Here is a 57,157-nt window from a genome sequence, read left to right on the forward strand (position 1 = left end):
CAGCGCCAGCATGTTGCCGTTCTGGATCTCCTCCATGGTCTTGAACGAGGTCACCAGCATGACGAACAGCGGCATCAGGTAGAACAACGCAAACAGCGCCAGCAGTCCGTAGATGACGATGCGGTTGAGGGTCTTGGTGCTCATGCCGCTAGAGGCCTGGCGGGCAGGGGTGGCAACGGCGCTCATTGCGGCTTCTCCCGCAGTTCCGAATAGAGATAGGGCACGATGATGGCGACGATGGTCATCAGCATGATCACGGCACTCGCCGAGCCGACAGCCATTTCGTTGCGCTTGAACGTGTACTCATACATGAAGTTGGACGGCAGCCAGGCCGAGCCACCGGGGCCGCCGCTGGTCAGCGCCACCACCAGATCGTACGACTTGATGGCGAGGTGGGCGAGCACGATGAAGGCCGACAGGAAGATCGGCCGCAGCAGCGGAATGACGATGCGGCGGTAGAGCTGGAAAGTAGTGGCGCCATCGATCTGCGCCGCTTTCATGATCTCACCGTCGATGCCGCGCAGGCCGGCCAGGAACATCGCCATGATGAAGCCGGAGGCTTGCCAGACGCCGGCGATGACCACCGTGTAGATGACGAAATCCTTGTTCTTGATCCAGTCAAAATGGAAGCTCGTCCAGCCCCATTGATGCAGGGTCTGCTCAAGGCCGAGGCCGGGATCGAGAAACCATTTCCAGGCGACGCCGGTAACGATGAAGGACAGCGCCATCGGGTAGAGATAGATCGGCCGCAACACGCCTTCGCCGCGGATCTTCTGGTCGAGCAGGATGGCCAGGAACAGGCCGAGCGCCAGGCACATGGCGATGTAGAGAAAGCCGAAAATGCCCATATTGACGATCGACGTGTACCAGCTCGATGGCGGGTCGGAGTCGAACGTCCAGCCCCATAGCCGTAGGTAGGCGCGCGGTCCGGTGATGACATAGGACGGAAAAGTCTTGGAATTGGTGAAGGACAGATAGACCGTCCACAGGATGAAGCCATAGACGAAGACGATGGTGATGGCGAAGCTCGGCGCCAGCACGATCTTCGGCAGCGCGTCCTGCAGTCGCGCGCGCACGGAGGGGCGAGACCGCTCCGGCGTCAGCTTGATCTGGGTTGTCGCTACACTGCTCATAGGGCTCCTCCCGTTCGGGTCGTCCGTGCCTGCCGTCAGGCGGCAAGGCGGCCCCGTGCATACGGGTCTCTGGTCGGCATGGTGTTCAAGAGGGTTTCACCGTTTCACGGAAACGGCGAACCTCTCTAACTCTTTCTTTCACGCAATTCCGGCCGGAAAACCGCTCACACTTTTCCTGGAATTGCGCCAGCCGGCCAATCCTGAGGCGAACCTTCCCCGCCGAAGCGGGGAAGGTGTCTTGCTGGCCAGGGCTTACTTGGCGTCGTCGATTGCCTTGACCAGTTCGGTCACGGCTTCGTCCGAGGTCTTGATCTGACCATGGACGAACTTCGAAACGACGTCCTTGTAGGCATTGGCGACCGCCGGAGGCGCGCCATAGCCCTGGGCAAGCGAGCCGAACAGTGTGCCGCCTTCGTTGGCAGCCTTCAGGTCGGCGATGCCCTTCTTGCCGCACGCGTCGAAGTCGGTGTCCGGAACGTCGGTACGGGCGGGAACCGAACCCTTGACGACGTTGAAGGCCGACTGGAAGCTCTTCGACAGGGTGGCGGTGGCCAACGCGACCTGGGCGGCCTTGCGGTCGTCCGGAACGTTGAACATGCCGAACATGTCGGAGTTGTAGACCACCGAGCCTTCCGTGCCCGGGAAGCGATAGCACAGGAAGTCGGTGCCCGGCGTTTTCTTGGCGGCGTTGAACTCGCCCTTGGCCCAGTCACCCATCACCTGCACCAGGGCATCGCCCTTGATGACCATGGCGGTGGCAAGGTTCCAGTCGCGGCCCGAGAAGTTCGGGTCGACATAGGTGACGAGCTTGGCGAGGTTATCGAACGACTTCTTCATCGTGTCCGACTTGAGGGACTCGTCGTCGAGGTCGTTGAAGGCCTTCTTGTAGAACTCAGGTCCGCCGGTCGACAGCACAACCGAGTCGAACATGGTGGCTTCCTGCCAGTTCTGGCCGCCAAGGGCGAGCGGAATGACGCCAGCCGCCTTGGCTTTGTCGAGCAGGGCGACGAAGTCGTCGAAGGTCTTTGGCTCGGTGCCGCCGATCTTGTCCATCACCGCCTTGTTGATCCACAGCCAGTTGACGGAGTGGACGTTGACTGGAGCAGCGACCCACTTGCCGTCATAGACGGAGAACTTCTGCAGGGCTGCCGGAACCGACTTATCCCAGCCCTCCTTCTTCGCCGTCTCGGTCAGGTCGCCCATGACGCCGGCCGCCGCATAGTCGAGCACGGTGTAGCCGAGCATCTGCGACGCGGTCGGGTAATTGCCGGCCGCGACCATCGCCTTCAGCGCAGTCATGGCGGCGTCGCCGCCACCACCGGCCACCGGCACGTCCTTCCAGGCATAGCCTTCCTTGGCAAGGTCGCCCTTGAGGACGTTGAGAGCAGCCGCTTCGCCGCCCGACGTCCACCAATGCAGCATCTGCACTTCCTTGACGTCCTCGGCATGGGCCGAGAAAGCAAAGGCCGTCGCCAGAGCCGTTCCGATAAGCAGTTTGCGCAACATGTTCTACCTCCCTTGTTGCATTACACGACCGGTGGAAGCCCACCGGGTTCTTCCAAACTCAGCCGACCCACCAACCGGTGCGCTGGCCGCGATGAAACTGGATTGTCTTTTCCTCGGTATAATCCTCGACAGCGCGTTTGCCGAGTTCGCGTCCGATGCCGGACTGCTTGTAGCCCCCGAATGGCAACTCGGGAAAGCCTTCCATGAATGTGTTCACCCAAACGGTCCCCGAACGCACACCACGCGCCACCGACATACAAGTGTCGATGCTGGCGCTCCACACCCCTGCAGACAGACCATAGGGCGTGTTGTTGGCGATGTGCAACGCCTTTTCAATCGATCCAAAAGTCAGCACGGAGAGCACCGGGCCGAACACTTCCTCGCGCGCAATAGCCATGTCTTCGGTAACGCCGCGGATGATGGTCGGATCGAGGTACTGGCCGGCATTGGACGCCAATTGGCCGCCACCGCTATAGACATTGCTGCCGTCTTTTGCTGCTGCCGCAACGTAATCTGCGACCTTGGTCAGATGGTCGGCGGAAATCATCGCGCCAACCTTGGTTCGGTCGTCGAGTGGGTCGCCGACCGTTACCTTGGCGGTCAGGGCCTTGACAGTGGCGAGGAAATCGTCGGCGATGGCTTCATGCACGATCAGCCGACTGCCGGCATTGCAGCATTCGCCGGCGTTGAAGAAGCCGCCGAACACTGCTGCGTCAGCGGCCGCCTCGAGATCGGCATCGGGGAAGACGATCTGGCCGTTCTTGCCGCCGAGCTCCATCGAGACTTTCTTCAGCGACTGCGCGGCGGAAGCCATGGTCATCTTGCCGACGCGGGTAGAGCCGGTGAACGACACCATCTCGACCAGCGGATGGCTGACCATCGGCCCCCCGACATCGGCGCCGAGGCCGGCCAGGATGTTGACGACGCCGGCGGGCAGGCCGGCCTGCATCAGGATGTCGCCGAGCACGAAGGTCGAGGCCGAGGTCATTTCGCTCGGCTTGACCACCGCGGTGCAGCCGGCGGCGAGCGCGAAGGGCAGTTTCTGGCTGACGATCAAGAACGGGAAATTCCACGGGGTGATGATCGAGACGACGCCGATCGGCTCGCGCAGCACCACGCCCAGCATGGCGTCGCCGAGATTGGCGTAACTCTCGCCGTGCAGCGTGCGGGCGAGCGAGGCGGCATAGCGCCAGATGTCGACGGCGCCGCCGATCTCGCCGCGCGCCTGGGCGATCGGCTTGCCGGATTCCAGCGCATCGAGGCGGGCGATGTCTTCGAGCTGGGCCTCGATCAGGTCAGCCGTCTTGAGCAGGATCGCGGCGCGCTCGGCCGCCTTCGTGCGCGGCCACGGGCCGGTCTCGAATGCCTTGTGCGCGGCCTGCATGGCCGCCTCCACCTCGGCCTCGCCGGCCTGCGCATAGCGCGAAACGGTGAAGCCATGGCCGGGGCTGTTGCGCGCAATCGTGCGGCCGTCACGGGCATCGACATGCTTGCCGTCGATCAGGAGCTTGTAAGCCTTCGGCGCCTTGGACGCCTCGGCTGGCATCGAAATGTTGAGCGGTGCGTTCATCATGCTTTTCTCTAGGATCTCGAAAAGGCCGGCTTCTGCTTGGCCTTGAAGGCGCTCACGCCGGCTTTGAGGTCGCCGGTCAGCGCAACGAAGCCGCTGGCGAGCGCCTCGGTGGCGGCCGCACTTTCCTCGCCTTCGGCGACTGCGATCATCAGCTTGGCGGCTTCGGTTGCGAGCGGCCCGCGCCCGGCGATTTTTTCGGCCCAAGTCCTGGCCTCTGCCAGCGCCTGGCCGGTCTCGACCACGCGGTCAACGACGCCGAGTGCAAGCGCGTCGGAGGCGGCAAAGAGCTCGCCGCCGAGCGCCATGCGGCGCACGATCTGGGCCCCAAAGCGGCGCACGGCGCGCTGCGTGCCGGACCAACCGGGGACGACGCCGATCGATGTCTCGGGAAAGCCGAGCTTCACCTGCGTTTCGGCGACACGGAAGTCGCAGGCGACTGCCAGCTCCAGCCCGCCACCCAACGCATGGCCGGAAAGCACCGCGATGGTCGGCTGCCGCAGCCGCGCCAGTCGGTCGAAGACGCGGTGGCCGTAGCGCACCCATTGCACCTGAAAGTCGGCAGCGCTCATCTCGCCCCAGGCCTCGACATCGCCGCCGGCGCAAAAGCCCTTGCCTTCGCCGCGGATCAGCGCGACGCGCACGCCTTCAGCCATTTCGGCTTCGTCGAGCGCTGTCTCGAGCGCGCGCAGCATTGGAATGTCCAGCGCGTTGAACTTCTCCGGCCGGCGCAGCGTGACGATACCGATGGCGCCGTCCTGCTCGAAGGTGACGAGGCGCTCAGCCATGCGCGCCTCCGAGAGAAGCGCCGCCATTCAGCGATAGGCCGATCGGCCGATCCTGGTACAGCGCCGCCGGTGTCACCTTGAGGTCGTTGGCGACGCCGAGCGGTGTTTCGGACTGCGCCAGCACATCGCGTTCGAGGTCGATGCCAGGCGCCAGTTCCGTCACCATCAGACCGTCCGGCGTCAGCTTCATCACGCAGCGCTCGGTGACGTAGGTGATGTCCTGGCCTTGTGCGACGGCGCGCTTGCCGGAGAAGGAGATGTGCTCGACCTCGTTGACCACCTTCTTCACCTTGCCTTCTGCATCGATGCGAATGCCGCCATCGGCGAGCGACAGTTTTGCGCCGGCATTGAAGAAGCCGGAGAAGACGATCTTTTTCGCCCGTGCCGTGATGTCGACAAAGCCGCCGGCCCCGGCGGTGACATGTGGCCGGGCCGAGAGTTTCGACACGTTGACGGAGCCATGGCGGTCGATCTGCAAGAAGGAGAGCAGCGAGGCATCGAAGCCGCCGGCCTGGAAATAGATGAACTGGTGCGGCGAGGGCATGATCGCCTCGGCATTGGAAGCGCAGCCGAACTTGAAGTCGAGCAGCGGCACGCCGCCGACGGCGCCCTGCTCGATCACCCAGGTGACTTTGCGGTGCTGGTCTTCCTCGAGAAGGATACGCGGCACGTTTGCCGAGATGCCGAAGCCGATATTGACCGCCATGCCGTCGCGCAATTCCATGGCGACGCGGCGCGCGATTACTTTCTGGACGTTCATCTCAGCGTTGCGGAAGCTGGACAACGGCCGGAAGATCTCGCCCGAAATCGCCGGGTCGTAAGGCGTCAACGTCGTCTGCAACTGGTTTGGCGCCACCACGATGTGGTCTACCAGCACGCCGGGCACGCGCACGTCATGCGGCTTCAGCGTGCCGTTCTCGACGACGCGCTTGACCTGCGCAATGACGATGCCGCCATTGTTGCGCGCGGCGAGCGCCTGTTCGAGGCCGCCCAAATAGGCGCCTTCATGCTCGTAAGTGAGGTTGCCGCGCTCGTCGGCGGTGGTGGCGCGGATGATCGAAACGTTGGGCACGATCGAGCGGAAATAGAGCCATTCCTCGCCGTCGAACTGCTGCACCGAGACGATCGGCTCGCTTGCAGCCTCATTCATGGCGCAGCCCTGGTGGCGCGGGTCGGCAAAAGTGTCGAGGCCGACCTTGGTCAGCACGCCCGGCCGCTTGGCGGCGGCCTCGCGGTGCATGTCGAAAAGGATGCCGGAGGGCACGTTGTAGGCGGCGACCGAATTGTCGCCGATCATCTTCCATATCTGCGGCGGCTCGGACGAGGAGGGGCCTGAGGGATAGGAGCCGCAGAGCGTGCGCTTCAACAAGCCGGGCTTGGCCAGATGGTCGATGCCCTTGATGCCATACATGTCGCCGGCGGCGATCGGATGCAGCGTGGTGATGTCTTTCGGATGGCCTTCGGCGTCGAAGCGCTCGCCGATGGCAGCCAGGACGGCGTCAGGGCAGCCAAGGCCGCTCGACGACGAGACGGAGACGGTCATGCCGTCCTTGATGAGGCTTGCTGCTTCAGCGGCGGAGACGAGCTTGCTCACACAACACCTTTCGGATCGATAGTGACGGCCTTGCCGGACTTTGCCGACTGCAACGCTGCTTCGGCTGAGGCCAGCGACCAGACGCCGTCCTCGCCGGTGGCGGAGGGCTGGCCTTCTCCACGCATGGCGGCATGGAACTGGCGCAGCGACCTGGCGTAGAGGTCTTCTCGGTCGAAGCTCAGTTCCTCCTCGCCTTTGGCGGTGCGTAGCAGCACCGAGCCGACTGGCTTCTGCGTCATCACATTTTTTGCGATCAGCGAACCTTCGGAACCATGCACCTCAAAGCCGGTATCGGCGAACTTGGTTGTGAAGCCTTCATGCGACTGGGCGATGATGCCCGACCCGAAGCGCCAGATGCACATGGCGCCGTCTTCCAGCCCGCTGCTGGCCATGCCGGCCAACTGGGTGAAGGCCGAAATCTCGACCGGGTCGTCGCCGAGCACGAAGCGCAGCGTGTCGGCATCATGCACGGTGATGTCGAGCACCACGCCGCCGCCGGCCTCAGGCTTGGTAATGCGCCAGCCCTGCAGGTTTTCCGGCAAATAGACGGAATGGAAGACGCGCGCGGCAATCGGCTTGCCGATATGGCCGGCTGATATGGCGTCGCGCATGGCGCGGTGGGCGCCGGCATTGCGCAGATGATGATTGGTGCCAAGCACGACACCGGCTTCCTTGGCGGCGGCGACCATTGTGCGCGCGTCGGCGCTGTTCAGCGCCAGCGGCTTTTCGCACAGAACATGCTTTCCCGCCTTGATCGCAGCCAATGCCTGTTCGAGATGCAGTTCATTGGTGGTCGAGATGTAGACGGCGTCGATTTCGGCGCCGAGCAGGTCGTCCAGCCTCGAGACGGCAAGCGGAATATTCTGTTCCGCGGCATAAGTCTTGGCGCGCTGCGGACTGGAGCTCATCACCGCCGCGATCTCGCCACCCTCTTGCGCGCGGATGGCGTTGATCATGAACTGTTTGGCGATCGTGCTGGCGCCGATCAGTCCCCATTTGACGCTCATGCCGCGTCTCCCATTCCTGCTGATGTGTCCTGGGCGCCGCGATCGGGACCGCAGCTGTCCCTGACGACCAGATTGACGGCGCCGATATGGTCCTCGGCATGCGTGATGCGCGACTGGATCATCTTCAGCATGACGTGAGCGGCGCGTTCACCGAGGCCGGGTGTGTCCACCGAGACGCTGGTCAGCGCCGGCATATAATGCTCGGCTTCGACCACGTCGTCGAAGCCGACGACAGCAAAGTCCGCGCCGGGCTCCAGCCCGCGCTTGCGCAGCGCCAGCATGACGCCGAAGGCGACGGCATCGTTGAAGCACAGTGCCGCCGTCGGCGGCTCGGCCATGGCAAGGGCGGTTTCCAGGCACGCGATGCCGCCCCTGCGGCTGGTCTCGCCTTCGACGACAAGCACGTCGCGCCTGGCAATGCCCAATGTTTGGCAAGCTTCACGAAAACCGCCCAGGCGCTCCTGATAGACGACCAGGTCGGAGGTGCCGCCGAAGAAGGCCAGCCGGCGATGGCCCTTGCCGATCAGATGGGCGGCGGCGAGATACGCGCCGCGATGGTTGTCAGGAGCGATCACCGGGATGCGGCTGTCCGGCAGGCGGCGCATGGCGAAGACGACCGGCACGCCCGCCATCTCGAGGCGACGGAAGGCGCCCGGCGTGGTGCCGCGTGCCGGTGACACGATCAGGCCTGCGACGCCCTGTTCCATCAGCGATTTCAGCACTTCTTCCTGGCGCACCGGGTTCTCCGCCGTGTTGGCGATGAAGGGCACGATGCCGGCCGACTGGAAGACGCGCTCCATGCCGACCGCCAGCTCGGCGAAAAAGGGGTTGGTGAGATCGTTGATGACCATGCCGATGACGTTGGAATGGGCTTTGCGCAGATTGGCGGCGCCGCGGTTGTAGACATAGCCGACATCCTCGATCGCCTTGCGAACCTTGACCGCGGTTTCAGGCCGGATCAGCCCTGAGCCTTGCAGCACAAGCGACACCGTCGATTTGGACACACCAGCCTCGCGGGCGATGTCCAGGATCGTTGCCTTGGCCCGGCTGGCCATGTCGGTGGTTTCCTCCGCTTAAATGGGCAAATCTATTGGAACGTTCTAATCACTCTGCCAACCGAGAGTCAATCGGGATTCTTGCGGAGATCGAAAAGGTGATGAATGTGGTTCCTAGCAAGGACTCTTAGCCTTCTTCGGCATTTGGACCGGTTCAATCGCCGCAATCATAAAGGTTCTTGATTTATTGGAACGTTCCATTTATAGGATGCCGAAAACGGAGGTTGCCATGGATATCACCCTGCCTACGCAGAATGGCGGCCGCGTCAGCTACAAGCTGGCGGGCAGTCCGGTCGAGCCCGTAATCGGTGCGGTTTTCCCGCGTATCGCCTATGCCGCGGCCCATGTCGTCGCCGATCCTTTCGCGATGACCGACCCCTGGTCGAAGCCTGCGGTCGATTGGGACAAGACGATGGCGTTTCGGCATCATTTGTGGCGGCTTGGCTTCCGCATCGCCGAGGCGATGGACACCTCCCAGCGCGGCATGGGTTTCGACTGGGCGAATGCGCAGGAATTGATCCGCCGCTCGATCGCCGAGGCGCGCAGCGTCGAAGGCGCAGACCTCGCCTCGGGCGCGGGCACCGATCATCTGGCGCCGGCCGCTGCCAGAACGCTCGACGATGTGATCGCCGCCTATGAGGAGCAGTTCACCTTCATCGAAGGCGAGGGCGGCAAGGCGATCATGATGGCCAGCCGGTCGCTGGCGACGGTCGCAAAAGATCCGGACGACTATATCAGGGTCTACGATCGCATCCTCAGCCAGGCATCCGGCAAGGTCATCCTGCACTGGCTGGGCGACATGTTCGATCCGGCGTTGCAGGGATATTGGGGCAGTGGGAATTTCGAGGCTGCGCTCGACACCGTCGTCGCCATCATCGAGCGCCATGCTAATAAGGTCGAGGGGATAAAGATATCGCTGCTCGATGCCGGCAAGGAAGTTGCCTTGCGCAACCGGCTGCCGGAAGGCGTCGTCATGTTCACTGGCGACGATTTCAACTATCCCGAACTGATTGCCGGCGACGGGAAGCGGCACTCGCACGCTTTGCTCGGCATATTCGATGCCATCGCGCCGGTCGCCAGTGCGGCGCTGGCGAAACTGGCTGAGGGCGACCGCGCCGGCTATGACGCGCTGATGGCGCCGACAGTGCCGTTGTCGCGCAAGATCTTCGAGGCGCCGACGGAGTATTACAAGGCCGGCATCGTCTTCATGGCCTGGCTCAACGGCCATCAGGACCATTTCGCCATGGTCGGCGGCATGCAGTCGGCGCGCGGCATCCTGCACTATGCCGACATCTTCCGCCTTGCCGACCAGGCAGGGTTGCTCGCCGATCCCGAGCTTGCGCTGGCCAGGATGAAGCATTTCTGCGCGGTTGCAGGTGCCTGAGAACGACACAATCGCTGGCTGAAACCTGTCTCCCGTATGGGGGATTTGCGTTCTCGCGCCAAATCTGTATTCGGTTGCCGGGATTGGATGCGGACGGAGCGGCAATGACGGAAAAAGTGGCGCTCATCACCGGGGTTACCGGGCAGGACGGGGCCTATCTCGCAGAATTGCTTCTGCAGAAGGGCTATATTGTCCATGGCGTCAAACGCCGCTCGTCCTCGTTCAACACCGAGCGCGTTGACGACATCTATGTCGATCCGCACGAGCGCGGTGCGCGTTTCTTCCTGCATTATGGCGACCTGACCGACGCGACCAACCTTATTCGCCTGGTGCAGGAGACACAGCCCGGCGAGATCTACAATCTCGGCGCCCAGAGTCATGTCCAGGTGAGTTTCGAGACGCCGGAATACACCGGCAATGCCGATGCGCTGGGAACACTCAGGCTGCTCGAGGCGATCCGCATCCTGCGCCTGGAGAAGTCGGTGCGCTTCTATCAGGCATCGACGTCGGAGCTTTACGGCAAGGCGCGCGAGGTCCCGCAAAGCGAGGCGACGCCCTTCCATCCGCGCTCGCCCTATGCCGCGGCCAAGCTTTACGCCTACTGGATCACGGTCAACTACCGCGAGGCTTACGGCATGTTCGCCGCCAACGGAATCCTGTTCAACCACGAAAGCCCGACACGCGGCGAAACCTTCGTCACCCGCAAGATCACGCGGGCCGTCGCCTCGATCCATCACGGCCTTCAGGCCACGCTCTATCTCGGCAATCTCGACGCCAAGCGTGACTGGGGCCATGCGCGCGACTATGTGGAGGGCATGTGGCGCATTCTGCAGCACAGTGAAGCCGACGATTTCGTGCTGGCGACCGGTGAGGCGCATTCGGTGCGCGAATTCGTCGAACTGGCTTTTGCCGAGACCGGACGCACCATCCGCTGGCAAGGCGAGGGTGTCGATGAAGTCGGTGTCGATGCCGGTTCGGGCACTGTCCTGGTGCGCATCGATCCGCGCTATTTCCGGCCGACCGAGGTCGACCTGCTGCTCGGCGACCCCGCCAAGGCCAAAGCCAGGCTGGGGTGGTCGCACACGACCGGCTTCAGGGATCTGGTGGCGGAAATGGTGCAGGCCGATCTGGCGCGCACCGCCGGCGGCACGCGGCAGAACAGCCGTTCTGCGTGAGGCAGGTTCATGGACGCGACATTTGATCTGAAAGGCAAGCGTGTCTTCGTCGCCGGGCATCGCGGCATGGTCGGTTCGGCCGTCGTGCGCCGGCTGGCGAGCGAGGACTGCGAGATACTCACCGTATCGCGCGACGGGCTCGACCTGCTTGACCAGGCAGGGGTGCGGCGCTGGATGGCCGAGCACAGGCCGGATGCGGTGGTGATGGCGGCCGCCAAAGTCGGCGGTATCCTGGCCAATGACCGGTTCCCTGTCGATTTCCTGCAGCAAAACCTGGTTATGCAGGGCAATGTCATTGACGGCGCCTTTCGCAGCGAGGTCGGCAAGCTTTTGTTTCTCGGCTCGTCCTGCATCTATCCAAAGCTCGCGCCGCAGCCGATCAGGGAAGACGCCCTGCTGACCGGTCCGCTCGAACCCACCAATGAATGGTATGCGATCGCCAAGATCGCCGGGCTCAAACTGTGCCAGGCCTATCGGCGCCAGCATGGCGTCGACTACATCTCGGCGATGCCGGCCAACCTTTACGGTCCTGGCGACAATTTCGATCTCCAGTCCAGCCATGTCGTGCCGGCCCTGATGCGAAAGGCGCATGCGCTGGCGCTGAGCGGCGGCAACAGCCTCGAGGTCTGGGGCTCGGGCACGCCACGGCGTGAATTCCTGCATGTCGACGACGCCGCCGATGCCTTGGTCTGGCTGTTGAAGAATTATGCCGGCGACAGCCACGTCAATGTCGGTTCGGGCGAGGATGTCACCATTGCCGAGCTTGCCCAGACCGTCGCATCGGTCGCCGGCGTCGAGGCTGATATCGCCTTCGATACGACCAAGCCAGATGGCACGCCGCGCAAGTTGATGGATGTTTCGCGGCTGTTTGCGACTGGATGGCGCCCGCGCTACGCGCTTCGCGGCGGATTGGAACAGACATATGCGTGGTTTCTCAACCATATTGGGAAGGGTGGTGTCCGCCTCGGCGCGGCCTGATTCCAATTTTCCTTGAACCATTTCGCTGCCGCTGGCGACCAAGCGGTGTGTAGCAAACACGGTCCATCAAGGAGAACGTCAATGTTTATCACTTCAAGAAACGTCTTTCTCGCCGCCATCGCGGTTTCGGTGCTGGCAGGGTGTCAGACGGCACCGCCGAGGGAATGCGAGAAGACCAAGCCCGGTGTCACCTACAACGGCAAATGCTGCGGCATCGGCACACCGTGCCGTGAAGGCAACAACACCCCTCATGACAAGCCCGACAGGCCCGATCCGCGGCCACAGTGATCCGCGAGCCAGAAACGTCCCGGCACGTGCCGGGACGTTTCGTCCCCCGACAGGGTGGATTTACGGATCGGAAGGCCGCTACCCGGTTCCTTGCTGGCCGGCATTTTAATACGAAACGGGACGGCGGGGCAGTAGACGATGCGGTCGCGCAGATCGCGCGAAAACTTCCCGCCGGATCTGTACTTCAAGGGGCTGTTCGACTGTTCGAAGGGAAGGTCCCGGAGAAACTCAGATTTCGCTTTCCGTCGATGCGAAGGATGCTACTAAAAAAAATTCGAGATGCTCTTGAACTCATTTGGGGCGCCTCCTAATTCGATTTCCGCCAAGGCCATAAGGCTCGGCAAAAAATGGCGGCGCCGCACGGGGCGGCGTCCTTGTACCCATGTTGCTTCAAGGAGGATGTGGCTATGAGAACCTTTGATACCCTCTATCGGACCACCGTCGGTTTCGACCGGCTTTTCGACATGCTCGACAGCGGCACGCGTCCGGACTGGCCGCCCTATAACATCGAGAAGGTCGACGAGAACGATTACCGTATCTCGATGGCCATCGCAGGCTTCAGCCAAGATGAGGTTGAGCTGACCCAGCATGGACCCGAACTGGTCGTGGTAGGCCAGAAAGCTGATGATCAGAGCGGACGCCAGCTGCTGCACCAGGGCATTGCCTACCGCAGTTTCAGGCAGACGTTCAAGCTTGCCGACCACATGAAGATCAAGGCAGCCAAACTGGAGAATGGCCTCCTCTCGATCGACATTGTCCGCGAGATTCCCGAAGAGCTGAAGCCGCGCCGCATCAGCATCGGCGTGGGCGACACGCCAACGGCCGCCACTCAGATCACGCAAGACACGGACCGCGCGCGTAAAGCCGCGTAATCCTGTCGATCTGTCACACTTTGAACTGCGGGTCCGCCTCCCGGTTCCGGCCGGGAGGCTGTGATTGCGGAGAAACGAAGATGATCACTGCAGGACCTACTGGCGCGCCTCTGTCGCGCGCCTGCAGTTGGCCTGGACCGCGCAAACCATGAAACTCAATGGTTCGTTCAATTTGGAGGATCATATGAACGATCGGATGTTTGACAGCGCCGTTTTCGTGAAAAGCGGCGACAACCTTGTTCAGGAAATCACGTGTCTCGAGGACGCTCTGGAGTTCCTCTATGAATGGCCGAAGGACAGGCGCGGCCCCATTCACCAAACCGCATTGCGGGCCTGCCAGCGAGCTTTCGATAGCGATTATCCGCTTTCCGCAGCCAGAGACGCGTTCAGCGGTTTTGCGAAAGCAGCCAGAATCCTTGAGGAAGTATCCACGACAATGCCGTGGATGATGGGCAGAGGTGGCGAAGGCGGAGGAGTGACTGCCTAAAGCGCGTCGCGAAACGGATTCATGCGACACGCTTTAAGTCTTTGTTTTGATGCATGTCGTTGTCCCAGAACGGCGGCATACTTCTGGGTGACATGCATTAGGAAAGGAGGTCATGATGCTATCGAAACCTTTTGAAAAGCCAGTCCGGGTGTGGGTGGGATTGGGCTTTCCCCGCCAACTCAACACGGTCGCAGATGCCTATCAATTCGCAGCCGAATGGTGTGGCAACAGCCCGGAGCAGAGAGCTGCTATTCGCGCTTGCAAAGCCGCTCTGATTGGTGATGTGGAACCCGAGACAGCACGAGGCGTCTTCGTCGCGTTCGCTCGCAAGAAGGATATTCTTATGGAGGACGGCATCGAGCCTGCGCCTTCAAGGACGCTAAGCCCGCACCACGTCTAAAGCGCGTCGCGTTTGAACGGACTCAGACGACGCGCTTTAGGTCTTTGTTTTTATGCATGTCGTCGTCTCAAAACCGGGGCCACTTTTGAGCGCCATGCATTAGAATGTCCACAAACACGAGGCGGCTGCCACAAGCGGTGGCCGCCTTACCGGCTAAGTCGTCGAAGGGGTGCGCCAAAAACGGGCTTGGCTAAGTTATTGAAAGGATGGTGGGCGTGACAGGGATTGAACCTGTGACCCCTGCAATGTCAATGCAGTGCTCTCCCGCTGAGCTACACGCCCATCCGAAGCCGCGCATACACCATTTTTGGTCCAGCGCGTCAATAGCCGGAAAGGGAAAGAAAGGCTCGTTTTGTCGCGCCGCCGACGAAGCGGCGAGATCACACTGTGCGTGCTTCAGGCGGCCTGCAGCATTTTTTCGACCTCGTTGACGAGATCGCGCAGGTGGAAGGGCTTGGACAGCACCTTGGCGTCTTTCGGCGCCTTGGAATCGGGGTTGAGCGCGACGGCCGCGAAACCGGTGATGAACATCACCTTCAGGTCGGGATCGATCTCGGTGGCGCGGCGGGCGAGTTCGATGCCGTCCATCTCCGGCATGACGATATCGGTCAGCAGCAGGGAGAAAGGTTCTTCGCGCAGCCGCTCGTAGGCGCTGGCGCCATTGTCAAAATCGCTGACGTGGTAGCCGGCCCGCTCCAGTGCCTTGACCAGGAACCGGCGCATGTCGTCGTCGTCTTCCGCCAGCAGAATGCGTGCCATCTTGTCCCGTCCGAATCACCCCAGCCAAGCCTGCCGTCCGGCAAGCCCGTTAACCATCCTGTATATGAGGAGCTGACGGTAAACATCAAGTGAACGTTGGCGGCATTAATCCTGATTTGACGGGGTTCCTGACATGCCGAAATGCTGGACATGCGGCCGATGAGGTGGCAGTTTCCCATCATGATGCATTGCTGTTTCCGGGTTCGTTCAAATTGACGACGGCAGCCGAAGATTTTTCGGTCGTTCCACCCTTCGAAATCCGATCGGGCGCCGAGCAGCGCGTTCCCTTCGTCTTCAACTCACCGCATAGCGGCCGCTATTATCCAGACCGCTTCCTGGCCATGGCGCGGCTCGACCGGAACGCCATCCGCCGCTCCGAGGATTGCTATGTCGACGAGCTGTTCGGCAGCGCGGTGGCGCTGGGCGCGCCGATGCTGGCGGCGAATTTTCCGCGCGCCTATCTCGACGTCAACCGCGAACCCTGGGAACTCGACCCGCGCATGTTCGCCGAGCCGGTGCCGTCCTTCTGCAACATCCGCTCGGCGCGCGTCGCCGGCGGGCTCGGCACCGTGCCCAAGCTGGTGGGCGAGGGGCTCGACATCTATTCCGGCCGTCTGCCGCTGGCGGAGGCCGTCCAGCGCATAGAGGTGGTCTACAAACCCTATCACGAGACGCTGAAGCGGCTTTTGACCAGAACCCATGCCAGGTTCGGCTATGCCGTGCTGATCGACTGCCATTCGATGCCGGCGAGCATCAGGGTGGGCGACAGCGGCCTGCGGCCGGATTTCATCGTCGGCGACCGTTTCGGCATCTCGGCCACGGCGGCCCTGACCGAGACGGCGATCGGCCTGCTCATCGGCATGGGCTACACCGTCGCGCACAACAAACCCTATGCAGGCGGCTTCATCACCGAGCATTACGGCCGGCCGGCGCGCCATCTGCATGCGCTGCAGATCGAGGTCAATCGCGGCCTCTACATGAATGAGCGGACGTTCCAGAAATCGGCCGGCTTCGATGCGCTGGGCGACGATATGGCGCGCTTTTCGGCCGACCTGATGGCGATGCCCGACCACCACTTCGTCGACCTGCCGCTGGCCGCCGAATGACGCCGGAGCGGCGGCTGTTCATGCAATCCCGCGCTGGCCATCCCGCAGCGTAAAAAAAGACCGCATCGTTTGCACGACACGGTCGAAGTCTAGGGAGGAAACGCCCAAGGAGGGCATGGACAGGAAAACCTGTCCGAGAACAAATTTATTGTGCGATGCACAAATGTCAATCGATCCCACGCTTTTTTAATTCACTCTGATGTGAAAATGCGTTTCGATGGTCCCGATGTGTGACATTTCAGCAACGCCGATGTCTCTGATAAATCGATAAACCGGCTTGTTTTGGCGGGAAAGTGCCGGCAGACCGGGTTGGCACTCTGTAATGCGGGAGAATCACGTGGACATCAGCATCGATTTCATGCGCCGGATCGCGCAAGCAGCGGCGGCTGAAACCTTGCCGCGTTTCCGCGCACAGGGCGCCGTGGCCAACAAGGAAAAAGGCAGTTTCGACCCGGTCACCGAGGCCGACCGCGAGGCCGAGCGCGCCATTCGGGCGCTGATCTCGGCTGAGTATCCCGATCACGGTATCCTTGGCGAAGAACATGGCAGCGAAAACATCTCCTCAAGGCATGTCTGGGTGATCGATCCGATCGATGGTACCCGCGCCTTCATCTCAGGCCTGCCGGTGTGGGGAACGCTGGTCGGGTTGACGGTCGACGGTGACGCCGTCGCCGGCATGATGGCGCAGCCGTTCACCGGCGAGCTGTTCTACGCCAACGCTTCCGGCTCCCACTACGAAGGCCCCGGTGGGCCGCGGAAGCTGTCGACCCGCAAGAGGACGAAGCTTGACGAGGCGACCTTGTTCACCACCACGCCGGCGCTTTTCAAGGGCGAGGCGCGCACCCGCTACGACGCGTTCGAGGAACAGATCCAGCTCGCCCGCTACGGCGCCGATTGCTACGCCTTTGCCATGATTGCCTCGGGCAGCGTCGACATCGTCGCCGATCCCGGATTGAAACCCTACGACATCGTGGCGCTGATCCCGATCATCGAAAAGGCCGGCGGCGTCGTCACCACATTCGAGGGCGGTCCGGCGGAAAAGGGCGGCGACATCCTGGCCGCCGCAACGCCGGAGCTTCATGCGGCTGCAATGGCAGCCCTGCGGGGCTGATAGTCGACCCGATCAGCGCGGCTTGATCGAGCGCTGGAATTCCGCCGGCGTTCGCCCGTAGACCTGCCTGAACGCGGAGCTGAAATGGCTGTGGCTGGAGAAGCCGAGGTCCAGGCCGAGCGTGGTCAGATTGTCGTAGCGGCCAAGCAGGTCGAGCGCGCGCGCCAGCCGCAGGCGCAGATGGTAGCGATAGAGCGGCATCGCCTCGACCTGCTGGAAAACCTGCGTGAGATAAACCGGTGATACCCCGACTTCAGCGGCGATCTCGGCCAGCGTCCAGCGCCGCGAAAGATCCGAGGACAGGACGAGCTTGGCGCGATCGACCAGCTTCTGCCGGCCAGCGCTGGCGCCGGCGGCATGCGAGGTGCTCTCGCCGAGGGAGCGCCGCACCAGCGTCAGCGCCAGGGTTTCGGCCTCCAGCGTTTCGGCAATGTTGCGGCTCAGGCTGTAGCGCAGCACCGCCACCAGCGCCTGAGCCCGCGGGTCGATGCGGCGGCGCTGACGACGAAACGCCACGGCGCTGCCCGAGCGCAACTGCTCCTTCGGCGTCAGCTCCTGCAGTTGCGCCTCCTCGACAACGAGATCGAGGCAGGAATCGCCACCCTCGACGGGATGGCTGATCCGGTAGCCTTCGGCGTTGTTGAAGAACAACAACTGGTTGGCTTCGGCGACCGCATCGTTGCGGCCGACATGGCGCACGAAGACGCCGCGATAGGGAAACACAAGATGCGTGGCAGCGGTGCACTCTTCTTCGCTCTTGTGCCGGCATTCGCCGCTGCAGAGGACATCCCTCACCCTGACGGTGCCGGTGTCCAGAAGCGTCTGTACCGTGAACTGCGACATGGTGAGCTGAGACATGGCCGTTGCATTCTACCCTTGCACCGAAAGCTGCTCCGGCACATTTAGGCGATTGGCTTGTCCAAACCTGTCAGGAGACTTGTCGGGCCCTTCGTAACGGCCATGGCTCAGTCCCACAAACGGTGCATGTATTCGCAGTGAGCGTCGCTGCGCGACAGACCGATGTCCTTGAGCTGTTCGTCGGTCATTTCGAGCAAGGCAAGGCGGCTTCGGCGCCTTTCCAGTTGACGGCCGATCCAGTTGGCCGCCGCGATGCCTTGTGTCCGCAAGGACCGCCGGAACGTCGCGGTTTGAGTTGTCGGCTGATGTGCGAGGCATTGCGCCGCCGCTGCATGATCGGGGCGCATCGCTCAGGCTTCCCCGTTGCCGGCCACTGATGCGCCGGCCACTGATGCGCCGGCTTCGTTCAGCGCAATCGCGCATTCCTCACAGCAGACCTCGACGGTCTTGCCGCCGACCTTGACGCGGATCGGATTGGCGTCCAGCTGGCAATCGCAGGCAGCGCAGGTTTTCTCGGTCATGACGTCATCTCCTTGGCGTTCGGTTCGACACGGAGAGATGAGCATTCCGGGGCGGCACCGGCTGTCAGAATCTTTAGCTCTTTGTGTGCTGCCGGCGCTGCTCCTGACAGAAGGCTGTCAGCAGGCGCAAGCTCAAGGCGCCGCAACATGCAGCGCCGGCGGCATCAGGCTGTGGGGTCGTCGTTGCCGGGTATGAAGGCGTCGAAGGCGGCGAGCAACTGCTCGCGATAGACATCGGCCTCCTGCAGGATCTCGTGTTTCGAGCCATCGATCATCAGCAGCGAGCCGAGGCGCAGACGCCTGGCGTAGGCTTCCACGGCCTTGGTCGAGACGACCTGATCGGCGCCGGCGGCGATCATCAGCAGCGGCACCTCGATCCTGGCCATGAAGTCGGGCTCGCTGATGGCTTCGCCTGCCTTGATTGCCGCCTGCAGCCAGCGGATCGTCGGCCCGCCGAGCGCCAGTTGCGGATAGTGCTCGTAGATTTTCGTGTTGCGCTGATAGCGCCCGGGGTCCGATGTCACCTTGTTGAGGGCGAAGGGCAGGGTTTCCCTGGGACGCGGACCCCAGGCGGCGTAGAGCCGACCGAGGCCGAGAAAGCACAATACCGAGCAGACGCGGCGCGCCGTTTTTGCCGACACGGGCGAGTCGGGCACCGTCAGGAAAGGCGCAATCAGCACCATTCGACGCACCCGGTTGACCATCGACGGCGCCGCGAGCAGCGCGATCACGGCGCCCATCGAATGGGCGAGGATGTAATACGGGCCGCGGCAGTCGGGCAGCACGATGTCCTCGAAGAACTGTTCGAGGTCGCCGGTGTAATCGTAGAAGGAGCGGACATAGCCGCGTTGCGGGTCGGCGATCAGCCGGTCGGAATCGCCCTGGCCGCGCCAGTCGAGCGCGGCGACGCCGAGGCCGCGGTCGGTCAGGTTGCGGATGGTTTCGAAATATTTCTCGATGCACTCGTTGCGGCCGGGCAGCAGCACGACGGTGCCTTTCAGCGGCCGGGTGACCGCGGCAAACAGGCCGTAGCGGATCTTCTTGCCGTCGCGCGTGGTGAAAAAGCCGCCGGCGACATTTTGCGGCGGCGGATTGCCTGGCGTGGGATGGAAGAGATCCGTCATTAGGCGCTTGCGTCTTCGTGGTGTCTCACCCGGCAGGGCGTCGGCATGGTGATAGACGCCAACGGATGAAAAGCAAAGGGAGGGCGCCAAGGGGGCGGACGAACAACAAGCAAGGCCGGAAGCAGCCTGCGGCGGCGTGCTTCCGGCCTCTGTCGATCCGGGAGGAAGGGACGTTACACCCGGTCGGCCTCGTCGCGGCGCTTTCATCCGGCGCCGCCTGGTTCTTTATCGTGGGGCACTCTAGCACCGGCCGGCTGAACGGGCGCCGAAGCGGCGGTTCATCTGCCGTTCATCGACGCCTCGATTGGCGCTCTTCAAAAATCCTTGAAATGCGCTTTTGCGCTCCCCAAATGTCGGATGCAGCCGCCGATCTTGGGGCTGCTGGTCCACCGAAACGCCTTTCCAGGGTTTCGCACCGGCCACACGCAAACATGTTGCTCAACAGGAGAACACCTCATGCGTCACGTTGATTTTTCCCCGCTCTATCGCTCGACCGTCGGCTTCGACCGACTGTTCACCATGCTCGACTCGCTGGCCCAGCCTGATGGCGCGCAGACCTATCCGCCCTACAACATCGAGCGCACCGGCGAGGACGCCTATCGCATCTCGATGGCGGTTGCCGGCTTCTCGGACGAAGAGATTTCGATCGAAGCCCACCGCAACGTGCTGACCGTCAAGGGTGAGCGCAAGGAAGAAGGCAATGGCGAAGGCTCCGATTTGCTCTACCGCGGCATTGCTTCGCGTTCGTTCGAGCGCCGCTTCCAGCTTGCCGACCATGTCGAGGTCGTCGGCGCCACGCTGAAGAACGGCCTGCTTTTCGTCGACCTCAAGCGCAACATCCCCGAGGAGTTGAAGCCGCGCAAGATCGCGATTGCCGCCTCTTCGGCCAACGCCAAGCAGATCGAGGCCAAGAACGCCGGGTGATCAAGACGGCGGCGTCACAACGCCCAAGGTTAAAAGCGTCTCCTCCCGAGACGAAAGCGGCGCCGCGAGGCGCCGCTTTTTTTCGCCGCAGCCTCTGTCACCCCAACCGAAGAGTTCTGGCTCTTTTGCGGCGGGCGCCGTCTTCCCATGAAGGGCGATGTCTGATCTCTCGGCTGATTTTTCCCTGGCACTAACGGCAACCATTGCGGTGACCTTCCTGCTGGCCGGCATCGTCAAGGGCGTTACCGGTATGGGACTGCCGACGTTGGCGATGGGGCTGCTGGGCACAATCATGCCGCCGGTCGCCGCGGCTTCGCTGCTGATCGTGCCGTCCTTCGTCACCAATATCTGGCAGCTGTTTGCCGGCCCGAGCTTCGGCTGGATCCTCAGGCGGCTGTGGCTGATGATGGTCGGCATCGTCGCCGGCACGCTGGCCGGCTCATGGCTGCTGGCCAGCGACAATGTCAAATGGACGACGGCCGGCCTCGGGGCGGCGCTGATCGTCTATGCCGTCTATACGCTGCTGGCGCGGCAGTTGACGGTTCCCGCGTCAGCCGAGCGCTGGTCGTCGCCGATTGTCGGTTTCCTCACCGGCCTCGTTACCGGCGGCACCGGCGTGTTCGTCGTCCCGGCCGTGCCTTATATCCAGGCACTCGGGCTGAGCCGCGACGACCTGATCCAGGCGCTCGGCCTGTCCTTCACCGTGTCGACGATCGCGCTCGCTGCCGGCCTTGCCTCGCACGGCGCGTTCCAGGTCGGGCATGTCGCCATGTCGTCGCTGGCGGTTGCGCCGGCCTTGCTCGGCATGTGGCTCGGACAGTTGCTCCGGCAGCGGATCAGCCCGGCGACCTTCCGGCGCTGGTTTCTTGTTTTCCTGATCTTGCTTGGCCTCGAGCTTTTGGCGCGGCCTTTCCTTGCTTAGCGATCGGTGCCGGTTGCGAGAACGGCCTCGACGTTTTGCCGGTGGACGGGCTCGTACAGCGCGAAGTACTCGACCGCGCCCGTGGCGAATATGTCGGCGCCGCAGGTTTTCAGATCCTGCTTCGCAAGATCAGGCTCACGCCGGCAGCGAAGCAGTTTTTGAACGTAGGCTTGCGTCGCGGCGATGAGGCCTTTGTCGTAGCCGCCTCGCTCAATCGCTTCGAGCGAGCCGTGATTGGGCAGGATGCGGTCTATCGACCAGCCGGCCATGCGTTCGAGATCGACCAGATGTTGCGCCAGCCGATCCGCCTCGCTGACATAGGTGATCGGATCCTCGAGCGTGTCGCCCGCCAGGAGCAGGCCGGTTTCGGGCATGAACAGCACCGTGCCGTCATGGCTGTGGATTTCGACCTGACGCAGTTCGACGGCGATCGATCCAACGGCGAGGTCAAGACTGCCTGCGAAGGTCCTGTTCGGCAGCACGAGAGGCTTGATCGGTGGAACACCGCTTTCGATCTCAGCCCGGTTGTTCGCGAGCGCCGAGGCGGTGAGCGTGTTGGCGATAATCTCGCAATCCTGAAACACCTCATTGCCGGCAATATGATCGTCATGCCAGTGGCTGAGCACGACCCGGATCGATGTTGCGCCCATGTCTTCGAGCGTCTGCCTGATGAAGCGCGCGTGAGGCAGCGAAATATGCGTGTCGTAGACAAGCGCCTGCGAACCATCGACGATCGCATAGGTGCAGATGCCGAGGGCATAGGCGCCGTCGTCCAGCCAGTTCGGCTCGTCCGACCAGGCGCGAACGCCGTCAACGCGGCCATCGTAGAAGCCGAGCACGTTTGGCGCCGGGCGAACCAGCCGCATGGTTGAGCCGAGAGGTGGCTTTGTCATTGGCGCGGTCTCGCGGGTTCAGGCGATCATCTGGCCGAAGCGATCGACCTCATCTGAAGTCGTGGCAAAGCTGGTGACGAAGCGATAGAGCAACTCGTCCTCGCCGACATGGCCGTCGAAGCCGTGCGGCCTGTGCCAGTCGTAAAAGGCTGCGCCGACGGATTGCAGCCTTTCGGCTTCCGCCTTTTTCATCACCGCGAACACCTCGTTGGCCTGCGGCAACCAGGCGAGCTTCGCCGTTGCCGAATCCTCGATCGCAGCCGCCAGGCGCGCGGCCATGGCATTGGCATGACGGGCCGTGTCCAGCCACAGGCCGTCCGTGAAGTAGGCGTCGAACTGCGCTGCGATGAAGCGCGACTTGGAGAACAGCTGTGCGGCGCGCTTGCGCAGGAAGGACAACTCCTTGGCGCGGTCTAGATCGAACAGCACCAACGCTTCGGCGCACCAGCAGCCGTTCTTGGTGCCGCCGAACGAGACGATGTCGACGCCGCGCTTCCAGGTCATTTCGGCCGGCGTCGTCTCAAGCGCGACCAATGCGTTGGCAAAACGGGCGCCGTCCATATGCAGCGGCAGGGAAAAGCGTTTGGCGATCTCCGAAATGGTGGAAATGTCGTCGAGCCCGTACACTGTGCCGACTTCGGTCGATTGGGTGATCGAGACGGCCGTCGGGCGTCCCCAATGGACGATTTCGGGTGCGAAACGGTCGACGGCCCGTTCAAGATTGTGCGGGTCGATCTTGCCCAGGGCGCCGTCGACAGCATGGAGACGCGAGCCGCCGCTGAAATATTCCGGCGCGCCGCATTCGTCCTCGATGATGTGCGATTCGCGGTGCGCAAAGGAAATGCCGCCGGGCTTGTTGTAAGCGGCCAGGGACAGCGAGTTGGCCGCCGTGCCGGTAGCGACGAAGAACACCGCGACCTCGCGTTCGAAGATCTCGCTGAAACGCTGGTAGACGGCGCGGTCGAGATCGCCATCGCCATAGGCGGTCGAAAAGCCGCCGGCATTGGCTGACAGCCCGGCGGCAATGTTGGAATGGACGCCCGCCCAGTTGTCGGATGCAAAGAACATCAGGAAAGTCCCTGTCTGGTTGAGAAAGTCTGGTTGCGACAAGAGCGCGACCATGGCCGTTTCGGGGTTTGACGCGCAAGGGCCAAGGGCTGAAAAAGCGGTAAAGCCAAAGGCGATCACGAAGGAGTGCCGGGACCGAAATTTCGTTTCGACATCGCCTGACGTAATTTTCTGTCGCCAAACATCCAAGAATTTGGTGAATCGGTCTTGTGTGCGCCCAGGATTTCTGCCATAAAAATTTAGGACAGTAGTGCTGTCTTATTTTGTCGCACAAGTCAGGCTGGATTGGCGTATATTTGGGCCACTCCGGCCGTTGCCGCGAGCGACGGGTAGACGGCTCGGCTGTGGCCTGTACGATACCGGATACGAACCGGCGGTGCACCGCACGGTCCGCCAAGGATTTCGAAAAGACGTGCCGCAAGAATGAGAGCGGAAGCCAGTCGCTTCCCAAGGTAGACCAGCGCCCCAAATGCTAGACGTGCAAGGGGCCGGAACGGAGGACAGGACGATGACGGAACTGACGCCATCTGCGATTATCGGCCAGGCCGCGCAGACGAAAGCGGCAGCCGTTAAAAATACCGTTCTGACCAAAGAAGGCCAGACCACCAACGGCCTGACCACCAATGGCATGGCCGCGCAGGGTCTCTACGATCCGCGCAACGAGCATGACGCGTGCGGCGTCGGCTTCATCGTCAACATGAAGAACGTGAAGTCGCACCAGATCGTCAAGGACGGGCTCTTCGTGCTCGAAAACCTGACGCATCGCGGCGCTGTCGGCGCCGATCCGCTGATGGGCGACGGCGCCGGCGTGCTGGTGCAAATCCCCGATCATTTCTTCCGCGAAGAGATGGCGGCCCAGGGCGTCGAACTGCCGGCGGCAGGCCAATACGGCGTCGGCCACTGGTTCATGCCGCAGGATGCGGCACTGCGCGCCCATATCGAAGAGATCATCGCCGAATCGGCGCAGTCAGAAGGGCTGCCGCTGCTCGGCTTTCGCGACGTGCCGGTCGACAATTCATCGCTGTCGAAGGCGCCCGATATCGCGGCCTCCGAACCGTTCCATCGCCAGGTCTTCATCGGCCGCACATCAGACATTCCAGATGACGAGGAATATGAGGCCAGGCTGTACCTGCTGCGCAAGGTGATTTCCGGCCGCATCTACGCCGAGAACAACAACAAGGATATCGGCGCCTACTGTGTGTCGCTATCGGCGCGCACCATTGTCTACAAGGGCATGTTCCTGGCCTACCAGGTCGGCGCCTATTACAAGGATTTGTCGGATCCGCGTTTCGAGACCGCGCTGATCCTCGTCCACCAGCGCTTCTCGACCAACACCTTCCCGTCATGGAAGCTCGCGCACCCCTACCGCATGGTCGCGCATAATGGCGAGATCAACACGGTGCGCGGCAACAACAACTGGATGGCGGCGCGCCAGGCCTCGGTCGATTCCGAACTGTTCGGCAACAACATCTCCAAGCTGTGGCCGATCTCCTATGACGGCCAGTCCGACACGGCGTGCTTCGACAATGCGCTCGAATTCCTGTTCCAGGGCGGCTACAGCCTCAGCCACGCCATGATGATGCTGATCCCGGAAGCCTGGGCCGGCAACAAGCTGATGGATGCCGACCGCAAGGCTTTCTACGAATACCACGCAGCCCTTATGGAGCCGTGGGACGGGCCGGCCGCGGTCGCCTTCACCGACGGTCGCCAGATCGGCGCCACGCTCGACCGCAACGGTCTGCGCCCGGCGCGCTACATCGTCACCGACGACGACCGCGTCATCATGGCGTCAGAGGCCGGCGTGCTGCCGGTGCCGGAGGAGAGGATCGTCAAGAAGTGGCGGCTGCAGCCCGGCCGCATGCTTCTGATCGACCTCGCCAAGGGCCGCATCATTTCCGACGAGGAGATCAAGTCGGAGATCGCCACCAGGCATCCCTACAAGACCTGGCTCAACAACACGCAGCTGATCCTCGAGGATCTGAAGCCGGTGGAGCCGCGCGCGCTGCGCAAGGATGTCAGCCTGCTAGATCGCCAGCAGGCTTTCGGCTACACGCAGGAAGACACCAAGCTGTTGATGTCGCCGATGGCGACCACCGGCCAGGAAGCCGTGGGTTCGATGGGCACCGACACGCCGATCTCGGCGATGTCGGACAAGTCGAAGCTGCTCTACACCTATTTCAAACAGAATTTCGCCCAGGTCACCAACCCGCCGATCGACCCGATCCGCGAGGAGCTGGTGATGAGCCTGGTGTCGTTCATCGGGCCGCGGCCGAACATCTTCGACCTGGTCGGCAATTCGCGCCGCAAGCGGCTCGAAGTGCGCCAGCCGATCCTGACCAATGGCGATCTGGAAAAGATCCGCTCGATCGGCCACACCGAGGACCGTTTCGACACCAAGACCATCGACATCACCTACGGGTCGAGCGAGGGCGCGGCCGGCATGCAGGGCGCCGTCGAGCGTCTGTGCGAGCGGGCGGAAGCCGCTGTCGCCGGCGGCTACAACATCATCATCCTGTCCGACCGCCAGGTCGGTCCCGACCGTATCGCCATTCCGGCACTGCTGGCGACGGCTGCCGTGCACCACCATCTGATCCGCAAGGGTCTGCGCACCGCGGTCGGCCTTGTCGTGGAATCCGGCGAGCCGCGCGAAGTGCATCATTTCTGCTGTCTCGCCGGCTACGGCGCCGAGGCGATCAACCCCTACCTTGCCTTCGATACGCTGCTTGACATGCACAAGCGTGGCGAACTGCCGGCTGAGGTTGACGCCTACGAGGTGGTCTCGCGCTACATCAAGTCGATCGGCAAGGGCATCCTCAAGGTGATGTCGAAGATGGGCATCTCCACCTACCAGTCCTATTGCGGCGCGCAGATATTCGACGCCATCGGGCTGAAGTCGGATTTCGTCGAGAAGTACTTCACCGGCACAGCGACGCTGATCGAAGGTGTCGGCCTGGACGAGGTCGCGGCTGAGACGCTCAGCCGCCACACCGACGGTTTCGGCAACGATCCGGTGCTGCGCAACAGCCTCGAGGTCGGCGGCGAGTACATGTACCGCATGCGCGGCGAAGCCCATATGTGGTCGCCCGACGCGGTCGCCACCTTGCAGCACGCCGTGCGCCAGGGCTCGTGGGAGACGTTCAAGGAGTATTCCGCGCAGATCGACAGCGAGACGGCCCGTGCCCAGACCATACGCGGCCTGTTCAGGATCAAGCTTGCGGAAGAGACCGGCCGCAAGAAGGTGGCGATAGAGGACGTGATGTCGGCGGCCGATATCGTCAAGCGCTTCTCGACCGGGGCGATGTCGTTCGGCTCGATCTCGCGCGAGGCACACACGACGCTGGCGCGCGCCATGAACCAGATCGGCGGCAAGTCGAACACCGGCGAGGGCGGCGAAGAGGCCGACCGCTATCTGCCGCTGCCCGGCGGCAGCAAGAACCCCGAACGTTCCGCGATCAAGCAGGTCGCCTCGGGGCGGTTTGGCGTCACCGCCGAGTATCTCGTCAATTCCGATGTCATGCAGATCAAGGTCGCGCAGGGCGCCAAGCCCGGTGAGGGCGGCCAGCTGCCCGGCCACAAGGTCGACGCCACCATCGCCAAGGTCCGGCACTCGACGCCTGGCGTCGGCCTGATCTCGCCGCCGCCGCATCACGACATCTATTCGATCGAGGATCTGGCGCAGCTGATCTACGATCTGAAGAACGTCAACCCGGCGGCCGATGTCTCGGTAAAGCTGGTGTCGGAAGTCGGTGTCGGCACGGTCGCGGCGGGCGTCGCCAAGGCGCGCGCCGACCACATCACCATCTCCGGCTATGATGGCGGCACCGGCGCGTCGCCGCTGACCTCGCTCAAGCATGCCGGCAGTCCATGGGAAATGGGCCTTGCCGAGACGCACCAGACGCTGGTGCTGAACGGGCTGCGCTCGCGCGTTGCACTGCAGGTCGATGGCGGCTTGCGCACGGGGCGCGACGTCATCATCGGTGCGCTGCTCGGTGCTGACGAGTTCGGCTTCTCGACCGCGCCGCTGATCGCGGCCGGCTGCATCATGATGCGCAAGTGCCACTTGAACACCTGCCCGGTCGGCGTCGCGACGCAGGACCCGGTTCTGCGCAAGCGTTTCAAGGGCACGCCCGAGCATGTCATCAACTTCTTCTTCTATGTTGCGGAAGAGGTGAGGGGGCTGCTGGCCGAGATGGGCTACACCCATATCGACCAGATCATCGGCGACAGCGACCTGCTGGAAAAGCGCGAGATGATCCAGCATTGGAAGGCGCGTGGGCTCGATTTCGGCAAGATGTTCTTCAAGCCGGACGCGCCGCACGAGGCGGTGCACTGGACCGAACGGCAGAAACACCCGATCGACGATGTACTCGATCGCAAGCTGATCGAACTGGCGAAGCCCGCGCTCGAAAGCAAGCAGCCGGTCAAGATCGAGGTCGACATCCGCAATGTCGATCGCTCCACGGGCGCCATGCTGTCGGGCGAAGTCGCCAAGCGCTTCAGGCACAAGGGCCTGCGCGAGGACACGATCCAGGTGAAGCTGACCGGCACCGCCGGCCAGTCGTTCGGCGCCTTCCTGGCGCGCGGCATCTCGTTCGATCTCGTCGGTGCGGCCAACGACTATGTCGGCAAGGGCCTGTCGGGCGGACGCATCGTCATCCGGCCGCCGGAGGAGTCCAGGATCGTCGCGGCGGAATCGATCATCGTCGGCAACACCGTCCTCTATGGCGCGACCGAGGGCGAGGCCTATTTCGCAGGTGTCGCCGGCGAGCGCTTCGCGGTGCGCAATTCGGGCGTCGCCGCCGTCGTTGAAGGCGTCGGCGATCATGGCTGCGAATACATGACCGGCGGCATCGTCGTCGTCATCGGCCAGACCGGTCGCAACTTCGCTGCCGGCATGTCGGGCGGCGTGGCCTATGTTCTGGATGAGGCCGGCGATTTCGCCGCGCGCTGCAACATGGCGATGGTCGAGCTGGAGCCGGTTCCGGAAGAAGACGATCTGATGGAAAGGCTGCTGCATCATGGCGGTGACCTCGACCACAAGGGTCGCGTCGACGTCTCGGGCGACATGACCACCCATGACGAGGAACGGCTTTACCAGCTTATCTCGAACCACGTTCATTTCACCGGTTCGGTACGCGGCCGCGAGATACTCGACGACTGGACGACCTTCCGGCCGAAATTCCGCAAGATCATGCCGGTCGAATACCGCCGCGCGCTGATCGAGATGGAACGCATGCGCATGGGCGTGGCGGCGGAATAGGTTTTTCGACTTGCCGGGAGGCGCAGGCTTCCCGGCGGAACTTTCAGCGACAGTTTGACCTCGGATGCAAGGTTGCCACGGCTGCCTCAAGGGGTTAACGGGTGCGAAAACCGCACCATCTGGACAGCAGGAACTGGACTATGGGCAAGGTAACAGGCTTTCTCGAAATCGACCGGCAGGTGCACAAGTACCAGCCGGCCTCCGACCGCATCCGGCATTTTCGTGAATTCACGCTGCCGATGTCGGACAAGGAGGTCGAGAAACAGGCGGCGCGCTGCATGGATTGCGGCATCCCGTTCTGCCACGGGCCGACCGGTTGCCCGATCCACAACCAGATCCCGGACTGGAACGACCTCGTCTACAATGGCGACTGGGACAATGCGATCCGCAACCTGCATTCGACCAACAATTTCCCCGAGTTCACCGGCCGCATCTGCCCCGCGCCCTGCGAGGAAGCCTGCACGCTGAACCTCGAGGACATTCCGGTTGCCATCAAGACTGTCGAACAGGCAATCGCCGACAAGGCTTATGAAACCGGCCATATCCGGCCTTATCCGCCAGAGAAGAAGACGGGCAAGCGGGTCGCTGTCATCGGCTCCGGCCCGGCAGGGATGGCGGCGGCGCAGCAGCTTGGCCGCGCCGGCCACGAGGTCAGCGTTTATGAGCGTGAGAGCCGTCCCGGCGGGCTGATGCGCTACGGCATTCCCGACTTCAAGATCGAGAAGCACTATATCGACCGCCGCATCGAGCAGATGCAGGGCGAGGGCGTGACCTTCCATTGCGGCGTCAATGTCGGGGTCGACAAGCCGGTGGCAGAGTTGCTCGCCGGATACGATGCGGTGCTCTATTGCGGCGGTTCGGAATCGCCGCGTCCGGCCAACATTCCGGGCGACGATCTCGGCGGCGTCTATGACGCCATGCCCTATCTGGTGCAGCAGAACCGTCGCGTCGGCGGCGAGCCGATCCAGTCGGTGGCCTGGCCGTCGCATCCGATCATCGCCGGCGGCCAGCATGTCGTCGTCGTCGGCGGCGGCGATACCGCGTCCGACTGCGTCGGCACCGCCTTCCGCCAGGGCGCGGTGCGCGTCACCCAGCTCGACATCCGCCCGCAGCCGCCGGAGAAGGAAGACAAGCTTTCGGTCTGGCCTTACTGGGCGACCAAGATGCGCACCTCGTCCTCACAGGCCGAAGGTGCGGAGCGCGAATTCCAGGTGGCGACGCTCGAATTCATCGGCGAGGACGGCCAGCTGACCGGCGTCAAATGCTGCGAAGTCGACGAGAAGCGCAAGCCTATCCCCGGCACCGAATTCGTCATCCGTGCAGACCTCGCCTTCATCGCCATCGGCTTTGCCGGACCGGCTGCCGCCGGCGTCGCGAAAGAGCTGGACGGTGAGATGAAAATCACCACCGACAGCCGCCGTTCCCGCAATGTCGAAGCCAACGATCGCGACTACAAGACCAGCGTCGACAAGCTCTACGCCGCAGGTGATGTGCGCCGCGGCCAGTCGCTGGTTGTGTGGGCGATCCGCGAAGGCCGCCAGGCCGCGCGCTCGATCGATGAAGCGCTGATGGGGTCGACGGTACTCCCCCGTTAACGGTTGATCGCCGTCGTCGTATCCGTCGCGGCAGCGGCCTTGGGCGGCCAGGAGAAGTCGTCGGCGCGACCGGGCGAGGCCTCGGGCGCCTTGCCTTCGAGGATTAGTTTTTCGCCGGGCAGATCCGGATTGGCTTTCGGCGCCGCCGCCGCACCGAGAAGCTCGGTCCCGCCGTCGAGCGCCGGATCGTTGAGCAGCATTGGAACGGTGCGGTCGACCACGATCGGGGCGGCGGGCAGCGACGGCGCCTCGACCGGGGCGCCGGCCGGTGCGGCAGCCGTCACCACGCTTCCCGGCGCTGCCAGGCCGAGGATCTTGGCCAGCGGCTTTTCGGTGTAGAAGGCGAGCTTTCGCTTGCCGGCTTTCGAGACGTTGATGCCGTCGTCGGAGCGCAGCCGCACGGCCTGGCCGTTAATGTCGGGGCCGGTCGAGACAAAGGCGCCGTTCTCGTCGACGAACCCATCCCAGACATCGACGAATTCGCCGCCGTTCTTCTCGGCAGCCGAGTGGTAGATGTCGTTGAATGCCAGCATGTCGGAGGTCATCTTCGGCGTCTTGAAGGCTGGCATGCCGACCCACAGATAAGGCACCTTGGTCGCCGCCAGTGCCTTTCCCAAGGCTTCGGTCCGGCGTTCGTATTCCTTGGTCCAGTTCTCGGAGCGCGGCTGCTCGCGCACATCGTTGACGCGCATCTGCTGGCGGTCGTTGGAGCCCAGCATGACGACCACGGCGGCGGGCTTCTCGGTCTCGACCAGCGATTTGACCTGTTCGGGCCAGTTGTAGACATCATCGCGCACGAAACCCGAAGAACCGTTGGCGCGCTCGACGATCCTGACGTTGGCATTGTCGGCAAAGGCTGTTTCGAGGCCTTCGGCCAGGCCGTTGGCCATGAAATCGCCGATCACCAGAACGACGCGGGCATCCGGTGTCTTCTCGACAATCGGAGCGGAAGGTTCAACGGGTGCACGGGGCTTCTTCTTGACCTTCGGCTTTGCCTTGCGGACGTCGAGCGGCGGCTCGATGCGTTCGCTGCGGCGCGGGAACAGAAGGTCGCGCAGCGACCAGCCGCGGTTCTGCGGTTGTTCCTGCGCCAAAGCCGGTGTGTGGAAAGTGCCGGCGAGTCCCGTCGCCAGGACAACGATGGCCAGAACGAGGATCGGCAAGCGGAAAACGATCACACGGATACGCGTTGCCGAAACCAAGCACCCTCTCCATCCCTTGGTGCATGGCCCTCGCAGGGGATCATGCACAGACCGATGCTACGGCATCCCTTGCGCGTCACAGATGCGCGCTGCCGTCGCCGGCTCTATTTCTTTCTGAGCCATTTGAGCACTTCCATGCTCGGATACCCGTCCTGGGTCAAGCCGACCGTTGCCTGATAGGTCATGATGGCGGTTTTCGTGCCGTCACCGATCTTGCCGTCGAACTTGCCGTCGTAAAGTCCGTGCTGCGAAAGCCGCTTCTGCAACTCCTGCCTTTCCTCGAAGGACAGTTTGGTGAAGGGCCGCTTCCAGTCCTGCACCAGACCATTAGAGCCGGCGATTTCGTCGGCAAGAAGGCCGACGGCCAGGGCATATTTGTCGGCGTTGTTGTAGGCCTTGATGACGGAGAAGTTCTTGATCATCAGGAAGGCCGGTCCGCCGCGGCCGTCCGGCACTTTCAGGGTCGCCTTGTCGGTTGCGTTCTTGAACGGCTTGCCATTGGCCCTGGCGACGCCGAGCGCCTGCCACTGCGCCAATGTCTTCGAGCCGGCCGGCAGTTTGCCCGCCGGAATGGTGACCTCGTAGCCCCAGGTCTTGCCGCCCTGCCAGCCATTCTTCTTCAGCAGATTGGCTGATGTCGCCAACGCATCGGGGATCGAATTCCAGATGTCGCGCTTGCCGTTGCCGTCCATGTCGACGGCATAATGCTGGTAGCTGGTCGGGATGAACTGGGTCTGGCCCATGGCGCCGGCCCAGGAGCCCATCAGGTGGCTTTCGTCGATGTCGCCGGTCTGCAGGATTTTCAGCGCGGCGACCAATTGGGTGCGGGCGAATTTCGAACGCTTCGGGTCGCCATAGGCGAGGGTTGCCAGCGAGCGGATGACATTGCGCATGATGTCGTCGCGCTTGAGGATCTCGCCATAATTCGATTCCATCGACCAGATGGCGAGCAGGATGTAGCGGTCGACGCCGAACCTCGCCTCGATCCGTTCCAGCCACGGCTTCCATTTCTTGGCCATCTGCTGGCCGACGGCAACGGACTGGTCGTGGACGCGGTTGTCGAAATAGTCCCAGGCAGGTGCGGTGAATTCGGGCTGGGTGCGTGCCTTTTCCAGCACCACCGGGTCGGGCTCATTGATGCCCCGGAACGCTCGGTCGTAGACCCCGCCGGAAACGCCGCCCGCCACGGCCGTGGCGCGGAAGCCGGCGACCCATTGCCGAAAACCGGCATCGGCGAAGGCCGGTCCGGCCGGCATCAGCAAGGCGAGCGAGAGGCTGGCCGCCGTCAGCACGCTGGTAAAGAGTTTTGCGGCACTGCGAACGGACATATTTTCCCCTTTCTCTATCTCAGGAAAGACCATTCATCGCCGAACCGGGTTAGCAATTGGTTTACCATAGGCGGCGCCTGGAACGAAAAGACACCTGGATGCTTTACCGGTTGATGTTTCCCTCAATGGCCCGATAATCCACAATTCCGGCGCGAAAATGTCGCGAGGCGGGATTGCCGGGCACGCCCTCAAACGGATAATTGACGCATGAAGCGAGTTCGCAAGGCAGTTTTCCCGGTCGCCGGTCTCGGCACACGGTTTCTCCCGGCCACCAAGGCCATTCCCAAGGAGATGCTGACCGTCGTCGACCGGCCGGTCATCCAGTATGTCGTCGATGAGGCGCGCGAGGCCGGCATCGAACATTTCATCTTCGTCACCGGCCGCAACAAGGCGGTCATAGAAGACCATTTCGATATCCAGTTCGAGCTCTATGATACGCTGGCACAGCGCGGCAAGGACGATCAGCTGGCCCGCTTGCAGCGGCTGCAGCCGGCGCCGGGGCAGACCTCGTTCACCCGCCAGCAGGTGCCGATGGGGCTCGGCCACGCCGTCTGGTGCGCCCGCGAACTGGTCGGCGACGAACCCTTCGCGCTGTTGCTGCCCGACATGATCATGCAGTCGGAGAAGAGCTGCACGAAGGCCATGGTCGAGCTCTACGAGGAGACGGGCAACAACATCATCGCCGTGCAGGAATGCGATCCGGCCGAGACCCACAAATATGGCATTGTCGGCCGCGGCGAGGACACGCATCACGGCTTCCGCATCACCGAGATGGTCGAAAAGCCGAAGACCGGCACCGCACCGTCCAATCTCTACATCAACGGCCGCTACATCCTGCAGCCCGAGATTTTCAAGATCCTCGAAAGCCAGGAAAAGGGCGCCGGCAACGAGATCCAGCTCACCGACGCGATGCTGAAGCTGGAAAAGCAGCAGCCCTTCTTTGGCTACCACTTTCAGGGCCGCACCTTCGATTGCGGCTCGCCGGAAGGCTTCGTTGAGGCCAATGTCGCCTTCGCGCTGTGGCGCAGCGACATGAACGAGAACATGGCCGGCGTCATCCGCACGCTGCTCGATGAGATGAAGCCGTCCGAGCGTCGCGGCGCTGCTTTTTAGCTATCGCTGCAGCTTCAGCCCCAAATAGATGCTGTTGGCGGTGTAGTTGCGCCCGGGCAGATTGCTGGTCAGCTTTTCGGTGCGGGCGCGGCTGGTGAGGCCGACATAGCGGTTCAGCCACCAGGTCAGCCCGGCCTCTGCACTCAGCGTCATGTCATGGCCGTCGGAGCCGGTGTAATTGCGCCAGTCGAGCCCAAGGGCTGCGTTGCCGGTCAGGTCGGCGCGGATCTGCCGCTCGCCGGTGAGGCGGCCGGAATAGAGGATGTCGCCGCTCTCACCGGCATTCGTTGTGCCTTCGACCGTGGTTCGCCCGGTGAGGCTGATGATGGTACCGCGCTCGGGCGACCATTTGAGGTCGGCATTGATGGTGGCTCCCGAAATCGCCTCCAGGTTCTTGTCGTCGATCGCCTCCCTCAGCCAGCCGGCCGAGAACTCACCCTTGAGCTTCTCGCCCATGTCGACTTCGATACCGGCGCGTGCGCCAAGCCGGGTCGAGGAGCGCTCGAAGCCCTTGTTGTCGATCCGTTGGTCATATACCCGGCGGCCGAGCTCAATCTCAGCAAAGGGCGTCAGAGCCGGGGAAATTTCATAGCCAGTCCGCAACGTTGCGGTGTAGAGCGTGTTGTCCTGGTCCTTCTGCGACAGCGAGGTGCCATCGGTAAGTTCGGCATCGCCATAGATGTCGTGGGAGACGGCGCCGGTCAGCGCAAAGCGCATCTTGCCGACGTCCTTCTCGACGCCGAGGCTGCCGTCGACCGTCTGGCGGATCGGCTGCGATTTGACGCCGGCAATGGCGTCGGGCGCGGAGGCCGATTCCGGTGCAATCTCGTAGCCGAGCTTGGCGATGGCGCGCAGTTCATTGTCGAGGTCGACATTGTACGTGCCTTGGATACGGCCGCGTGCCTCATTGATCTTCTGGCCCGAAATGGTGTTGCGGAAATTGCCGTAGCCGTCGATGACCGCCGAATTCTCGCGCCAATCGGAGGCGGCGGAGAAACGCAGCGCCGTTTCGGACAGCACCGCCGACTTGCCGCCAGCGCTGGAATCGGCGTTCGACGTGACGGCAACGCCCTGCTCGAGCGTCGGCCGCAGCAGGAACGAGCCGACCTTGATGCCGGTTGCCGCGTACGGGTCGTCCTCGAGCTTCTTCTTCTGGCCCTCGATGGCGTCGGTGCGCTCGGCGCCAGGGTCGAGCTTTCGTCGGTCGACGCCGTCGACGGTGAGGACACGGCGGTTGGCTGTGTCCTGATCGGCGTCGTCTGCCGCAGTGCCGTCCGGAGTCGTTCCGGTGGTGGTCTGGTCCGTGGCTTTGCCAGGCTTCTTCTTGTCGGCAGCCTTGGTTTTGTCCTTGGCCTTGTCTGCATCCGCGGCGGCGCGTTGCTTTGCCGTCGACGGACGGCGTGGCTGGACGGTTGGCGGCTTGTCGGCGAACGAATCGTAGATGGTCGCCGGCGGGTCGAAAATGCTGTCTGCGCCGGCCTGTGACGAGTCGGTGTCGTCAGGCGAGGCGCCATGGCTGGCCGGCACATAAGCGGTTGGCGTGTTTCCCGTGGGGGCCGTGTCGGCAGGGGCGGGCTTGACCTGCCTGTTGGCCTTGCTCAATTGCCTGGCCCGGCGCTGCTGGTCGGACAGGATCGCCGATTCCGAAACTTCGCCGCGCAGCTCGGTCTCCTGGGCATGAAGCGCAGTTGGCCGTAGCAAAGCGAGCACGCTCGTCGCCAGAAGCAGAGCGCAAAAGGCTCTGCCCGTTCGACCTTTTTTCTCTTGAGGCTGGGCCCGCGACATCGTCACCACTGCTTGCGCGGCGCAAGCGCGCCATACTTACCGAACCGTAAACGGGGATGGTTAACGGAGGGTTGAAGGTGTGCCTGTACGACATGGCTGGACGGCAATTCTGTTGGACAGGCGAACGGCAAAGCGCTAATCGCATCAGCCATGCATGCGGGATCCCCAGAAAAGAAGCCTTTGGAGGCTTCGGTCGCCTCGGCGCTGAGAACGGTAGCCACGGAACAGGCCGGCGTGGCGGCATTGGCCGCCGCGCTGGAGAACGAACTGGCCGAACCTTTCGCCCGCGCCGTCGACATGGTGTCGCGCATCAATGGCCGCGTCATAGTCACCGGCGTCGGCAAAAGCGGCCATATCGGCACTAAGATCGCGGCTAGTCTGGCTTCGACCGGCACGCCTGCCTTCTTCGTCCATCCGGCGGAGGCCAATCACGGCGACCTTGGCATGATCGCCAGAGACGATGCCATCATCGCCATGTCATGGTCCGGCGAGAGCAAAGAATTGATGGGCATCGTCGCCTATTCCAGGCGCTTCTCGATCCCGCTGATTGCGATTACCGCGGGCGCGGCCTCGGCGCTGGCGCGCGCGGCCGACGTGGTGGTGCTCCTGCCGTCCGCGCCGGAAGCCTGCCCGCACGGTCTGGCGCCGACGACATCGACCCTGCTGCAACTGGTGGTCGGCGATGCGCTGGCCATCGCGCTGCTCGAAGCGCGCGGCTTCACGCCCGACCATTTCCGCACGTTCCACCCCGGCGGCCAGCTCGGCGCCAACCTCACGCAGATCCACGAGATCATGCATGTCGGCGACAGGCTGCCGCTGGTGTCTTCCGGCACGGGCATGCGCGAGGCGATCCTCGAATTGTCGAACAAGGGCTTCGGCTGCGTGGCGATCGCGACGGCGGATGGCGCGTTGGTGGGCATCATCACCGACGGCGACATCAGGCGTCACATCGGCAGCAATCTCATGGAAATGAGCGTCGATCAGGTGATGACGAAAAAGCCGAAGACCGCCACACCGGACACGCTGGTGGCGACGGCGCTGCAGATTATCAACAATTCGGCCATTACGAGCCTGATGGTGGTCGAAGGCAGGCGGCTCGTGGGACTGGTTCATCTGCACGACCTGCTGCGCATCGGCGCCGCCTGAAAAAATCAAAGGACGCGTCGCGTTCGGGAAGCCCTAGGCGACGCGGCCTGATTTTCCGGATCGAAAGCGCCATGCGCTTTCGAAATGTCAAACTGCCTCGACGGTCAGTTCCAGATCGGTCTCGGCTGAACTGACGACGCGCACCTGCGTGCCGGCCGGCAGGTCGGGACCGGAGACGCGCCACAGTGTGTCGCCGAGCTTGATGCGGCCGCGACCGTCCTTGATCGGCTCGGCCAGCGTTGCCATCCTGCCGACCAACTGCGCGCCGCGCCGGTTGAGCAGCGGCTGGTCGCTAGGGGTATTACGCCCACCAACCAGCTTCTTTCCGGCAAGGGCCGAGACCAGCGACAGGGCCAGGAAGGCGAGGACCTGGACTTCCCAGGCCCAGAAGCTTGCGTCCCAGATGAGCAGGGAAATCACACCGATCACCAATGCGGCGATGCCGATCCACAGCATGAATATTCCTGGCGCGATGACCTCCATCACCAGGAGGACGAAGCCCAGAACCATCCAGTTCCACGGACCAAGTTCGGAAATGATGCGGTCGAACATGGGAGTGCGCTCCTATGATCTCGGTTCTCAGCTAGCCTCAATTCTCGCTTGGGCGAACCACCGGAGGGCGGGCGGCCTGCCTGGCGGCGCCGGCGGTGCCTTCGCTGCGGAACACCTCCCTGGCGATCTCGCTTATGCCGCCGAGGGTGCCGATCAGCGCCGAGGCTTCCATCGGCATCAGCACGACCTTGCTGTTGTTAGCGGTGCCGATCTTGCCCATCGCTTCGGTGTATTTGAGCGCCACGAAGTAATTGAGTGCCTGCACGTCGCCCTTGGAGATGGCTTCCGATACAACCTGGGTGGCTCGCGCTTCGGCCTCGGCCGAGCGTTCGCGCGCCTCGGCGTCGCGGAAGGCGGCTTCCTTGCGGCCTTCGGCCTCGAGGATCTGCGACTGCTTGAGGCCTTCGGCGGCGAGGATCTGCGCACGCTTATTGCGTTCGGCGGTCATCTGACGACCCATCGATTCGATGAGGTTGGCCGGCGGATTGATATCCTTGATCTCGACGCGGGTGATCTTGATGCCCCACGGATGCGCCGCTTCGTCGACGACGCGCAGCAGGCGCTCGTTGATGGCGTCGCGGTTCGACAGCAATTCGTCGAGGTCCATCGAGCCCATGACGGTACGGATGTTGGTCATCGTCAAATTGAGGATGGCGTTCTCCAGGCCGGCGACCTGGTAGGCGGCCTGGGCCGCATTGAGGATCTGGTAGAAGGCGATGCCGTCGACGCCCACAATGGCGTTGTCGCGCGTGATGATTTCCTGGCTCGGAACGTCGAGCACCTGCTCCATCATGTTCATCTTGGCGCCGATTCGGTCGACGAACGGCACGATGAGGTTGAGGCCGGGGCTTAGTGTTTTGGTGTAACGACCAAAGCGCTCCACCGTATAATTATAGCCTTGCGGGATTGTCCGGATGCCTTTGATAAGAAGCACCAATACCAGAAAGGCAAGCGCACCAATCGCAATACCGAAACCACTGAAGTCCATTTGAATCTCCCTCAGATGCCGGCCATGGCGTTGATTCCATGCAACCGACTTCACCAAACACTTAGGTGTGTTTCAATAATGTTACAATCAGGTGATCGTTGATTATTAGTGCATGGAATAGCGCAACTGCGGCGATCGATCGCCGCAACGTGGCGGCCTCAGACCCAGCCCGACAGCTCGCGCCGCACCATCGCCTCGATCACCGCCATGCCTTCTGCACTGTCGTTGAGGCACGGGATGTGGGCGAATTTCTCGCCGCCGGCGTGATGGAAGGTCTCGGCCGCCTCGCGGCCGATTTCGTCCAGCGTCTCGATGCAGTCGACGGAAAAGCCTGGGTTGACGATGGCGATCGATTTCACGCCGTCCTTCGCCAGTTTCTCGACCGTCTTGTCGGTGTAGGGCTGCAGCCATTCCTGGGCGCCGAAGCGCGACTGGAAGGTGATGATCAGCTTCTTTTCATCCCACCCCAGTCGTTCACGCAACAGCCGTGTCGTCTTCTGGCAGTGGCAGTGATAGGGATCGCCCTTCTCGAAATAGGGCGTCGGGATGCCGTGATAGGAGGTGATGACCACCTCGGGCTCGAAGTCTAGCGTTGCCAGATGCCGTTCGATCGAATGGGCGAGCGCCTCGATGTAGACCGGCTCGTCATAGTAGGGCGGAACACTGCGCACGGCAGGCGCGCGGCGCATCTTCATCAAGGCGCGAAACAGCTGGTCGTTGGCGGTCGCGGTGGTGGTCGCGGAGTATTGCGGGTAGAGTGGGAACGACAGGATGCGGTCGCAGCCTTGTTCGACCAGCCTTTGAGCGACGCTCGCGGTCGAGGGGTTGCCGTAGCGCATCGCCCAGTCGACCACGACATCGGGTAGGTCGATGAGCGCTGCGGCCAGCTTTTCGCTCTGCGCGCGGGTGTAGGTGCGCAGCGGCGACTCGTTCCTCTCGCGGTTCCATATCCTGGCGTAATTGGCGCCGGACTTCTTCGGTCTGGTGGTCAGCACCAAGCCGTAGAGGATCGGATACCAGATCGCCTTGTTGAGTTCGATGACGCGCGGATCGGACAGGAATTCGCGGAGATAACGCCACATCGGCTTGAAATCGGTACCGTCGGGCGTGCCGAGATTGACCAGCATGACGCCGATCTTGCCTGCCTTTACCGGCGGATGTCCCGCCGGCAGCAGGTCGAGCGCTTTCGCGGCTTTGGGGTCGACAGGCGTGGAAAGCGTCATGAAGGTCTCCCGACACCGCGAAACCGACGATGTCGGGCGAACCTAGCGATGCGGCGCGAGTTTTCAATGCTGCGTCTGGCCGCACCTTACCCTGAAAGCCAAAAACGCCCGGTTTCCCGGACGGATTTTGCTGGTCGCAAGCGCGAAGCGAGGTTACTTCGCCGGAATGGTCAAGCTCGCGCCGACCGGAAGCCGGCGTGGCTCGTAGCCTTTGTTGGCCTCGGAGATCACCTTCCACTTGGCGCCGTCGCCGTAGGCCTTCTTGGCGAGATCCCAATAGGTATCGCCGGCGACGATGACATGGCTGGCTTCGGCCGGGGCGCCGTCAGCCGGCTTTGCCGGAGCAGGTGCGGCTTCGGCCGGTTTTGCCGGTTCGGCCGGAGCCGGCGTTGCCGGGGCGGTTTCCGCCGGGACAGTCGGCGGCGTGGTGGTGATGTCGCCGGAGCCTGCCGGCAATGCGGGCATCGCCGGCTCCGCCGGTGCAGCCTCGGCCGATTTTGCCGGTTCCGCTGGAGCAGGTGCCGGTTCGGCTGGTTTTGCCGGCTCGGCGGCCGGGGCAGCCGCTACGGTTGCGGCAACCTCGGTGATGCGGCCGTCGAGCTTGGGCGTGTAGGGCCGGTGCGCGGCGAGATAGTCGGCGACCACCTGTTCGAGGCCCGGGCCGTAATCATAGGCGTTCTTGGCCTTCTCGGCGAAGACCTTATAGCCGTCGCCGCCCTGGCGGACGTAATTGTTGGTGGCGACCAGATAGTCCTTGTCCGAATTGATCGGCGCCCAGGCACCGTTCTGCATCACCTCGACCGACTTGACTCGGCCGGCATTGGGCGCGACCGACTTGTCGAAGGAGTATTTGAGACCTGCCACCTGCGGGAAGCGGCCGCCGCCGTCCTCGACCTGGCTGACGCCGTTTTCCAGCCCGGCAACCAGATCCTTGCCGGAAATCTGGAAGGTCGCCAGCGTGTTCTGGAACGGCAGCACGGTCAGCACCTCGCCCATGGTGACGGTGCCCTTGTCGATCGAAGCACGCAGGCCGCCGCCATTCGAGACGACGATCTCGACGCCCTGTCCCTTGACGCGGTCGAGGATGGCGTCGGAGACGAGGTTGCCCATCGCGCATTCCTTGGTGCGGCAGCTTTCGCGGCTGCCGTCGATGGCCTCGGTGGTCTCGGCCACTTCCTTGTTCTTCAGCGCCTCGATCGGCGCGCCAAGCTCCTTGATGCGGGCAAGAACGGCCGGATCGGGAGTGATCGACTTGTCGAGGAAGATCGGGTCGCCGCTGGCTTCCTTGACGTTGCCATTGTCGTCGAACACGACCTTGAATTCGCCGAGATATTTCGAATAGGACGCGGCCTGCACGACAGGCACCTTGGAGCCGTCGGGGTTGTCGACCATCGTCGGGTAGGGGCCTTCAGCCTTCGGGTCGGTGTTGGACAGAAGCGAATGGCTGTGGCCGCCGACCACCACATCGATGCCCGGGATCTTGGCGATGACATCGCGCTCGCGCCTGTAGCCGATATGGGTGACGGCAATGATCTTGTTGACGCCTTGCGCCTTCAGCTTCTCGACCTCGGCGGTGATCGACTTGACGTCGTCCTCGATGGTAATGTTGGGGCCGGGAGAGGCGAGTTCCGGCGTGTCGTTGGTCACGGCGCCGACAATGCCGATCTTCTGGCCGCCGACCTCAAGCACAATCGACGGCTTGATCTTGCCTGCGGCGCCGGACTTGTCGTTGGGCACGACATTGGCGCTGACGATCGGGAACTTCGCCTTGTCGAGATAAGGCACCAGCGCGCTCTCGCCATCGTCGAATTCGTGGTTGCCGAGCGTCACCGCGTCGGGCTTGATCTGATTGAGGAATTCCTCCTCCGCCGTGCCCTTGTAGGTGATGTAGAACAGCGATCCCTGAAAGCTGTCGCCGGCATTGAGCAGCAGCACGTTCTGGCCTTCGAGCTTCTTGCGCTCCTGTGCGATCGCGGTGACCAGCCGGCCGGCGCCGCCGATGCACTCACCCTTGGTCTCTTCCTCGGCCGAGCAGGTTGACTCGTATTTGTTGTTGCCTTCGATGCGGCTGTGCCAATCGTTGAAATGCAGGATGTTCAACGTGTAGTCGGCAAAGGATGGTGCGGCCGACAGGCCGAGTGTCGAGGCAGAGAGGGCGGCAATGGCGGCGAGCTTCTTCATCTTCGTCTCCCGGATATGATCAAAGGCGTTTAGCGCTCTTGCCCGACTGCAGGATAACAGCCAGCATTTCGGGTATGTTCACATCGCGGTTGTGGCGATGCAAGAAGAATCAGGGCGGATAACCGGCATCGGTTTGCCGGCATAAAAAAGGCGGCGGCATCGCGCCCCCGCCATCCGCAAAGCCGCATGGGAAAGGTTCAGCCGCGCCTGGTCAGCACGAAGTTCTGCCCGGCGGAGCTGGTGCAATTCAGCTGGTTTATGGACACCAGCAGGCAGTTGAAAGCGATTGGCTGCTGCCGGATCAGCGAGGTTCCGTTGATCTCGACCGAGGTGGCGCCGGTCTTGGTGTAGCTGCCGTCAGCGAATTTCTCACCGGTCTCCGCCGAAACGGTGGTGAAGACGCCGCCGTTCAATGTCGAGACCGCCTTGCCTTCGGCGTTCAGCCATGAGCCTTCGACGCCTCGCGCCTGCGATGAGATCGGTGGCCCGTCGGAGCCGCCGGTGGTGCAGGCGGCAAGCATCGTCGCAAGAGCGCCCGCCGCGCCCGCAGAAAGAATTTTGCGCGCAATCGTCATATCAAATCCTCTCCTGACGCATCGGCCCAATCGTCAAACGACGCTTTGGAGAACACGATGTGCGTGGCCTCAAGTTTCCAGAGCCGTCCCTCGTGCGTCCAAATGGATGCACACTGCTCTCGTCCGCATCCCTTCAATCGCCCGATTTCCGGGCGATTGCAAGGCAGTGAGGCAGGGGTATGGAACCGCTATCGAACGAGGATGTTGCGGAATTGCCACGGGTCGCTTTTGTCGAGGTCCTCGGGAAACAGGCCCGGACGGTTATCGAGCGGCGTCCAGTCGGTGTAGTAGCCCTTGACCGGTCCGAGATACTGGGACTGCACTTCCAGGCAGCGCCTGTAGTCCATCTCGTCGGCCTCGACGATGCCGGCTTCCGGGTTTTCCAGCGCCCAGACCATGCCGGCGAGCACGGCCGAGGTGACCTGCATGCCGGTAGCGTTCTGGTAGGGCGCCAGCTTGCGGGCTTCGGCCAGCGACAGCTGCGAACCGTACCAGTAGGCGTTCTTGGCATGGCCGTAGAGCAGCACGCCAAGCTCGTCGACGCCGTCGACCAGTTCGTTTTCGTCAAGCACATGGTGGATCGGCTGCGGCTTGCCGGCAGCGCCGAACATTTCGTGCAGCGACAGCACGGCGTCGTTGCAGGGGTGATAGGCATAGTGGCAGGTCGGGCGGTATTGCACCTTCCCCTTCTTCGACCGCACGGTGAAGAAGTCGGCGATCGAGATCGCCTCATTGTGCGTCACCAGGAAACCGTATTGCGCGCCCGGCGTCGGGCACCAGGAGCGCACGCGGGTGTTGGCGCCGGGCTGTTCGAGATAGATCGCAGCCTTGGAGCCATGCTTGTGCTCCTTGCCGTTCTTCGGCATCCATCTCTCATGCGTGCCCCAGCCGAGCTCGGCCGGCTGCAGCCCTTCCGAGATGAAACCTTCGACCGACCAGGTGTTCCAGAACACGTTCATCGGCTTCGGCTTCTTGGTGCGCTGGGTGTCGCGCTCGGCGATGTGGATGCCCTTGACGCCGGCCTGCTTCATCAGCTTCGCCCAGCCGTCACGGTCGTCCTGCGCGGGTTCGGAAAACTCGAGGCCGAGGTCGCCCGCAAGGTTCAGCAGCGCCTGCTTGACGAACCACGAGACCATGCCCGGATTGGCGCCACAGGTCGAAACCGCGGTAGCGCCGCCGGGCTTGTCGTGCTTCTCCTTGATCAAGGCTTCGCGCAGCGCGTAGTTGGTGCGGCTGGCATTGTCGGCCTTGGCGTCGAAATAGAAGCCGAGCCACGGCTCGACGACGGTGTCGATGTAGAGCACGCCGAGCTTGCGGCAGAGCCGCATCAGGTCGACCGAGCCGGTATCGACCGACAGATTGATGCAAAAGCCCTGGCCGCCACCATTGGTCAAAAGCGGCGTCAGCAGTTTCTTGTAGTTTTTCTCGGTCACGTGCTCCTGGACGAAGGCGATGCCGCGCTCGTCGAGCAGCTTGCGGTCGGTGTCGAGCGGGTCGATGACCGTCATGCGCGACTTGTCGAATTTGAAATGGCGCTCGATCAGAGGCAGCGTTCCCCGTCCGATCGAACCAAAGCCGATCATCACGACAGGGCCGGTGATTTCACCGTAAACGGGCCAGTTTTCATTCGCCATTTTATCGAGCACTCCTTCAAGCAACGCGCCAAAACGGCCGTTCGACCGCCGCGCGACAAACCATAGATCATTGTCACAATAAAGCGAAAAGCAGGGATAAGGTTAGTTCCCGGCCGCGCAGATACGCCTACGGTTCGAGCAGTTTCGCGAATTCCGGTGTGAACAGCGCTTGTGCTTCGGAGACCGGCATTTCAACGAGATCGCCGCCGCAAGCCTGGATGACGTTGGGCAAACCTTGCAGGCCGAAGACCAGAACCTGCCTGTCGCCATCGCGCTTCAGGCTGGCGCCGAGATAGTCGCCGATCAAATCGTCGATGCCGCATTCGGCCTCGTAATCCACCTCGGTCTGGTCGCTTGGCTTCTTGCGGTTTTCCCTGACGAAGGCGGCCAGCGAGGGGCCTGGCTTGCCGTCGCCCGTATCGGAAAACATGTCCTGAAGGGTAAGCAAGGCGCCACGGCGCACGTCCATGACATAGGCGTCGGAATAGTTGTTCGGATGCGCACCGCCGCAATAGAGGCTGCCGGATTCCGACCAGCTCATCAGCTTCGGCGTCAATGACGTCACTTTGGACGTCGTGTCTTCGTAGCCGCCAAGCGAATCGTCATCCATGCCCTCCATCGGTGGTCCATCGTGGAAGCCGGCGTATTGCAGCGCCGCGCACGTCAAGGCGCTGAGGCTGTCATGCCAATGGCGGTTCTGCAGCAAGGCATTGGCGGCTTCGATCGGCGCACTGCCGGCGAGATCGACGATGCGCGGCCTGGCGAATTTGGTGCGCGGATCGGTGACATAGTTGTAGGCTGCATCCGGCCAACCTTCCTTGGCGTCTGGCTTGGGCGCGAAATCCAGCTTGAGATAGTCGTAGGGCGATGCCGCCATGGTGATCGGCGCATCGTCGCCCGAGAATGTCATGTCGGTGAAATCATAGAGATCGCGTGGCGTCGTCGCCGGCGTCTCCGTCTGGGCACGGCTGGCGATCCTTGTCAGCTTCAGCGGCAGGGTCTTTTTGGCCGTCCAGGTGCCTTCCAGCGTCTTGCCCTTGTCGGCGGAACTCAACCGCCAGACGGCGCCGATGGGTGGAGCCTGGCCGTCGCCGCACTTCTTGGCATCGCAGGCTTCTTCCTCGGCCAATTGAAAGGTGGCGCCCTTGCTCGACTTCGCCTGCAGAGGAATATCGACGCCCTTGGAGCGGTAGAAATAGCGGCCCGCCAGTGCCTCTCCAGCCGTCGCCGGATCACCGGTAAACTCGACGACGATGTCGATGTTGCCGAGCTTCCCCGCATAGGTCACCGGTTCCGCATGCGCTGTTGCCGGCAACGCCAGCAATGCACCGAGCAGGACGGCTAGCTTCAGAACATGTCGGATCATCGTCACTCCTGAGCCATGGTTTGCAGGCGTTGCATCAGCCGGTCACGGTCTGATGTCATCCCCTTATAGTCGAGTTGAGCCTCATCCAGCGCCTGCAATTGCGCCGCGAAAGAGGCGGCAAGCGTTGCCCGGTCGGGATGCCGCGCCAGCACTTTCAGCGGGTCGAGATGGATGCGGATGGTGAACAGGATGTCGCGCGACAGAGGCAGTTTGCGCAGCGTCTGGCGCTCGACGCGGATGAAGGCGTGGGCGTTGACGTCGCCGTCGGGAAATCGCGAGGGGCGGTTGGTGGCACGGTCGATGCGCTCGACATTGGAGAGCGGATGATAGAGCGCGTCGCCGGCCTGGATCGACCAGTTGAAGCGTTCGACGGCCTGGCCCTGCAGGCCGTCGAACATGCGGTTGATGAGCTCGGCCGGCCTGGTGCCCGGACCGAAGCCCGGCACCGGTGCGTGGATCTGCTGCAGCGGCCGGCCGAATTTCTCGACCAGCGACCAGGATGACGGGAAACACAGCGAGCCGGCGGCGAGCCGCCAGCCGGTGTCGTCACGGCGCATCAGGATCAGGTCTTCCTGGACGAGCAGCGACGCTGCGACCAGCGGGGCATCGGGGAAGGTGGCGTCAGAGTCGGCTTTGGCGCCAATGACCTCAACCCCGGCATTGGTGCGCCGGTACATCCCGGGAAATGTCGACAGCAGATGTGCTTCGATGAGGCCGCGCACTTCGCGCTGGGTGTCGCGCGTGCCGTCTTCCTCGACAAACACCTTGTCGGGAATTTCGGCATAGAGCCGGCGCTTTTCGGCGAGATGGTCGAAGAGATACCGGTCGACCTCGATCCACTTGTCGAGCTCGAGCGGCTTCAGCCCGATGGTGAAGAGCTTTGAGGAGCCATCATAGGGCGTGTGCGTGGGCTGACGAGAATTCATGCTTCGCTAGAAAGTGTCCAATGCCGGCGGTTATTCTCGCAGCCGCTTCGTATCAGGCCAATGTTGCCGGGATCAAGCCGCGCAGAGAATTGCCGACGAACAGTGTTTTGGCGGATTTCAACTCGTCATAGCTGTAGATCGCCTCCTGGGCGCGGCCTTCGTCCAGCAGCTCGGCGCGCAATACGCCAGGCAGCAGGCCGCAGTCGAGCCTGGGTGTCATCAGCATGCCATCACCGAAATCGGCGAAGACGTTGGTGATGGTGCCTTCGCAGATTTCACTGCGCTCATTTGCGAGCAACACTTCGTCGGCCTGGGTGATCAGATATTCGGAGCGGGCGTGAGTGTAGACTTGCCGCCGGCCGGTCTTGTGGCGCAGCAGCGTGTCGGCCGAGGAGAGCCGCACCCGTGCCAGCTGCAGCCGCCAGACCTTGTCGGCGGCGAACGGCTCATAGGCCTGGACCGAGGCGGTCACTTCGCCATTGCGCTGCAGGACGAGCCGGGTGCGCAACGCCGTCTGCTGCGCCCCGATAGTATTCGCCAGCACCTCGCCGATCCGCTGCGGATCGCAGGCAAAGCCGAGTTCTTCCGCCGAGCCGTAAAGGCGCGCGAGATGGCGTTCGAAGCGCAGAAAGCCCTGGCCGGGCTCCCAGCGCATCGTCTCGATCAGCTCGAAATCGGCGGTGTCCCCGTCGCGAAGCGCGCCTTCAGCAGACACTCCTGATACTCCTCTTGCGCCGTCGAATCGAAGACGACGCCGCCGCCGACATTGTAAACGGCCTCGCCACTGGAAAAGAGCGATATGGTGCGGATCGCCACCGAAAAGCGCATCATGCCGCCAGGCGCGATCCAGCCGATGGCGCCGCAATAGACGTCGCGCGGTGTCTCTTCCAGGTCGTGCAGGATTTCCATGGCGCGGATTTTCGGTGCGCCGGTAATCGAGCCACAGGGAAACAGCGCGCCAAAGATTTGGCGGATGCCGAGACAAGGCAGAAGCTTCGCCCGCACACGGCTCACCATCTGATGGACGGTCGGGTAGCTCTCGATGCGGAACAGTTCCGGCACTTCCAGCGTGCCGATCTCGCTGATCAGGGAGATGTCGTTGCGCAGGAGATCGACGATCATCCGGTTCTCGGCCTGGTTCTTTTCGTCGTTGCGCAAGAAGGACTTCAACCGCGCGTCCTCGGCCTTGGTCGCGCCGCGCGGTGCGGTACCCTTCATCGGATGGGTTTCGATCATGCCTTCGGCATCGATCGCGAAGAACAGCTCGGGCGAACGCGACAAGATGATGGGATCGCCGAGCGAAATCAGCGCGCCATACTTGACCGGCTGGCGTCCTGTCAGTGCGTCGAAGGCAGCAAGCGGATCGCCCGACCATTGGGCACGGACCGGAAAGGTCAGGTTGCCTTGGTAGCAATCGCCCTTGCGGATGTGGTCGTGAAGGCGCGCGAAGCGTCTGGCGTAGTCCTGAGCGGACCAACTGGCCCTGGCGTCGAAGATGGGGCCATTGGTGGCCGGCGCATCGTTGCGCGGCACGCCCTCTTCGACCGGAGCATCGAAGACACCCAGACAAACCAGTGGCGCACGCCGGCCTTCAGGCAGCCGCGGCACGAGTTTCGGTTCGAGCAGATAGCCCGCTTCGTAGGAGAAATAGCCGGCCAGCCATTTGCCGGCATCGCTCGCCGCCTGCGCAGCCGCCAGGGCCGGCAGAAAATCCTTGGCATCATAGGCAATGATGATGTCGGCCGGGTGGTCGAAGACCAACTGACGGCCGCTTTCATCGTTGCGGAAAATGGCAGAGGGCAGGGGCATGGGGCTCGGGTACTGCGGTCGATGACGCCAGAACCGCTCTATATGGGGGCCGGGCGGCGTGCAATCGAGGGAGCGGCGTCGCAGGGCGCAAAGACAGTGGCGAATGCAAAAACAAAGACGGCGCCCGAGAGCGCCGCCTTCTGGTTATGTTGCCGATACAGATCAGCTGTTGTTGGCGGTCCCGGCGCTCGGGAATTGGCGTGCGAACTCCTTTTCGTCGCCGGCGGCAAGCAGCTTGGCCTGCTCGACCCACTTTTCGCGAGCGATGCGGCCGTCGAAATTCAGCGTGTCCTCGATGCGCTTGACGTCGGCCGCGGTCCAGCCGGCGATCTGCGCGTAGGTCGTGACGCCAAGGCCCTTGAGCAGTTTGTCGTTGACCGGGCCGATACCGATCAGGCGGCGCAGATTGTCGGCCTTCCCTGCTGCCGGGGCGGCCTTCTTCGGGACGGCAGCGGGTTTTGAAGCAGCGGCTTTGGGCGCGGCCTTGGCGGCGGCAGGTTTGCTGGCCGCTGGTTTTGCGGCCGCGGATTTGGCCGCAGCTGGTTTGGCCGCGGCGGGTTTGGCGGGGGCCGGTTTCGCGGCCCGGGCGGACTTGGCCGTTGCCGCTGTCGATACCAGCGCAGCCGGCGCCGAACTTGAAGGCTTGGCGGATGGAGCTGATGTTTCACGCAGCCGGCGTTCGAGATCGGCGCGGGTCTTGCCGCAGGCGTCGAGTTCGCCGGTCAGGCGATCGGCGTCGGCGCGCAGTCTGTCACGCTCGCTGCGGGTGCGGTCGAGATCGCCGCGCAGGCTGTCAAGTTCGCCGCGCAGCCGGCCCCAGATAAACCAGCCAACCAACACACCTACAAGGAACGCCAGGACAATGTAAAAGAAGGTCATCGTCTCTCTCCAGTCGGATCCGTCCGCCGCCGTCCCAAGTCATGACCTTGGCAGATCGGATCATCCAATGTGGTTCGGCGGCTCAGGGAACAGCCGGTCTGTCGTCGAGTGTCGGCGTTCGGCTTTCCGCCCATTGCCAACCGTCGCTGTCGCATTCGTCAGACCGCTGCCATGGGCCGGGATACTGTCCGGCCTTAAGCCGCGCGCCCGGCTGAGCTTCAGTCGGAAAGCTATCATACGGCTTCGGGAAAGCTAACGGAATTTTCGCCGGAGAGTTATTCAAGAACAGATATTTAGAACAAGAACAGAGCTGCCGTCACATGCATTCCGGCTAAACTGTTCTGCGATTCTGCAAAGTCGAGGCCGCTGCTGAACCTGCCACTCTGAGCCATCGGTCCAATGGGTGCGCGCATTAACTGTCGAGCGCTTCCAACTCGTCGATCAGGCCGCCGATCACGCCAAGCCCGATCTGCCAGAAGGCGGGGTCGGTGGCGTCGAGGCCGAAGGGCGCGAGAAGCTCCGAGTGATGCTTGGTGCCGCCGGCGCGCAACATCTCGAAATACTTATCCTGGAAGCCATGCTCAGCGTTCTGGTAGACCGCGTAGAGCGAGTTCACCAGGCAGTCGCCAAAGGCATAGGCGTAGACGTAGAAGGGGGAGTGGACGAAGTGCGGGATGTAGGTCCAGAAGACCTCATAGCCCTCGCGCAGCTTGATCGCCGGCCCCAGGCTTTCGGCCTGCACCTCGAGCCAGAACTGGCCGAGCTTGTCGGAGGTCAGTTCGCCGTTCTTGCGCTCTGCATGCACCTTGCGTTCGAACTCGTAGAAGGCGATCTGGCGCACGACCGTGTTGATCATGTCCTCGACCTTCTGGGCGAGCATCGCCTTGCGCTCGCGCTTGTCGGTGGTCTGGTCGAGCAGCGAACGGAAGGTCAGCATCTCGCCGAACACCGAGGCCGTCTCGGCCAAAGTCAGCGGCGTCGAAGCCATCAGCGCGCCCTGGCCGCCGGCCAGCACCTGATGCACGCCGTGGCCGAGTTCATGCGCCAGCGTCATCACATCGCGCGGCTTGCCCATGTAGTTGAGCAGCACGTAAGGGTGCGCCGAAGGCACGGTCGGATGGGCGAAGGCGCCGGGCGATTTGCCGGGCCTGACCGGCGCGTCGATCCAGTTGCGGTCGAAGAAGACGCGGGCGATCTCCGCCATATCGGGGGAAAAGCGCTGATAGGCCGACAGCACGGTGTTCCTGGCGTCGTCCCAAGGGATCACGGCTTGCGGCGTTTCGGGCAAGGGCGCGTTGCGGTCCCAGTGGTTCATCACCTCCATGCCCAGCCAGCGCGCCTTCATCGCATAGTAGCGATGAGACAGGCGCGGATAGGCCTCGCGCACGGCCGATGCCAGCGCGTCGACCACGCTGCGCTCGACACGGTTGGCGAGATGGCGTGAGTCGGCGATGTCCTCGAAGCCGCGCCAGCGGTCGGAAATCTCCTTGTCCTTGGCCAGCGTGTTGGTGATCAGCGTGAAGGTGCGCAGGCTCTTGCGGAAGGTTGTGGCCAGCGCTTCGGAGGCGCGGCGGCGGACCTCCCCATCGGCGTCCTGCAGGCGGTTCAGCGCCGGCTCCAGCGTCAGTTCCTCGCCGTCTATGTCGAAACGCAGATCGGTCATCGTCTCGTCGAACAGCCGGTTCCAGGCACCGCGCCCGGTGATCGACTTCTCATGGAACAGCTGCTCGACCCGATCCTCGAGCTGGTAGGGCTTGTCCATTCTGAGGTCGAGCACCCAAGGCCGGTAATGGGCAAAGCCGGCGTCGGCGGCGAGGGCGGATTCGAGCGCCTTGTCATCGATCAGGTTCAGCTCCAGCGCGAAGAACAGAAGATGCGCGCTGGCGTCGGTCATCTTCTCCTGGATGTCGCCATAGAGCTTTGCGCGCTGCGGATCGGCGGTGTTGCCGGCATAGATCAGGCCGGCATAGGAGACGATGCGGCCGATCAGTTCCTCCAGCGCCTCATAGGCTGTCAGCGCCTCGCCAAGCCGGCCGGCGCTGCCGCGCCCGGCCTCCGCAGCCAGCGTGCCCTTCCAGCGGTTCTCGAAGGCGACGGCATCGGCCGCCGCCTTGGCAAGGTCGCGCTTCAGTTCGGGCGCCTCCATGCCGGAATAAAGATCGGCGAGATTCCATTCCGGCAGGTCGCCGAGTTCCGCCGCGCCCTGACCGGACGCTACCGCCGCAAGCTGTCGATCGAGAATCCTGCTCATCAACAATTACCTTCTGGAATCAAGGGGAAAGGACAAGCCGGTCAAATCCTAAGGAATTCGTTCACCGGGTTTTTTGAAACCTTGTTTAGAACCCTGTGCCAAGATGATCCATGGGAATTTCCCAGGCGGGCAACTCAAATCAGTCATGACAGGTTCCATTCTTATAGTCGATGACGATCCCGTGCAGCGCCGGCTGCTCGAGGCGGCGGTGACGAAATTCGGCCACAGCGCCATAGTTGCCGATGGCGGCGAGGCCGGTCTGAGCGCGCTTGACGGACCCAATGCGAGGGATATTTCGGCAGTCATCCTCGACCTTGTCATGCCGGGCCTCGACGGCATCGGCGTGCTGAAGGCGATGCGCGAGCGCGGCATCACTGTTCCCGTCATCGTGCAGACTGCGCAGGGCGGCATCGAAACGGTGGTCTCGGCGATGCGCCACGGCGCCTTCGATTTTGTCGTCAAGCCGGCGTCTCCCGACCGGCTGCAGACCGCGATCGGCAACGCGCTCAAGGTCGAGGCGGTCGAGGACGAGGTCAAGCGCACGTCGCGGCGTCGGGGCGGCCACCTGACATTCAAGGACATGATCACGCACAGCCCGGCGATGGACCGGGTGATCCGCCTCGGCCAGAAGGCTGCGGCCTCCAACATCCCGATCCTGATCGAGGGCGAATCGGGCGTCGGCAAGGAATTGGTGGCGCGCGCCATCCAGGGCAGCGGCGAACGCCGCACAAAGCCGTTCGTCACCGTCAATTGCGGCGCCATCCCCGACAATCTGGTCGAATCGATCCTGTTCGGTCACGAAAAAGGTTCGTTCACCGGCGCCACCGAAAAGCACACCGGCAAGTTCGTCGAGGCGCATTCGGGCACGCTGTTCCTGGATGAGATCGGCGACCTGCCGCTCGACGTGCAGGTCAAGCTGTTGCGCGCCGTGCAGGATGGCGAGGTCGATCCGGTCGGCGGCCGTTCCACCGTCAGGGTCGACATCAGGCTGATCTCGGCCACGCACCGCAACCTTCTGCAGCAGGTCAAGGACGGCAAGTTTCGCGAGGACCTGTTCTACCGGCTCAACGTTTACCCGATCGTCGTGCCGCCGCTGCGCGACCGCCGCGACGACATCCCCTATCTGGTCAAGCATTTCATGGACAAGGTGGCGCCGGCGGGCAATCGCCTGCACGGCATCTCGGATGCCGCAGTGGCCATGCTGCAGGCCTATGATTGGCCGGGAAACATCAGGCAGCTGGAAAACGCCGTGTTCAGGGCCTCGGTGCTTGCCGAAGGCGATGTGCTCACGACTGACGAATTTCCGCAGATCCGGGCGCAGGTCGACGGCACCGTCAATCTCGACGCCGATGCGTCCTTGTCGGACCCCGGCATGGCCTTGAGCACCGGATCGCAAGGCGATGGCGCGCAGACTGACGACGCCGGTACTGCAGCTGCCGAGCCCGCCCCTCCGGCGAGGCTGCTTCAGCGTTTCGGCACGCTGCGGGCGCTGGACGAGCGTGGCAATGTGCGTGCGCTGGCCGATGTCGAACTCGAAATGATCAAGCTCGCCATCGACCATTATAACGGCCAGATGAGCGAGGTCGCACGGCGTCTCGGCATCGGCCGCTCGACGCTCTACCGCAAGCTCAAGGAATACGGCATCGACCCGGAAACCGGTCGCCTCGACCGCCTTGCCTCCTGAACGCCGAATTCCACAGCTTGCCAACGCAAGGCCGGGACCACTGCCGTGCCATATCCGGCGCTGCATAAGGGGGTTGGGGCGGGAATATGGCTGATGCGGACAGCGTTGTTCACGCATTAAGGCCAGCGGTAACAGATCGTGTAGCGGGAAAAGGCTGAATCTTGATCTAAACCAGCAGTTTACCAAGAAATCCTGTGTATTATTTTTGACGGGATATCGCCACGGTGTTACCGCATTTCGGCTTCAATAAGCGATGATTAACCATTAGGATCGATATTCGGATGTGAGAACCACGCATCCGTTTGGACAAATCCGGGGACAAACGGCAGCCTGCAAGGCCTTTTGATTTGAACAAAGTCGAACGACACAGAAACGGGCGGCGCGATCACATGGGCGTCTGGCCGAGATGGCTGGCAGCGTTGATCGTTGCGTTCGCTTTCCTCGCCGCAACTGCTGGCGGCGCCAGCGCTGAAACGCGCTCGCTCAAGCTCTATCACCTCCACACGCACGAAAAGGCCGAGATCGTCTACAAGCGCAATGGCCGCTACGATCCGGCAGGCCTCAGGAAGATCAACATCATCCTGCGCGACTGGCGTCGCAACGAACCGACCAAGATGGATCCGCGCCTGCTCGATCTGGTGTGGGAAGCTTACCGGCAGGCCGGCGCCACCGACTATATCCAGGTCGTCTGCGGCTATCGCTCGCCGTCGACCAATTCGATGCTGCGCAGCCGCAGCCGCGGTGTCGCCAAGGAAAGCCAGCATATGCTGGGCAAGGCGATGGACTTCTACATTCCGGGTGTGCCGCTGAAAAAGCTGCGCAACATCGGCCTGAAGATGCAGGGCGGCGGCGTCGGCTACTATCCCTCGTCGGGTTCGCCCTTCGTCCACATGGACGTCGGCAATGTGCGGCATTGGCCAGGCATCAGCCGCCAGGAACTGGTCAGCCTGTTCCCCAATGGCAAGACGCTGCATGTGCCGAGCGACGGCAGGCCGTTGCCGGGTTATGACCAGGCGCTCGCCTCCTACAAGGCGCGCAAGGGCGCCGGTTCTCCTGCCATCATGATGGCCAGCGCAGGCGGCAGCACCAAGAAATCCGGTGGCTTCCTGTCCGCGTTCTTTGGCGGTGGCGGTGAAGACGAAGCCGACGACAGCGCCGATGTCGCTACCGCCGCGCCGCCGCCGAGAAGTGTGAAGCCGGTGCTGGCTGCCAAGAGCAACAACAACAGCAATCTGCCTGGCATCGCGATCGTGTCGCCGCAGAACGCCAAGCGCGCCAACATTCCGCAGCTTGCCGACGACAGCGCTGACGATTCGGAGCCGCAGGACACGCCGGAGACGATCATCGCCGCGCTGCCCGCCAAGGAAGTGCCGCTGCCCGCTTTCGCACCGCGGCCGAAGGCCGATGTCGGCGCGCAACAACCTGAGACCGTGCCGTTCGGCGTGGCCGATGCCACCACCGAACAGACGGTGGCGACGGCGCAGGCGCCGGCCAATGTGCCGTTCGGCACGGCCGATGCGAGCAATGCCGACCAGGGGGCCGATCAAGCTGCCGCTCCGGCGCAGGTCGCGGTCAACGTCCCGTTGCCGACCTGGCGTCCCGACCGCTCTTCGCCGCCGGCTGAGCTTGCGCCGCAGGACAAGGGCGTTCTGCTGGCGCTGGCCGATACGGCTGCCCACAAGCAGACCGCAACCGACGCGTTCTCGGTGCTGCCGTCGCAGCGTCCGGACGAGGTCAAGGCGGTTCTCGAACAGGCCAGCGCCGCCGATACAGCCGGTGCTACCGACGACTATCAGGTTGCGTCGCTTGAGCCGCGCTCGGCGTTCAACGATCCGTCAGGTGTCGATGCCGCATCGCCGCGCGGCGCTATTGCTGCCCGTCCCGCCGGTACCGATCCAGCCTCGGTGATCGGCGCCGGCGTCAAGACGACACGCAAGGAAGCCAGGGCTTCGGCCCGCGACCTGAAGCCAGGACCGAAGGCAGTGCTGGTGGCGGCCGAACCGCAGGCGGCCCGCTGGGCGCTGAGCAGCGGCGACAACATCGCCACCGTTTCCAGCCCGACGACAGCGCCGCGCTATGCCTACAACATCGTGCATACGCCGCCGAGCGAGGTCTACACCGCAGGCTTCCAGGCGGACAACCAGATGGCCGATGCCAACCGCTTCACCGGCAATGCCGTAAAATTCCTTTCGGTCGCCCGCTTCCAGACGAAGTAGGGCGTGACCCGGTCAATATCGAAATCGAAGCCGCGCTGGGCAAGCCGTGCGGCTTTTGCTTCTAGCGAGATATCGAGCACTGGCTTCCATCGCCACAGAATGCTAACCACCAAACTGCATTCCCGCTTCGTCTAATGGTAGGACAGCGCCCTTTGAAGGCGTGAATCGTGGTTCGAGCCCATGAGCGGGAACCAAAATCTCAACGCGTGCAAACCCGGTCGGCGCAGCTGGCGGGTTTTTGTGCCGAGTGCAATTCCGGGAACACTGTGATTTTCCCGGGAAAGCGCGGAGCGCTTCCCTTGGGAATTGCGCAAAGACAAAGTAGCGGAGGTTATTTTCCGAGCTTGCTCGCGGTCTGTGCGAGCGCCTCGATCTCATCCCACTTGCCGGCCTTGACCAACTCGTCCGGCGCCACCCACGAGCCGCCGACGCAGATAACGTTGGACAGGCTGAGATAGTCGGCGGCGTTCTTGGCCGAGATGCCGCCGGTCGGGCAGAATTTCACGTCGGCCAGCGGCGAGGCAAAGGCCTTCAGCGAGGCGATGCCGCCGGATTGTTCGGCCGGGAAGAATTTCAGGAACCGCAGGCCGGCCTCGCGGGCAGCCATGATCTCGCCGGGCGTGATGGCGCCGGGCAGCAAGGGAACGTCGCTGTCCTTGGCCGCCGCCAGCAACTCGCGCGTGATGCCGGGGCTGACGATGAACTTCGAGCCAGCCGCCGCTGCCTGGTCGAACTGCTTGGCATCGAGAATTGTGCCGGCGCCGACAATGGCGCCCTCGACCTCACCGGCCACGCGGCGGATCGCTTCCAGCGCATCGGCGGTTCTCAACGTGATCTCGATCGCCGGCAGGCCGCCGGCGGCCAGGGCCCGGGCGAGCGGGACGGCGTCCGCGACATTGGCGATCTTCAGCACCGGAATGACCGGCTGGCCATTGAGCAGCGACAGGAGCTTTTCGGTCTTGCTGGGCATTGGCTTGTCTCTCCCTGGGTGATTTCAACCGATTAGCAGAAGGCCGATTCCGAGTCCACGAAACCCGGCCTGCCGCGATGTCACATGTCGGCCAACGAGCCTGCTGGCGAATACCGACAAGGTGTCTTTAGCTCTGCCTTGAATCCGCTTTGACCACGGTCTAGTGGCTTGGCGATGACCAACCGTGAACCCGTGCGCGTCGGCGCGCTCTACAAATTTGCGAGGCTGGGCGACTTCGACGCGCTGCGAGAATTGCGCACGCCGCTTGCCGCCTTCTGCTGCGGGCGCGGCATCAAGGGCACGCTGCTTCTGGCGCGGGAAGGCATCAACGGCACGGTCGCCGGCAGCGAAACCGACATAGCCGACCTGATCGCTTATCTCGAGGCCATCGAGGGTCTTGCCGATCTCGAGGTCAAATACAGCACTGCCGCCGAAATGCCGTTCCATCGCATGAAGGTGCGGCTGAAGCGCGAGATCGTCACCATGGGCGTCGAAGACCTCGACCCGGCGACGGGTGCGGGGACCTATGTCGCGCCGGCCGACTGGAACGCGCTGATCTCGGACCCCGGCACCATCGTCATCGACACACGCAACGCGTACGAAGTGTCGATCGGCACGTTCGAGGGCGCGGTGGACCCGCGCACGTCGAGCTTTCGCGAATTCCCGGCCTGGGTGGAAAAACACCGCGACCAACTCGACGGCCGCAAGGTCGCGATGTTCTGCACCGGCGGCATCCGCTGCGAAAAGGCGACGGCCTATGTGAAGTCGCTCGGCTGCGAGGATGTGTTCCATCTCAAGGGCGGCATCCTCAGATATCTTGAAGAGGTCCCGGCCGAAGACAGCCTGTGGCAGGGCGAGTGTTTCGTCTTCGACGAGCGGGTCTCGGTGTCGCATGGGTTGACCGAAGGCGAGGCCGAACTCTGCCGCGCCTGCCGGCATCCGCTGACGCCT

The 57,157-nt window shown here is 62.9% G+C and carries 49 protein-coding genes and 2 tRNA genes (2 of these 51 running past the window's edge); 19 read left to right on the forward strand and 32 right to left on the reverse strand.

Annotated elements, in window-relative coordinates:
- From NKI10_RS15795 to NKI10_RS15830, 8 genes are all read right to left on the reverse strand, one after another.
- Positions 1-186: the start of a carbohydrate ABC transporter permease gene (locus NKI10_RS15795; protein WP_023704034.1), read on the reverse strand. The gene continues 759 nt to the left of window position 1, outside the view; only the first 186 of its 945 coding nucleotides appear in the window; its start codon is at positions 184-186; its stop codon lies beyond the left edge, outside the window.
- Positions 183-1,133: a carbohydrate ABC transporter permease gene (locus tag NKI10_RS15800; protein WP_023832915.1), complete on the reverse strand. Its 951-nt coding sequence runs from the start codon at positions 1,131-1,133 to the stop codon at positions 183-185. The genes NKI10_RS15795 and NKI10_RS15800 overlap by 4 nt, the downstream gene beginning before the upstream one ends.
- Before the next feature lie 252 nt (positions 1,134-1,385).
- Positions 1,386-2,639 carry an ABC transporter substrate-binding protein gene (locus NKI10_RS15805; RefSeq protein WP_027049809.1) on the reverse strand — a complete coding sequence of 418 codons (1,254 nt, stop codon included), beginning with the start codon at positions 2,637-2,639 and terminating at the stop codon, positions 1,386-1,388.
- A gap of 58 nt (positions 2,640-2,697) precedes the next feature.
- A complete protein-coding gene (locus tag NKI10_RS15810; protein ID WP_023671184.1) occupies positions 2,698-4,209 on the reverse strand; it encodes an aldehyde dehydrogenase family protein in 1,512 nt (503 codons plus the stop codon).
- A gap of 11 nt (positions 4,210-4,220) precedes the next feature.
- Entirely contained in the window at positions 4,221-4,997 is a 777-nt protein-coding gene (locus NKI10_RS15815; protein WP_023828237.1) for an enoyl-CoA hydratase/isomerase family protein, read from the reverse strand.
- Positions 4,990-6,591, reverse strand: coding sequence for an acyl CoA:acetate/3-ketoacid CoA transferase (locus NKI10_RS15820; RefSeq protein ID WP_352860858.1), 1,602 nt, complete (start codon positions 6,589-6,591; stop codon positions 4,990-4,992). Before NKI10_RS15820 ends, NKI10_RS15815 begins: the two co-directional genes overlap by 8 nt.
- On the reverse strand, positions 6,588-7,598 hold the full coding sequence (locus tag NKI10_RS15825) for a Gfo/Idh/MocA family protein (protein ID WP_023686430.1): 1,011 nt from the start codon (positions 7,596-7,598) through the stop codon (positions 6,588-6,590). The genes NKI10_RS15820 and NKI10_RS15825 overlap by 4 nt, the downstream gene beginning before the upstream one ends.
- The gene (locus NKI10_RS15830; RefSeq protein ID WP_023686429.1) at positions 7,595-8,653 is read right to left on the reverse strand and encodes a LacI family DNA-binding transcriptional regulator; all 1,059 of its coding nucleotides are present in this window, start codon (positions 8,651-8,653) and stop codon (positions 7,595-7,597) included. The genes NKI10_RS15825 and NKI10_RS15830 overlap by 4 nt, the downstream gene beginning before the upstream one ends.
- Before the next feature lie 229 nt (positions 8,654-8,882).
- On the opposite strand from NKI10_RS15830, the gene NKI10_RS15835 reads away from it, so the two are divergent.
- The 7 genes from NKI10_RS15835 (at position 8,883) to NKI10_RS15865 (ending at position 14,237) form a co-directional block, all read left to right on the forward strand.
- Entirely contained in the window at positions 8,883-10,037 is a 1,155-nt protein-coding gene (locus tag NKI10_RS15835) for a dihydrodipicolinate synthase family protein (RefSeq protein ID WP_023686428.1), read from the forward strand.
- A 104-nt stretch (positions 10,038-10,141) separates the two neighbouring features.
- Positions 10,142-11,212 carry a GDP-mannose 4,6-dehydratase gene (gene gmd, locus NKI10_RS15840; RefSeq protein ID WP_023686427.1) on the forward strand — a complete coding sequence of 357 codons (1,071 nt, stop codon included), beginning with the start codon at positions 10,142-10,144 and terminating at the stop codon, positions 11,210-11,212.
- A 9-nt stretch (positions 11,213-11,221) separates the two neighbouring features.
- Entirely contained in the window at positions 11,222-12,190 is a 969-nt protein-coding gene (fcl, locus tag NKI10_RS15845) for a GDP-L-fucose synthase (RefSeq protein ID WP_023686426.1), read from the forward strand.
- An 81-nt stretch (positions 12,191-12,271) separates the two neighbouring features.
- Positions 12,272-12,478: a hypothetical protein gene (locus NKI10_RS15850; protein ID WP_023686425.1), complete on the forward strand. Its 207-nt coding sequence runs from the start codon at positions 12,272-12,274 to the stop codon at positions 12,476-12,478.
- 407 nt (positions 12,479-12,885) lie between these two features.
- Entirely contained in the window at positions 12,886-13,350 is a 465-nt protein-coding gene (locus NKI10_RS15855; RefSeq protein WP_023671192.1) for an Hsp20 family protein, read from the forward strand.
- Positions 13,351-13,414: 64 nt separating this feature from the next.
- Positions 13,415-13,837, forward strand: a complete 423-nt coding sequence (locus NKI10_RS15860) for a DUF982 domain-containing protein (protein ID WP_306413578.1) — start codon at positions 13,415-13,417, stop codon at positions 13,835-13,837.
- 112 nt (positions 13,838-13,949) lie between these two features.
- Entirely contained in the window at positions 13,950-14,237 is a 288-nt protein-coding gene (locus tag NKI10_RS15865) for a DUF982 domain-containing protein (RefSeq protein ID WP_245260022.1), read from the forward strand.
- A gap of 207 nt (positions 14,238-14,444) precedes the next feature.
- Here the strand turns inward: NKI10_RS15865 and NKI10_RS15870 are convergent.
- Together NKI10_RS15870 and cpdR are read right to left on the reverse strand one after the other, a co-directional pair.
- Positions 14,445-14,519, reverse strand: a tRNA-Val gene (locus NKI10_RS15870).
- A 114-nt stretch (positions 14,520-14,633) separates the two neighbouring features.
- Complete coding sequence (cpdR, locus tag NKI10_RS15875; RefSeq protein ID WP_023671195.1) at positions 14,634-14,996, reverse strand: cell cycle two-component system response regulator CpdR; 363 nt, start codon at positions 14,994-14,996, stop codon at positions 14,634-14,636.
- 164 nt (positions 14,997-15,160) lie between these two features.
- On the opposite strand from cpdR, the gene NKI10_RS15880 reads away from it, so the two are divergent.
- On the forward strand, positions 15,161-16,102 hold the full coding sequence (locus NKI10_RS15880) for an N-formylglutamate amidohydrolase (RefSeq protein ID WP_023747131.1): 942 nt from the start codon (positions 15,161-15,163) through the stop codon (positions 16,100-16,102).
- A gap of 337 nt (positions 16,103-16,439) precedes the next feature.
- Positions 16,440-17,213, forward strand: a complete 774-nt coding sequence (hisN, locus tag NKI10_RS15885; RefSeq protein WP_023683233.1) for a histidinol-phosphatase — start codon at positions 16,440-16,442, stop codon at positions 17,211-17,213.
- A gap of 12 nt (positions 17,214-17,225) precedes the next feature.
- On the opposite strand, the gene NKI10_RS15890 is transcribed toward hisN, so the two are convergent.
- The 4 genes from NKI10_RS15890 to NKI10_RS15905 form a co-directional block, all read right to left on the reverse strand.
- A complete protein-coding gene (locus NKI10_RS15890) occupies positions 17,226-18,056 on the reverse strand; it encodes a helix-turn-helix domain-containing protein (RefSeq protein WP_023683234.1) in 831 nt (276 codons plus the stop codon).
- 122 nt (positions 18,057-18,178) lie between these two features.
- Entirely contained in the window at positions 18,179-18,418 is a 240-nt protein-coding gene (locus tag NKI10_RS15895; RefSeq protein ID WP_352860861.1) for a DUF1127 domain-containing protein, read from the reverse strand.
- Between the two features lie 3 nt (positions 18,419-18,421).
- On the reverse strand, positions 18,422-18,592 hold the full coding sequence (locus NKI10_RS15900; protein ID WP_023683236.1) for a hypothetical protein: 171 nt from the start codon (positions 18,590-18,592) through the stop codon (positions 18,422-18,424).
- A 164-nt stretch (positions 18,593-18,756) separates the two neighbouring features.
- Positions 18,757-19,716, reverse strand: coding sequence for an alpha/beta fold hydrolase (locus NKI10_RS15905; RefSeq protein ID WP_352860863.1), 960 nt, complete (start codon positions 19,714-19,716; stop codon positions 18,757-18,759).
- A 456-nt stretch (positions 19,717-20,172) separates the two neighbouring features.
- Here NKI10_RS15905 and NKI10_RS15910 point away from each other — a divergent pair, with 456 nt between their 5' ends.
- Positions 20,173-20,640 carry an Hsp20 family protein gene (locus NKI10_RS15910; protein ID WP_352860865.1) on the forward strand — a complete coding sequence of 156 codons (468 nt, stop codon included), beginning with the start codon at positions 20,173-20,175 and terminating at the stop codon, positions 20,638-20,640.
- Positions 20,641-20,797: 157 nt separating this feature from the next.
- Positions 20,798-21,562, forward strand: a complete 765-nt coding sequence (locus NKI10_RS15915) for a sulfite exporter TauE/SafE family protein (RefSeq protein WP_352860867.1) — start codon at positions 20,798-20,800, stop codon at positions 21,560-21,562.
- On the opposite strand, the gene NKI10_RS15920 is transcribed toward NKI10_RS15915, so the two are convergent.
- Both NKI10_RS15920 and NKI10_RS15925 read right to left on the reverse strand, forming a co-directional pair.
- Entirely contained in the window at positions 21,559-22,455 is an 897-nt protein-coding gene (locus tag NKI10_RS15920; protein ID WP_023747133.1) for an MBL fold metallo-hydrolase, read from the reverse strand. The two genes, NKI10_RS15915 and NKI10_RS15920, sit on opposite strands and share 4 nt — an antisense overlap.
- An 18-nt stretch (positions 22,456-22,473) precedes the next feature.
- On the reverse strand, positions 22,474-23,523 hold the full coding sequence (locus NKI10_RS15925; protein WP_352860869.1) for a threonine aldolase family protein: 1,050 nt from the start codon (positions 23,521-23,523) through the stop codon (positions 22,474-22,476).
- Positions 23,524-24,031: 508 nt separating this feature from the next.
- On the opposite strand from NKI10_RS15925, the gene gltB reads away from it, so the two are divergent.
- Positions 24,032-28,783, forward strand: coding sequence for a glutamate synthase large subunit (gene gltB / locus NKI10_RS15930; protein WP_352860871.1), 4,752 nt, complete (start codon positions 24,032-24,034; stop codon positions 28,781-28,783).
- Positions 28,784-28,923: 140 nt separating this feature from the next.
- Positions 28,924-30,378, forward strand: a complete 1,455-nt coding sequence (locus NKI10_RS15935; RefSeq protein ID WP_023686414.1) for a glutamate synthase subunit beta — start codon at positions 28,924-28,926, stop codon at positions 30,376-30,378.
- Here the strand turns inward: NKI10_RS15935 and NKI10_RS15940 are convergent.
- Positions 30,375-31,580, reverse strand: coding sequence for an SGNH/GDSL hydrolase family protein (locus NKI10_RS15940; RefSeq protein WP_023755025.1), 1,206 nt, complete (start codon positions 31,578-31,580; stop codon positions 30,375-30,377). The genes NKI10_RS15935 and NKI10_RS15940 overlap by 4 nt on opposite strands.
- Before the next feature lie 104 nt (positions 31,581-31,684).
- Positions 31,685-32,908 carry a lytic murein transglycosylase gene (locus NKI10_RS15945; protein ID WP_023691763.1) on the reverse strand — a complete coding sequence of 408 codons (1,224 nt, stop codon included), beginning with the start codon at positions 32,906-32,908 and terminating at the stop codon, positions 31,685-31,687.
- Positions 32,909-33,115: 207 nt separating this feature from the next.
- Here NKI10_RS15945 and galU point away from each other — a divergent pair, with 207 nt between their 5' ends.
- Positions 33,116-34,021 (forward strand): UTP--glucose-1-phosphate uridylyltransferase GalU, encoded by a 906-nt coding sequence (galU, locus tag NKI10_RS15950; RefSeq protein ID WP_023671956.1) that lies wholly within the window; start codon positions 33,116-33,118, stop codon positions 34,019-34,021.
- Here galU and NKI10_RS15955 read toward each other — a convergent pair whose 3' ends face one another.
- Positions 34,022-35,806, reverse strand: a complete 1,785-nt coding sequence (locus NKI10_RS15955) for an outer membrane beta-barrel protein (RefSeq protein ID WP_352860873.1) — start codon at positions 35,804-35,806, stop codon at positions 34,022-34,024.
- A gap of 150 nt (positions 35,807-35,956) precedes the next feature.
- Here NKI10_RS15955 and NKI10_RS15960 point away from each other — a divergent pair, with 150 nt between their 5' ends.
- A complete protein-coding gene (locus tag NKI10_RS15960; protein ID WP_023686410.1) occupies positions 35,957-36,952 on the forward strand; it encodes a KpsF/GutQ family sugar-phosphate isomerase in 996 nt (331 codons plus the stop codon).
- 87 nt (positions 36,953-37,039) lie between these two features.
- Here the strand turns inward: NKI10_RS15960 and NKI10_RS15965 are convergent, their stop codons facing one another.
- The 12 genes from NKI10_RS15965 to NKI10_RS16020 all read right to left on the reverse strand — a co-directional run bounded on the left by NKI10_RS15965 (position 37,040) and on the right by NKI10_RS16020 (position 51,336).
- Positions 37,040-37,504, reverse strand: coding sequence for an NfeD family protein (locus NKI10_RS15965; protein ID WP_352739372.1), 465 nt, complete (start codon positions 37,502-37,504; stop codon positions 37,040-37,042).
- Between the two features lie 37 nt (positions 37,505-37,541).
- The gene (locus NKI10_RS15970) at positions 37,542-38,492 is read right to left on the reverse strand and encodes an SPFH domain-containing protein (protein WP_023671952.1); all 951 of its coding nucleotides are present in this window, start codon (positions 38,490-38,492) and stop codon (positions 37,542-37,544) included.
- A gap of 158 nt (positions 38,493-38,650) precedes the next feature.
- Positions 38,651-39,715 carry a ferrochelatase gene (gene hemH / locus NKI10_RS15975; protein WP_352860876.1) on the reverse strand — a complete coding sequence of 355 codons (1,065 nt, stop codon included), beginning with the start codon at positions 39,713-39,715 and terminating at the stop codon, positions 38,651-38,653.
- Positions 39,716-39,868: 153 nt separating this feature from the next.
- Entirely contained in the window at positions 39,869-41,896 is a 2,028-nt protein-coding gene (locus NKI10_RS15980; protein WP_023747138.1) for a bifunctional metallophosphatase/5'-nucleotidase, read from the reverse strand.
- A 197-nt stretch (positions 41,897-42,093) separates the two neighbouring features.
- Complete coding sequence (locus tag NKI10_RS15985; RefSeq protein ID WP_023683250.1) at positions 42,094-42,471, reverse strand: Omp10 family outer membrane lipoprotein; 378 nt, start codon at positions 42,469-42,471, stop codon at positions 42,094-42,096.
- A gap of 188 nt (positions 42,472-42,659) precedes the next feature.
- The gene (locus NKI10_RS15990; protein WP_352860879.1) at positions 42,660-44,105 is read right to left on the reverse strand and encodes a homospermidine synthase; all 1,446 of its coding nucleotides are present in this window, start codon (positions 44,103-44,105) and stop codon (positions 42,660-42,662) included.
- 127 nt (positions 44,106-44,232) lie between these two features.
- Positions 44,233-45,471 (reverse strand): hypothetical protein, encoded by a 1,239-nt coding sequence (locus NKI10_RS15995; RefSeq protein WP_352860880.1) that lies wholly within the window; start codon positions 45,469-45,471, stop codon positions 44,233-44,235.
- A gap of 2 nt (positions 45,472-45,473) precedes the next feature.
- Positions 45,474-46,397, reverse strand: a complete 924-nt coding sequence (locus NKI10_RS16000) for a heme-dependent oxidative N-demethylase family protein (RefSeq protein ID WP_023817273.1) — start codon at positions 46,395-46,397, stop codon at positions 45,474-45,476.
- 52 nt (positions 46,398-46,449) lie between these two features.
- Positions 46,450-47,112 carry an aminotransferase class IV family protein gene (locus NKI10_RS16005; RefSeq protein ID WP_031245950.1) on the reverse strand — a complete coding sequence of 221 codons (663 nt, stop codon included), beginning with the start codon at positions 47,110-47,112 and terminating at the stop codon, positions 46,450-46,452.
- A complete protein-coding gene (locus NKI10_RS16010) occupies positions 47,061-48,206 on the reverse strand; it encodes an aminodeoxychorismate synthase component I (protein WP_352860883.1) in 1,146 nt (381 codons plus the stop codon). Before NKI10_RS16010 ends, NKI10_RS16005 begins: the two co-directional genes overlap by 52 nt.
- A 162-nt stretch (positions 48,207-48,368) precedes the next feature.
- On the reverse strand, positions 48,369-49,085 hold the full coding sequence (locus tag NKI10_RS16015) for a helix-hairpin-helix domain-containing protein (protein ID WP_352860885.1): 717 nt from the start codon (positions 49,083-49,085) through the stop codon (positions 48,369-48,371).
- 412 nt (positions 49,086-49,497) lie between these two features.
- Positions 49,498-51,336, reverse strand: coding sequence for a M3 family oligoendopeptidase (locus tag NKI10_RS16020; protein WP_352860886.1), 1,839 nt, complete (start codon positions 51,334-51,336; stop codon positions 49,498-49,500).
- A gap of 145 nt (positions 51,337-51,481) precedes the next feature.
- Between NKI10_RS16020 and NKI10_RS16025 the strand changes: the two genes are divergently transcribed.
- The 3 genes from NKI10_RS16025 to NKI10_RS16035 all read left to right on the forward strand — a co-directional run bounded on the left by NKI10_RS16025 (position 51,482) and on the right by NKI10_RS16035 (position 55,430).
- Positions 51,482-53,020 carry a sigma-54-dependent transcriptional regulator gene (locus NKI10_RS16025; protein WP_352860888.1) on the forward strand — a complete coding sequence of 513 codons (1,539 nt, stop codon included), beginning with the start codon at positions 51,482-51,484 and terminating at the stop codon, positions 53,018-53,020.
- Between the two features lie 389 nt (positions 53,021-53,409).
- A complete protein-coding gene (locus NKI10_RS16030) occupies positions 53,410-55,236 on the forward strand; it encodes a peptidoglycan L,D-endopeptidase MepK (protein ID WP_352860890.1) in 1,827 nt (608 codons plus the stop codon).
- Between the two features lie 120 nt (positions 55,237-55,356).
- Positions 55,357-55,430 (forward strand) — tRNA-Gln (locus NKI10_RS16035).
- Between the two features lie 137 nt (positions 55,431-55,567).
- On the opposite strand, the gene NKI10_RS16040 is transcribed toward NKI10_RS16035, so the two are convergent.
- Positions 55,568-56,206, reverse strand: coding sequence for a 2-dehydro-3-deoxy-phosphogluconate aldolase (locus NKI10_RS16040; protein WP_023747148.1), 639 nt, complete (start codon positions 56,204-56,206; stop codon positions 55,568-55,570).
- A gap of 174 nt (positions 56,207-56,380) precedes the next feature.
- Here NKI10_RS16040 and trhO point away from each other — a divergent pair, with 174 nt between their 5' ends.
- Positions 56,381-57,157 carry the 5' portion of an oxygen-dependent tRNA uridine(34) hydroxylase TrhO gene (gene trhO, locus NKI10_RS16045; protein WP_352860892.1) on the forward strand. The gene runs 150 nt beyond the window's last position, so only the first 777 of its 927 coding nucleotides appear in the window; its start codon is at positions 56,381-56,383; the stop codon falls past the right edge of the window.

The sequence above is a fragment of the Mesorhizobium sp. M0802 genome (assembly GCF_040320115.1).
Classification (GTDB): domain Bacteria; phylum Pseudomonadota; class Alphaproteobacteria; order Rhizobiales; family Rhizobiaceae; genus Mesorhizobium.

Excerpts from the sequence above, each read along its gene's own strand:
- NKI10_RS15850 (WP_023686425.1), top strand. The coding sequence starts at position 12,272 with ATGTTTATCACTTCAAGAAACGTCTTTCTCGCCGCCATCGCGGTTTCG.
- NKI10_RS16020 (WP_352860886.1), bottom strand. The coding sequence starts at position 51,336 with ATGAGCAGGATTCTCGATCGACAGCTTGCGGCGGTAGCGTCCGGTCAG.
- NKI10_RS16010 (WP_352860883.1), bottom strand. The coding sequence starts at position 48,206 with ATGCCCCTGCCCTCTGCCATTTTCCGCAACGATGAAAGCGGCCGTCAG.
- NKI10_RS15920 (WP_023747133.1), bottom strand. The coding sequence starts at position 22,455 with ATGACAAAGCCACCTCTCGGCTCAACCATGCGGCTGGTTCGCCCGGCG.
- NKI10_RS15905 (WP_352860863.1), bottom strand. The coding sequence starts at position 19,716 with ATGACGGATCTCTTCCATCCCACGCCAGGCAATCCGCCGCCGCAAAAT.
- NKI10_RS15995 (WP_352860880.1), bottom strand. The coding sequence starts at position 45,471 with ATGATCCGACATGTTCTGAAGCTAGCCGTCCTGCTCGGTGCATTGCTG.
- NKI10_RS15825 (WP_023686430.1), bottom strand. The coding sequence starts at position 7,598 with ATGAGCGTCAAATGGGGACTGATCGGCGCCAGCACGATCGCCAAACAG.
- cpdR (WP_023671195.1), bottom strand. The coding sequence starts at position 14,996 with ATGGCACGCATTCTGCTGGCGGAAGACGACGACGACATGCGCCGGTTC.
- NKI10_RS15985 (WP_023683250.1), bottom strand. The coding sequence starts at position 42,471 with ATGACGATTGCGCGCAAAATTCTTTCTGCGGGCGCGGCGGGCGCTCTT.
- gmd (WP_023686427.1), top strand. The coding sequence starts at position 10,142 with ATGACGGAAAAAGTGGCGCTCATCACCGGGGTTACCGGGCAGGACGGG.
- NKI10_RS15960 (WP_023686410.1), top strand. The coding sequence starts at position 35,957 with ATGCATGCGGGATCCCCAGAAAAGAAGCCTTTGGAGGCTTCGGTCGCC.
- NKI10_RS15865 (WP_245260022.1), top strand. The coding sequence starts at position 13,950 with ATGATGCTATCGAAACCTTTTGAAAAGCCAGTCCGGGTGTGGGTGGGA.
- NKI10_RS15805 (WP_027049809.1), bottom strand. The coding sequence starts at position 2,639 with ATGTTGCGCAAACTGCTTATCGGAACGGCTCTGGCGACGGCCTTTGCT.
- NKI10_RS15800 (WP_023832915.1), bottom strand. The coding sequence starts at position 1,133 with ATGAGCAGTGTAGCGACAACCCAGATCAAGCTGACGCCGGAGCGGTCT.
- NKI10_RS15810 (WP_023671184.1), bottom strand. The coding sequence starts at position 4,209 with ATGAACGCACCGCTCAACATTTCGATGCCAGCCGAGGCGTCCAAGGCG.
- NKI10_RS16030 (WP_352860890.1), top strand. The coding sequence starts at position 53,410 with ATGGGCGTCTGGCCGAGATGGCTGGCAGCGTTGATCGTTGCGTTCGCT.
- NKI10_RS15935 (WP_023686414.1), top strand. The coding sequence starts at position 28,924 with ATGGGCAAGGTAACAGGCTTTCTCGAAATCGACCGGCAGGTGCACAAG.
- NKI10_RS15990 (WP_352860879.1), bottom strand. The coding sequence starts at position 44,105 with ATGGCGAATGAAAACTGGCCCGTTTACGGTGAAATCACCGGCCCTGTC.
- NKI10_RS16015 (WP_352860885.1), bottom strand. The coding sequence starts at position 49,085 with ATGACCTTCTTTTACATTGTCCTGGCGTTCCTTGTAGGTGTGTTGGTT.
- NKI10_RS15925 (WP_352860869.1), bottom strand. The coding sequence starts at position 23,523 with ATGTTCTTTGCATCCGACAACTGGGCGGGCGTCCATTCCAACATTGCC.
- galU (WP_023671956.1), top strand. The coding sequence starts at position 33,116 with ATGAAGCGAGTTCGCAAGGCAGTTTTCCCGGTCGCCGGTCTCGGCACA.
- NKI10_RS15980 (WP_023747138.1), bottom strand. The coding sequence starts at position 41,896 with ATGAAGAAGCTCGCCGCCATTGCCGCCCTCTCTGCCTCGACACTCGGC.
- NKI10_RS15945 (WP_023691763.1), bottom strand. The coding sequence starts at position 32,908 with ATGTCCGTTCGCAGTGCCGCAAAACTCTTTACCAGCGTGCTGACGGCG.
- NKI10_RS15915 (WP_352860867.1), top strand. The coding sequence starts at position 20,798 with ATGTCTGATCTCTCGGCTGATTTTTCCCTGGCACTAACGGCAACCATT.
- NKI10_RS16000 (WP_023817273.1), bottom strand. The coding sequence starts at position 46,397 with ATGAATTCTCGTCAGCCCACGCACACGCCCTATGATGGCTCCTCAAAG.
- gltB (WP_352860871.1), top strand. The coding sequence starts at position 24,032 with ATGACGGAACTGACGCCATCTGCGATTATCGGCCAGGCCGCGCAGACG.
- NKI10_RS15835 (WP_023686428.1), top strand. The coding sequence starts at position 8,883 with ATGGATATCACCCTGCCTACGCAGAATGGCGGCCGCGTCAGCTACAAG.
- NKI10_RS15965 (WP_352739372.1), bottom strand. The coding sequence starts at position 37,504 with ATGTTCGACCGCATCATTTCCGAACTTGGTCCGTGGAACTGGATGGTT.
- NKI10_RS15855 (WP_023671192.1), top strand. The coding sequence starts at position 12,886 with ATGAGAACCTTTGATACCCTCTATCGGACCACCGTCGGTTTCGACCGG.
- NKI10_RS15970 (WP_023671952.1), bottom strand. The coding sequence starts at position 38,492 with ATGGACTTCAGTGGTTTCGGTATTGCGATTGGTGCGCTTGCCTTTCTG.
- NKI10_RS16040 (WP_023747148.1), bottom strand. The coding sequence starts at position 56,206 with ATGCCCAGCAAGACCGAAAAGCTCCTGTCGCTGCTCAATGGCCAGCCG.
- NKI10_RS15890 (WP_023683234.1), bottom strand. The coding sequence starts at position 18,056 with ATGTCGCAGTTCACGGTACAGACGCTTCTGGACACCGGCACCGTCAGG.
- NKI10_RS15955 (WP_352860873.1), bottom strand. The coding sequence starts at position 35,806 with ATGTCGCGGGCCCAGCCTCAAGAGAAAAAAGGTCGAACGGGCAGAGCC.
- NKI10_RS15910 (WP_352860865.1), top strand. The coding sequence starts at position 20,173 with ATGCGTCACGTTGATTTTTCCCCGCTCTATCGCTCGACCGTCGGCTTC.
- NKI10_RS15900 (WP_023683236.1), bottom strand. The coding sequence starts at position 18,592 with ATGACCGAGAAAACCTGCGCTGCCTGCGATTGCCAGCTGGACGCCAAT.
- NKI10_RS15815 (WP_023828237.1), bottom strand. The coding sequence starts at position 4,997 with ATGGCTGAGCGCCTCGTCACCTTCGAGCAGGACGGCGCCATCGGTATC.
- NKI10_RS15830 (WP_023686429.1), bottom strand. The coding sequence starts at position 8,653 with ATGGCCAGCCGGGCCAAGGCAACGATCCTGGACATCGCCCGCGAGGCT.
- NKI10_RS16025 (WP_352860888.1), top strand. The coding sequence starts at position 51,482 with ATGACAGGTTCCATTCTTATAGTCGATGACGATCCCGTGCAGCGCCGG.
- NKI10_RS15895 (WP_352860861.1), bottom strand. The coding sequence starts at position 18,418 with ATGCGCCCCGATCATGCAGCGGCGGCGCAATGCCTCGCACATCAGCCG.
- hemH (WP_352860876.1), bottom strand. The coding sequence starts at position 39,715 with ATGACGCTTTCCACGCCTGTCGACCCCAAAGCCGCGAAAGCGCTCGAC.
- fcl (WP_023686426.1), top strand. The coding sequence starts at position 11,222 with ATGGACGCGACATTTGATCTGAAAGGCAAGCGTGTCTTCGTCGCCGGG.